The organism is Embleya sp. NPDC055664 (assembly GCF_053618075.1).
The window spans coordinates 112,560-166,463 of the sequence record NZ_JBSHGZ010000024.1; the positions used below are offsets into that span (position 1 = coordinate 112,560).

Genomic DNA, 53,904 nt, shown 5'->3' on the forward strand with positions numbered 1-53,904 from the left:
AAGAAGGGCATGGAGGGCACCACCGGCTACACCGTGCAGATTCCGGTCAACACCAACGTGGACATCGCCCAGATCCGCACCGACCCGCGCTGGAAGACCTACGCCCAGGCGTATCAGGACTCCGGCCGCTACGCGCCGTCCATCCCGAACTGGACGCCGGTGCGACAGGTGACGGCGGACGCGGTGAACGCGCTGATGGCGGACTGCGGCCTCGACATCAACGCCAAGTTGCGTGAGCTCGACAAGCAGCTCGCCGACATCCTCAAGGAGCAGGGGATCGCCGCGTCATGAGCCTCGACCAGGCGGATCCGGCCGCCCTGCCGGCGACCGGCCCCGCCCCGCGAAAAGTGGGTCGCTGGGGCGGCGGGGCCGCCGACCGCCGGGTCCGCGGCCGCAGGGGAGGGCGGTGGTGGACGCCCTGGCTGTTCCTGGCCCCGGCGCTGATCCTCTCCCTGTACTTCAAGTTCATTCCCATGGTCAACGCGGTGACCATGTCCTTCCAGGACGTTCAGCCCTACCTGGGAAACCGGTGGGTCGGCACCGAGAACTACAGCACGGTGTTGCAGTCCCACGGCTTCCGCGAGGCCGTGTGGCACACGATCGTCCTCGCCGTCGGCCAGACCTTCGGCGCGATGGCGCTCGGTTTCGCACTGGCCCTGCTGATGGAGGGGCAGAGCCGCCGGCTGGGATTCGTGCGCTCCGCCGCGTTCCTTCCGGTGGTGGTGCCGATGGCGGTCGTCGCCGAACTGTGGCGGATCATGTACCACCCGACCGGCGACGGCATGCTCAACTCCATTCTCGCTCTGGCGGGAATGGGCCCGTCGGGGTTCATCAACGACCCCGACACCTCGATGGCATCCATCATGGTCACCGGCATCTGGCGCGGCGCCCCCTACGACATGATGATCTTCCTCGCCGGTCTGACGAGTGTGGACCGCGGTCTGTACGAGGCGGCCAGGGTCGACGGTGCCTCCCGGTGGCAGCGGGTGCGGCATGTGACGGTGCCCGGGCTGCGATCGGTGTTCTCGATCCTGTTCATCCTCGCCGCCATTCGCGGACTGCGCGTGTTCACCGAGGTGTTCCTGCTGACCAACGGCGGGCCCAACGGCTCCACCGAGGTCGTCATGACCCTCATCTACAAGCTCGGACTCGAGCAGAACCGGCTCGGAGTCGGCGCGGCGGGAGCGGTCCTGCTGTTCGCGGCGACGCTGATCCTGACCATCATCGTCCAACTGCTGCGGCGGAGGGAGAGCAAGTGAGCGAGTCGACCGAAACCGCGCTGGGCCTGACCGAGAGCCGCAGCATCGGCGGACGGATCCTGAAGGCCGTCGTCTACCTCCTGGTCCTGACCATGTTCGCGGGTCCGCTGCTGGCCCTGCTCGTCGGCGCCTTCGGCGACATCAAGGACCCGACGCAGCTGAGCATCGTGCCCTCGGGCTTCACGTTGGACAACTTCAGCATCGCCTTCGACCAAGGGGTGCTCAAGTATCTGCTGAACTCCTTCTTCGTCGTCGGCTTCGGGCTGCTGCTCCAAGTGTCCGTCTCCGTCCTGGCCGGATACGCGCTGGCCAGGAAGGTCTTCCCCGGCATGACGCTGGCGTTCGTCGCCATCCTGGCGACGCTGATGCTGCCCGAGGAGATCCTGGCCATCCCGCTGTCCGTCGTGCTCGCCGACCTGCCGGTCGTGCACTTCAACCTCATCGGCACCCTCGCCGGAATGATCGTTCCGCTGGGCGCCTGGGGGTTCTCCATCCTGGTGATGACCGAGTTCATGAAGGACGTGCCGCGCGAACTCGAGGAGGCGGCGCGCATCGACGGCGCCGGGGACTTCCGGATCTTCGCCCAGATCATCCTGCCGATGTGCAAGCCCGCGCTCGGCGTCATCGGGGTCTTCGGCTTCACCATGATCTGGGACCAGTACCTGCTGCCCCTGCTCGTGGCCACCGACTCCTCCTCGTACACGCTGCCACTGGCGCTGCGGACCCTGCGGATCGACCCGGCCGTGACCCCCGGCGTGGTGATGGCGGCCTCGCTGCTGGCGCTGCTGCCCTCGGTGATCGTCTTCCTGTTCTTCCAGCGGTCCTTCGTCAGCGGCCTGTCCTCCGGGGCACTCAAGGGCTGACCCGCACACCCGTCGGCCCCGTTCCCCACCCCCCTCCCGTACGACCAGCCCGACGCGCACGAAAAGCCGGCGCGCGCCGACGGCCGACGAGAAAGAGCGATTCCCCATGACCGCGAGCGCTGACACCCCGCAGGCGCATTCGTCCGCGACCCCGGATCCCGAGGCAGGCCCGGAGACGAACTGGTTCACCACCGCCCGGTTCGGCATGTTCGTGCACTGGGGTCTGTACTCCCTCGCCGCACGGCACGAGTGGGTCAAGAACCGGGAGGAACTGACCGACGAGCAGTACCAGGTCTACTTCGACCACTTCGACCCGGACCGCTACGACCCCGTCGAGTGGGCCAGGACGGCCAAGGCCGCGGGCATGCGCTACGTCGTGCTCACCACCAAGCACCACGACGGCTTCTGCCTGTGGGACAGCGCCCTCACCGAGTACAAGGTCACCAACACCCCGTACGGCCGCGACCTCGTGGGGCCGTTCGTCGAGGCGTGCCGCGCCGAGGGGCTCAAGGTCGGCCTCTACTACTCGCTGATCGACTGGCACCACCCGTCCTTCCCGGTGGACGGCACCCACCCGCAGCGCGACGACGAGGCGTTCAAGGCCGCCAACGCCGACCGGGACATCCGCGAGTACCAGCGCTATCTGCACGGCCAGGTGCGTGAACTGCTGACCTCGTTCGGACGGATCGACTACCTGTTCTTCGACTTCTCGTACGTCGGGCGCGCCTGGTGGGGCGGCAAGGGACCCGACGACTGGGACTCCCCGCAACTCCTGAAGACGATTCGCGAACTGCAGCCGCACGTCCTCGTCAACGACCGGACCGGCCTGCCCGGGGACTTCGTCACCCCCGAGCAGTACCAGCCGTCCGGCCCGATGACCGAGAATGGGCGACCCGTGGTCTGGGAGGCCTGCCAGACGCTCAACGGCAGCTGGGGCTACGACCGGGACAACCTGGACCACAAGAGCCCCGACCTGCTGATCCGCATGCTCGTCGACGGCGTGTCCAAGGGCGGCAACCTGCTGCTCAACGTGGGGCCCGACGGCCGCGGCGCGCTCGACCCGCGCGACACCGCCATCCTCGACGAGATCGGCCGGTGGACGCGGCTGCACGAGCGGTCGATCCGCGGCTGCGGCCCCTCCTCGTACACCGCCCCCGCCGAATGCCGGTACACCCAACGCGGCGACCGGCTCTACGTGCACCTGTTCGCCTGGCCGCCGCGTCACCTGCACCTGCCCGGCCTGGCCGGGCGGGTGCGCTACGCCCAACTGCTCAACGACGCGTCCGAGATCATCCCGGTCCACATCGACCCGGACCGGCCCGCGGTCAACACCGAGATGGGCGGCCAGCCCGCCGGAACGCTCACCCTCCAGATCCCGGTCGGGCGCCCCGACACCCCCGTACCCGTCATCGAACTGTTCCTGGACGCCCAGGCGCCCCGGGACGCCGACGACACCACCGGGGACACCCCGATCGCCGGCTGATCACCAGCCGCAACACCGTCCGTACCTCCACCACATCCTCACGGAGGCACCATGCAACGCCGCACGTTCCTGATGGGTACCGCGGCAGGGGTGGCGCTGGCCGCCGCCCCCGTCGGCGGAGCGCTGACCGCGAGCGCGAGCGCGGCCCGCGGCGCCGTCCGCACACTGGACGAGCTGCAGGCCGCGATCGACCGGGCACGACCCGGCGACCGGATCGTGGTGGCCGACGGGACCTACACCGTCCCCTCGGACCGCCCGCTCACCATTCGGAACAAGCAGGGCATCGGGTTCGCGCCGATCACCATCGAGGCCCGGACGCAGGGCGGCGTCGTCCTGGAAGGCGAACACAGCTTCGTCTTCGAAGCGTCCACTCACATCACCCTGAGCGGCTTCTCCTTCCGGCAGCGGAACACGCTGGACATACCACCGGACTGCTCGCACATCAGGCTCACCCGCAACGACATCCACCTCGCCGACATCGAGGGCGTGCACTGGGTGATGGTGCGCGCGGACGACAGCACCGTCGACCACAACCACTTCCACGGCAAGAGCACCCTCGGCATCTACCTCGGCATCGAGGGCGCGAACACCGAGGAAATGGCCCAGCGCGTCCACGTGTACCGCAACTACTTCTCCGACCACACCTTCACCGGCTCCAACGGCGGCGAACCGATCCGGCTCGGCGTCAGCCCCCGGGCCCTGTCCAGTGCCCACGCGATCGTCGAGTACAACCTGTTCGAGCGGGCCAACGGGGACCCCGAGGCGATCTCGGTGAAGAGCTCGGACAACACCATCCGGCACAACACCATCCGCAACAGTTTCGGCGGAATCGTCCTGCGGCACGGCAACCGCAACCGGGTGGAGGCCAACCACTTCATCGACGGCACCGAAGGTGTGCGGATCTATGGCAACGACCATGTGATCGTCAACAACCACCTCTCCGGCCTGGCCGGGCGCGCCCTGGTGATCGGCAGCGGATCGGAGCGCGATCACCTGCCCGGCGAGACGCCCGAGGCGCGCCGCGGCAACGACGCCCCCGACCGCATCCTGATCGCCCACAACACCCTGGTGAACAACGGCGGCACGATCTCCGGCGAGAGCCAGCGCCCGCACGAGCCGCGCGATGTCACCGTCGCCGACAACCTGTTCGTGGCGGACACGGGCCAACTGGTCGCCATGGCCAACACCGTGCGCTTCACCTGGTCCGGCAATCTCCTGTGGGGCGCCGCCGCGGACGGCAACATCCCCGCCGGCGGCGGAACCCGGGTCGACCCGAAGCTGGTGAAGGACGCGTACGGCATCGCCCGCCCGGCCGCCGGCAGCCCGGCGATCGACGGCGGCACGCCGCGCCGGCCGCGCATCACGCACGACATCGACGGACAGCCCCGCACCAGGACGCCCGACGTGGGCGCGCACGAATACTTCCGCCGGGCGCCGAAGTGTGGCCCCCTGACCCCCGCCGACGTCGGTCCCCTGGCCGACTGAGCGACCCGCCCGCCCACTTCGACGCAGGAGGCATCATGCAACGACGCACGTTCCTCAAAGGCTCCGCCGTGGCCGCACTCGCCGCGGTACCCCTCACCACCTCACTGTCGGGCAGCGCGTCCGCGGCCGACATCCCGGTCGCCTCCCTCGCGGCGCTCCAGAGCGCGATCAACGGCGCCGCGCCCGGTGACCGGATCGTCGTCGCCGATGGAACCTACACGGTCCCCACTGGCGGCTCGATCACCATCTCCGGCAAGAACGGCACGAGCGCCGCACCCATCACCATCGTGTCGAAGACGCGCGGCGGTGTGGTGCTGCGGGGCGAACGCAGCTTCGTACTGAGCAATTCGACCAACATCGTGATCAGCGGCTTCGCCTTCCGGCAGAGCACCACGCTGGAGATCCCGACGAACTGCCCGGCGATCCGGCTGACCCGCAACGACTTCCAGTTCGCGGACAACGGCGACCCGTACTGGGTCGTCGTGCGGGCGAACGACACCAAGATCGACCGGAACCACTTCCACAACAAGACCACCACGGGCATCTTCGTCGTCGTCGACGGTCCCAACAAGACCGACATGGCGCAGAACGTACAGATCTTCCGCAACCACTTCTCCGACCACAGCTTCACCGGGGACAACGGCGGCGAGCCGATCCGCTTCGGCGTCAGCGGCAAGGCCCTGGCGAACGCCGGCGGAAAGGTCGAGTACAACCTGTTCGAGCGCTGCAACGGCGACCCCGAGGCCATCTCGGTGAAGTCCTCGGGCAACACCATCCGATACAACACCATTCGGGACAGCAAGGGCGGCATCGTGCTGCGCCACGGCAACGGCTCGACGGTGGAGGGCAATTACCTCATCGGCGGCGTCGACGGGGTGCGGATCTACGGCAACGACCACGTGATCGTCAACAACTACCTGAGCAATCTGTCCGGCCGCGCCCTGGTGGTCGGCAGCGGCAGCACCCGGGACCACACCCCGAGCGAGACGGAAACCCAGCGGCGGGGCAACGACGCCTGCGACCGCGCGGTGATTGCGCACAACACGCTGCTCAACAACGCGGGCATGTTGGAGGGCGAGACGCGGGCGTTCGAACCGCAGAACGTGACCATCGCCGACAACCTGCTGGTCGGCGACTCCGGCGACCTCGTGGCCATGGGAGCCACCACCGGCTTCACCTGGAAGAGCAACCTGCTGTGGGGAGGGGCCGGCAACGGCAACATCCCCGCCGGCGGTTTCACCCGGGCCGACCCGCTGCTCGCCCAGGGCACGGACGGTGTGTCGCGACTGACGGCGGGCAGCCCGGCGATCGGCGCGGCCACGCTGAACATCACCCTGGCCGACGACATCGACGGAGACCAGCGCGGCAGCGTACGGGACATCGGTGCCGACGAGTATTCGACGGCGCCCGCACTCCGGCACCCCCTCACCGCCGCGGACGTGGGCCCGAACGCTCCCTGAGCGACCGGCGGTGACGGGGCACCGGACACCCGACCGGTTCGTGCAACCGACCGCGCCCGACTCTGCGAAGCGGTCCGCCCGGCCCCGTCCGGGCGGACCGCTTCGGACCCCGCAGACCACTCACAGGCCGACCGCAGGAAGGCAGGGCCATGACCGAGGAGAGCCAACGGAGCGCGGCGGACCACCCCCCGCTCCGCCCGTCGGCCGCGTCGGACGCCGGGCGGATCCGTCCGGGCCTGTGCTCGGTCACCTTCCGCCGGCTGCCCGCCGCCGAGGTCGTGCGCCTCGCGGTCGACGCGGGCCTGGAGGTGATCGAGTGGGGCGCGGACGTGCACGCGCCGGCGGAGCGGCCCGGCGCGGTCCGTGCGGTCCGTGAGGTCTCCGCCCGCCACGGGCTGGTGTGTTGCTCGTACGGCTCGTACTTTCGCGCCACTCCCGCCGAACTGGCCGGATTCCCCGCCGTCGCCCGGGCCGCCGTGCTGCTCGGGGCACCCCGGATACGGGTCTGGGCGGGCGCGACCGGATCGCGGGAGGCCCGGCCCGACGAGCGGCACACCACCGTGCGCGGCCTGCGGGAGGCGGCCCGGATCGCCGCCGACCACGGCCTGGAACTCGCGACGGAATTCCACGGCAACACACTCACCGACACCGTCGCCTCGACCATTCGGCTGCTCGACGAGGTGGACGCCGACAACGTCCGCACGTACTGGCAGCCGCCACAGAACGCCCCCGACGAGGAGGCGCTGGCCGGGCTCGTCGCACTCGGCGACCGGGTCACCGCCGTGCACGTCTTCTCGTGGTGGCCGGGCAACAACCGGCTGCCGCTCGCGGATCGCCGGGACCTGTGGGTCGCGGCCCTGGGTCTACAGGCGGGCCGGGGCATCGAGGCACTCCTGGAGTTCGTCCCCGGCGACGACCCCGCGGTGCTGGCGCGCGAGGCCGAGACGCTGCGGCGCGCGGCAGGATGAACCCCTCGACCCGACATGGTCGAGACTGTGATCCGGCGGGCCACGCGTGGGATGTCCCGCCGGGCCGCCACCCATCGACGCCAGGACGGCAGGCATGCACTTCAAGGACGACGACACGCTCCTGTTCATCGGCGACTCCATCACCGACGCGGGCCGCGACCGCACGGACCCCACGTCGCTCGGCGGGGGATACGTGCACGAGATCGCCCGGACCCTGCGCGAGCGGGCGCAGAACGGACCCGGGCCTCGCGTCGTCAACAGGGGCATCAACGGCCACCGCGTGTACGACCTCGAATCCCGCTGGAGCACCGACGTCCTGGACCACCGGCCCACGGTCGTCACGGTCAAGATCGGCATCAACGACACCTGGCGACGCTACGACCGCGACCTCCTGAGCCCGGTCGACGAGTTCGAGGCATGCCTGGACCGGCTGCTCGCGGCCACCGCGCGGAAGTCCTCCGCGCGGCTGGTCGTGATCACCCCGTTCCTGCTCCCGGTCGGGCCGGACCAGGAACGCTGGTTCGAGGACCTGTCACCGCGCACCGACGCCGTGCTGCGGGCGGCTGCGCGCAATGCGGCCCAGGTGGTTCGCGCCGACCTCCTGCTGCCCCGCGCGGCGCAGGAGCGGGAATCGGCGGAGCTGGCCCCGGACGGAGTGCATCCGAGCCCGCTGGGACACCGACTGATCGCCGACGCGTGGCTCGCCGAGGTCGCTCCCGCCGCCCACGACGTACGGCGGTAGCCGACTCCGGGACCGCGTACCGCTCTATCCGCTCGGCCGCGGGCCGCGCCGGGCCCGGGCCGTCGAGTCGCGGACGACCAGCTTGACCGGCAGGGTCATCGGCTTGCCGGTGCGCGGTGCCGGTTTGCCGCGCGAGGACAGCAGCGCGTCGACGGCGGCCCGTCCCTGGGCGCGCAGCGGGGCGGCGACGGTGGTCAGTCCGGGCCGGACGATGCGCGTCGGGAAGATGTCGTCGAAGCCGACCACGCTGACGTCCCGGGGCACTCGCACGCCGCGCGCCTGGAGGGCGAGCACGACCCCGATCGCGAGTTGGTCGTTGTACGCCACGACGGCGGTCGGCAGGTCCTCGGGGAGCGCGTCGACGGCTTCGCGACCGCCCGCGACCGTCGGCGCGAACGGGCCCACACGCTGCACCCGCAGGCCCAGCCCGGTCGCCGCCTCGCGCAGGCTCCGCAACCGCATCCCGTCCGCCCACGAGGCCTCCGGGCCGGCCACGTAGGTCACCGTGCGATGACCCAACCGGGCCAGGTGTTCCGCGGTCACGAGCATGCCGTGCGGGTTGTCGAGGGTGATGCTGGGGACGTCGGCGACATCCCGGTTGAGCACGACCACCGGCCGCTGCTTGGCGGTCATCCGGATGGCCGAGTCCGACAGCCGGGTACCCGCCAGGACCAGTCCCTCGACGGCGGGCAACGCCCTTTCCAGACTGGCGCGTTCCACCCGGTCGTTCTCCTGGGCATCGATCAGGAGCAGGACGAACCCGGCCTCGGCGGCGGCCGACTCGGCGCCCCGGATGATCTCGGCGTAGAACGGGTTGGTCACGTCGGAGACCACCAGCGCGAGCATCGAGGTGCGGCCGGTGGGCAGCCCCGACGCCAACGGATTGACCCGGTAGCCCAGCTCCGCGGCCACCCGCCGGATGCGCTCCGCGGTCGCCGCGTTGACCCGGCCGGGCCGGGCGAACGCCCGGGACACGGTGGACGCGGCCACCCCCGCGGCCCGGGCGACGTCGTAGATCGTCGGCGCCTTCCCGCCGGTCGGTGCGCTCGGGGCGCTCGGGGCGCTCGGTGCGCCGTCACGCTCGCTCACCCGATCTCACTTCCGTTCTCGCGGGAAAACCCCACGTCCGGGGCGGCGACACCGGTGGTCGGACGATGCCGTGACCGCCCACGGGATGGTGGGAGGCAGCGCACTGTACCCCGTTTCGTCGCCGCCACCCACCGCGCGGCGGCGCCCCGGGTTCAGGCCGGTTCGGGGGCGAGCGTGCGCGGAGTGGGGGCGCCGGTGGTCAGGGCCGCCCGGTGGGCGGCGGTGGTGGTGGCGGCGAGGACGACGTGCACGGGAAGGCCGAGCCGGGCGGCGAGGGCGGCGGCGGGGGCGTACTCGGGCGTCGCCTGGAGGATTCTGCCGCCGCGGTGGCCCACCTTGACCGGGAGGCGATCGCCGAGCACGTCCACGTGCATCCAGCCTCGTTGCAGCTCGGTTTTGCGGACCGGCCGTTCGCGGACGCCCAGGGTGGTGGTGAGGCGGAAGACGGCGTCACGCAGGGGTTCGGCGCCCTGTGGTGGGCACAGCACGGAGAGCGTGTGTGCGGGGCGGCCCTTCTTCATCAGGATGGGGGTCAGCCAGGCGTCCGAGGCGCCGGCCTCCATGAGGGAGGCCAGGACGCTGGGCCACGCGCGCGGGTCCAGGTCGTCGATGTTGGTTTCCAGGACGACGGCTTCGGCGGCGTCCGCGGCGGCGTCGACGCTCGCGGCGGGGACCGGGGTGCCGAGGAAGACGCGCGTGACGTTGGGGCGTCCGGGGATGTCCCGGCTGCCGGCCCCGACGCCGGTGCGCTCCAGCCGCAGGTGCGGCAGGGGCGAGCACTCGCGAGCCAGCGTGGTGAGCAGCGCCAGGCCCGTGGGAGTGGCGAGTTCGCCCTCGCCGCCCGCGAACACCTGCCACTCGGCGGCGAGTTCGGCCACCGCGGGGGCCGGGACGGGAAGTTCGCCGTGGGCGGTGCCGACGCGGCCGAAGCCCAACGCCACCGGACCCGCCGTCAGTTCGGTCACGGTGAGGTCGTGCAGCGCGGCACACACCCCGACGACGTCGGCGATGGAGTCCCAGGCACCCACCTCGTGGAAGTGCACCTCCTCCGTGGTGGTGCCGTGTACGTGCGCCTCGGCGACGGCGAGGCGGGCGAAGGCGGCCAGTGCCGACGTGCGGACCGGATCGGCCAGGGGAGCCTGCTCGATGAGGCGGCGTACGTCGCGCCATGTGCGGTGTGCGTGGTCGTGTGCACTCGGCGCCACGTCGATCCGCGTCGCCCGCATCCCGGCGCGCGTGACCTGCGTTTGCTCCAGACGTACCTCGCCCGGGACCACGGCCTCCACCGCGGCGCGTACGGTGCTCAACGCGGCCCCGGCGTCGACGAGGGCGGCGAGCAGCATGTCCCCGGCGATGCCGGCGGACGCGTCGATCCACGCGGCCCTCACGGGCGCAACCGATGCAGGATCTCGCCCGCCTGCGGCACGACGAGGGTGTCCGGATCGGCCGCGAACGCCGCGAAGTCCACCGCGGCGGGGTCCAGATGGCCCAGGTTCGCGCCGCGGACGATGTCCTCGGGAATGCCGGTCGCCAGGGTGACGGTCAACCGGCAGCGTTCGCCGTGCTCTTCGTCGTACGTACCCGCGCCGCGCAGGTGGGTGGAGTGCGCCAGGACGCCCCAGTGCAGATGCTTGAACCGGTCCCACTGCTTGGTGAAGTAGTCGCGGCAGTGGTAGCCGATCTGCTCGATCTCCGGGTGCATCGCGGCGATCGTGCGCACGTGCGGCGCGTACAGGATGACCTCGCCGCCGTCCGCGACGACCGGTTCGAGCTTGTAGAAGCCCTTCGCCGCAGTCCAGATGTCCTCGTACTTCTCCGGGATCACGGACACCACCCGCCGTACGGGTGCGTCGAGGTAGCGGACGTGGACCTGCGCGGACACGTCGGCCGCCGCCGACCACGCCGCCTCCGGGGTTCCGTACGCCATCGCGTGCAGCGCCCCGGTGCCGGATTCGACCACCACGCACAACGCGCGCCGGCGGCTCGGAATCAGCGCGGCCGCCTCGTGGATCAGCGCGCGCACCGGAGTGATGCCGCGCGTGCCGATGATCTCCGCACTGGTGATCAGGGCCCCGAGCCAGTGCGACAGGTCGATGATGTCGGCGCCCGCGACGCCGGGGAAGAAGTACTTGTCACCGCCGGAGAAACCGACCACCTCGTGCGGGAAGACCGGGCCGACGACCAGGGCCACGTCGTGCTCCACGACGGCCCGGTTCAGGCGTACGTCGACCTCTTGGCGCAGCAGCCCGCCGGACAATTCGGCCACCCGGTCGGCGCCGATCGTGCCGACCGAGGCGAACGTCGACGGCTCCCACCACTCGTGGTTGAGTACGGTCATGCCGGGCAACGGCGGGATGTGGGCGGCCAGTTCGGCCTCTCCCATCGGCGCGTGCGTACCCAACGCGACCAGCACCGTCAACCGGGAGACCCGGCCGTACAGCGCCTCGTGCACCGCGGAGAGCAGCAGCGGAAGCGGGCAGCTGCGGGTGCCGTCGGGTACCACCAGGCAAACGCTCCGGCCGTCGAGGTCCTCGCCGGCCAGTTGCTCGGCGACGAAGGCTCGCACCCGGTCCTCGGGCAGGACGGTGCCCGGCCCACCGATCTGTGCTGTCATGGCGGCCAGAGGACCATGGTGTCCGACGTGGTGCAAGTGCCCGGGGCAACACATGGCAACCGGTTGCCGCGCCGAGCCGGCGGCGGCGAACATGCCGTCATGCCAAGCCCCCGCCCCACGACCCGACTGCTGTCCCGCGCGGTCGACGCACGCCCCGCCGCGCCGGTGCGCATGCTCCATCTCGGCCTGGGCGGTTTCTTCCGAGCCCATCAGGCCTGGTACACCGAGCACGCCGGAGACGCCGACCGGTGGGGGATCGCGGCGTTCACCGGGCGCAGCACCACGGTCGCCGAGCGGCTGACCGCCCAGGACGGGCTCTACACGCTGGTCACCCGCGGTCCCGACCGCGACCGCCTCGAGGTGGTCGGTTCGCTCACCTCGGCGCACCCCGGCGGCGACCATGCCGCGTGGCTGGACCACTGGCGGCGGCCGGAACTCGCCGTGGTCACCCTGACGGTCACCGAGGCGGCGTACGCCCGAGCGCTCGGAGGCGGCCTGGACACCCGACGCGCCGATGTGAGCGCCGACATCGCCGCGCTGCGCGCCGATCCGACGGCCCCGGTGTCGACGGTCGCCGCGCGGCTGCTGGCCGGGCTGGCCGCCAGGCGGCGCGCGGGTGGTGGCCCCGTGGCCGTCGTGCCGTGCGACAACCTGCCGGGCAACGGCGAGGTCACCGCGCGGATGGTCGGCGAACTGGCGGACACGATCGGGCGCCCCGAATGGCGCGAGGCTGCCGCGCACGCCTCGTATGTCGCCACCATGGTCGACCGGATCACCCCGTGGACCACCCCGGAGGACGTGGCGGCCGTGCGAGACGCGACCGGGCGTGCCGACGAAGCCCCCGTCGTCACCGAGCCGTTCACCGAGTGGGTGCTCAGCGGCGAGTTCCCGGCCGGGCGGCCGCGCTGGGAGGACGCCGGGGCCCGCTTCGTCGCCGACGTCACGCCGTACGAGGAACGCAAACTGTCGCTGCTCAACGGCGCCCACTCGCTGCTGGCGTACGCGGCACCGCTGCGCGGGCACGCCACCGTCGCCGAGGCCGTGGCCGATCCGGTCTGCCGGGTGTGGATGCGCGAATGGTGGGACGAGGCGTCGGCCCACCTGGACTTTCCGGAAACCGTGCTGACCACCTACCGGGACGCGCTGACGGACCGCTTCGCGAACCCGCGCATCCGGCACACCCTCGCCAAGATCGCCGAGGACGGGGCCCAGAAGATCCCGGTGCGCATACTTCCGACGCTCTACGCGGAGCGGGCCTCCGGGGCGATGCCGCCCGGCGCGATCCGCGTCATCGCCGCGTGGATGCTGCACCTGCTGGGAAAGAACGGGATCCCGGTACGTGACGGCGCCGCGCCGGTGCTCACCGGATCACCGGCCGAGGCCGTGCCCGCGGTGCTGGCCTTCCTCGATCCCGCCCTGACCGGGGACGTCGAACTGGTCGAGGCGCTCACCGCGCGGGCCTGGGAACTCGGCTGACCGAAGTCGTCGTCGACGGCGTGGACATGCGCCGCCCGGATATGCGCTGCGGACCTGCGCTGCGGACCTGCGCCGCGGACCCGACGGCGGCACATCGGCGAACCAACCTCGAACAGGAGAAGCACGTCATGCTCCCGGGACTGTCCGACACCGACGGCGCGGCCGTCGACCGCGTCGGCGCACTGCTCCACACGCCCGGCCGGCTCGGGGTGGCCTTCTCCGGGGGCGTGGATTCCTCCGTGTTGCTGGCCCTGGCCGTGCGCGCGCTGGGCGCCGACCGCGTGATCGCCGTGCTCGGCGTCTCGCCCAGCCTCGCCGCGGACGAGCACACCGCGGCGCTGCGCGTCGCCGCGACGATCGGGGCGCGCGTGGTCGAGGTCGAAACCCGTGAGGGCGACCTGCCGGCGTACCGGGCCAACGGCCCCGACCGGTGTTTCCACTGCAAGAACGAGTTGTTCGCCCGCATTTCCGCCGAGGTGGTCCGGGCGCACGGCCTGACGGCCGTCGCCTACGGCGAGAACGCCGACGACGTGGTGCGCGTGGATCGCCCCGGTGCCGAGGCCGCCGTGCGCCACCGGGTGTTGCGCCCACTCGCCGACGCGGGCCTGGACAAGGCGGCGGTCCGCCGGATCGCCGCCGCGCTGGGCCTGCCCTGCGCGGACAAGCCGGCCGCGCCCTGTCTGGCCTCGCGGATCCCGCACTTCAGCGAGGTCACACCGGACAAGCTGGGCCAGGTCGAGGCAGCCGAACGGGGCCTGCGGGGGCTGGGGTTCAGCGACTGCCGGGTTCGCCACCACGGCGATGTCGCCCGGATCGAGGTGCCCGTCGCCGAGATCGCGCCGCTCGCGGGCGACCTGCGCGAGGCGGCTCTGGCGGTGGTCCGCGACGCCGGGTTCCGGATGGTCGCCGTCGACCTCGCGGGCCAACAATCGGGTGCCTTCACGTTGTCCCTGATCGGAGTTCGCCATGGCTGAAACGACCGAATCGTTTGCACGTCTGGATCATGAGCGGATCGACCGCAGGGGATATCCGGAGGCGATCTTCTGCGAGGGCAAGACCCCGGAGCAGGTGGGCGCGATCGCCGCCGAGCTGCGCGAGCACGGCCGAGGCCCGGCCCTGTTCACCCGCGCCGGTTCCGAGCACGCGCGGGCGGTGCTCGCCGAACTGCCCGACGCCCGGCACGAGTCGCAGGCACGGCTGCTCGTGTGGCCGCCCGTACCGCCCGCTCCGCAGGGAGGTCTCGTGGTGGTGTTGGCGGCGGGCACCTCCGACCTCCCGGTGGCGCTGGAGGCCGAGTTGACCGCCCGCTATCTGGGCCGGCGCTGCGAGCTGGCCGTGGACGTGGGCGTGGCCGGACTGCACCGCGTGATCGGCATGCTCGACCTGCTGCGCTCCGCCCGGGTCGTGGTGGTCGCCGCCGGCATGGACGGCGCGCTGCCCAGCGTGGTGGCGGGGCTGGTCGCGGCACCGGTCGTCGCGGTGCCGACCTCCGTCGGGTACGGAGCGGCCTTCGGCGGCCTGGCGCCGCTGCTGTCCATGCTCAACGCGTGCAGCCCCGGGGTCGCGGTCGTCAACATCGACAACGGCTTCGGGGCCGGGCACCTGGCCGCGCAGATCGCGGCACCCGTCACGCCGGCGGCCGGCGCGGCATCGTAGAGGTCGGCCGGGAGCCGGCCGCGCCTCGCGGCAACACATGACAACCGATTGCCGTGCTCTTCGGCCACGGACGACGATTCGGGTATGCCCTCCTCACTCCATCCCGACCGGCTCCTGCCCGTCGACGCACCCGCACGCGCCGTCGCCCGCCGGCTCTACGAAGCCGTTCGCGACCTGCCGATCCTGTCGCCGCACGGTCACGTGGACCCTCGCCTGCTGGTCGACGACCAGCCGTTCAACGATCCGGCGAGCCTGCTGATCTCCACCGATCACTACGTCACGCGCCTGCTACACGCCTGCGGCGTCTCGCTGGACGAACTCGGGGTGGGACAGGGGCCGTTGCCTGAACCGCAGGCCCGCCGGGCGTGGCGCGCGATGTGTGAGAACTGGACCGCCTTCCGGGGCACCCCCGTCCGCTACTGGATGGATGCGGAACTCGTCGAGATTTTCGGCGTGACCGAACGCCCCGCCGCGGCCACGGCCGACCGGATCTACGACACGATCGCCGCGCGCCTGGCCGAACCGGCCTACCACCCGCGGGCGCTGTTCCGCCGCTTCGGCATCGAGGTGCTGGCCACCACCGACGACCCCGCCGACGATCTGGCGGCCCATCGGGCACTGGCCGCCGACCCCGAGTGGACGGCGCGGGTCCTGCCCACCTTCCGCCCCGACCGCTACCTGGAACCCGGTGCGGGCTGGGCGGCGGCCGTGGCGCGCCTGGGTGAGGCCGCGGACACCGACACCTCGGACTACGACGGCTACATCCGGGCGTTGGAGGACCGACGACGCCACTTCATCGCACACGGCGCCACCTCCGCCGACCACAGTCACCCGGACGTGGGCACCGAACCGCTGACCCACGGCGAGGCCGCCCGCATCTACCGGGCCGCCCTACAGGGCACGGCGAGCGAGGCCGAAGGCGTCGCCTTCCGTCGGCACATGCTCCTGGAGATGGCCCGCATGTCCTGCGACGACGGCCTCGTGATGACCCTGCACCCGTCCGTGCGCCGCAACCACCACGAGCCCACCCACCACCGGTACGGCCCCGACACCGGCCACGACATCCCGCTACGCGCCGAGTTCACCGACGCCCTGCGTCCGCTCCTGCACAGGTACGGAACCGCCGAAGGGTTCCACCTGATCCTGTTCACCCTCGACGAGACCGTCTTCACCCGGGAGATCGCCCCGCTGGCCGGCTTCTACCCCTCGGTCTACGCGGGCGCCCCGTGGTGGTTCCTCGACGCCCCCGACGCCATCCGCCGATTCCGCCGCGCGGTCACCGAGACGGCGGGATTCGCCCGGACGTCCGGCTTCGTCGACGACACCCGGGCCTTTTGCTCGATCCCCGCCCGCCACGACATGTCACGGCGCCTGGACTGCGGCTACCTCGCCGAACTGGTCGCCGAACACCGACTCGACGAGGACGAGGCGATGGAAACGGCCGTGGACCTGGTCACGGTCAACCCACGAAGGGCATTCAAACTGTGACCCCTGCCTGACCCGGCCCCCGGGCCGACCGTCTCGTCGTTCGCGGACCACCCGCAGGTCGCCGAGGACGCCGCCGCCGGAGTGGGCGAGGGGCTCTTTGCCCGTCCTTCTCCGGACTTCGGCACGTCCCACGAGACACGCGGGTGGTCCGTGCCCGCGGTTTTGCCCGCGTTCGGCGGGTGCGGCCGGTCGATGTGGACGGTCGGCTGTGAGGTGACGGTGATCCGGCCGTCGCCCGGTCGGTCCGGGCGATGAAGGCAAGCAGGTGTGGTTTGCCGGGGACTACGGTTCGGTGGGCGTCCAGGTGATCTCGGTGGCCGCGGGCGTTGCGGTGACAGTGGCCCCGATCCGCCGGTTCGTGAGCGAGTCGTCCGGGTGAATCGCGTGCCGAGTCACCATCGCGACGTCACCCTGCCGCGCACGTCGAGCACCCTCATCCCCGCGGCTCGCGCGGCCGCCACGCCCTCGTTCGCGTCCTCGACCACCAGGCACCCCGTCGGGTGGACCGCCAGGCGCCGGGCGGCCTCCAGGAACAGGTCCGGGGCCGGCTTCCCGTGCGCCACGTCCTCGCGCACGACCACCGTGTCGAACAGCTCCCCGAGCCCCACCGCCGCGATGCCCGCCCGCACCACGGGCCCACCACCGCCGGAGGCCACCGCACACGGCAGCCCGAGCCCCCGCGCCCGCCGCACCAGCGCCACGACCTCGGGGAACGTCCGTAACAGATGCGCCTGTTCGACCAGAACCGCCCCGCACCGCGCGAGCACGTCGTCCGTGTGCACCGAGGCACCGAGCTCGACGAGGAGACCGTCGACCGACGTCCCCAACCGCGCCCGATACCAGTCCTCGTCCAGGACCACACCGGCGACCGACGCCAACACCTCGCGCAGAGCCCGGAAATTCATCGGCTGGGAATCGACGACGGTGCCATCCCAGTCCACGAGCACCGCCTCGACGCCCCCCAAATCCACATCCTCCACACCCCGAACCGTACGTCCGGACACACGCGACGTCGAGACCCGAACCCCGCCGTGCCCATCCTGCGACAGCAGGGCGCGAGAGTGGCACGACGGACTCCGGCCCCACGCCCCGACATCATGCCGAACTCGGTCGAGCCGGCCGGCTCATAGCCAACTGGCCGAGACCGGCAAGGCGTTCCTCGGCCTCGCACCGGGCGCGGGGGTGAACGTCGTCGAGCCGGCGGACGGCGTGGGCGTGTGCGTCGTACAGGCCGCGTGGCGGCAAGGTGTACGTCGCACCGGCTTCGCCGCCGGCGGCGTCGAGGGCCGGGTGATGCCGGGGGAGCGGCGCGGCGGGGTGGCGTGCCAGTTTTGTGAGCGAGTGCTCACCTATGGAGGTGGCGGTGGGTCGCAAGCAGCTCTGGGACCAGGCGAAGGACCTGGGGTCCGCCATGCGACTGTTCCGTGCCCGCGGCTATCTCGGGGCCTCGCTGCGGGACATCGAGGAGGCGACCGGGCTGCATCCTGCCGGCGCTCTACCAGGGCCTGTTGGTGCTGGTCCGAGCCGGCACCCCCCCCGCACGAAACTGCACGCCGTCACCGATGGCGCGATGGCGTCGATCGCCCCCGCCGGATCAGCCGACGTGGACGTGCGGGCGTCGGGCGCGGTCCGGCTCGGCCTCGCGGAGCACCTCGCGGGTCACGGGCGCGACCTCGCCTTGGCCGAAGAGGAAGAACCGCAGGAAATTGGTGAGGGGATTGCCCTCGGTCCATTCGAAATAGATGTGCGGGCGCTGCCCCGACGCGTCGCGCACATGCAGGAGAAGCGCGGCGAGCGCGTTCGGCACCGACGAACTCTCCAGCGTCAGCACCCGGTACCTGCCGTGCAGCACCTCACCCTTGACCCGCATGCCCGCCTCGAACTCCGACGGGTCCACGATCGTCACCTCGACGAAGATCACGTCGTCGCCGGACGGCAGGTGGTTGTCGGCGCGGATCTGCTCGGCCTTGTCGCGGTATTCGGCCTTGTCGCGCGTACCGGGCTGATTGGCGATGAAGCGGATCGTGCGGCGCGTGCAGTCGCGCACGAACCGCTGCGCCATGTCGTCCAACTCCATGTCGGTCACCCGCAGCTCGAACGACCGCACCAGGCGCGAGAGCAGCGACAGCGCCATGATGCCCGCGATGAAGCACGCGCCGATCTTGACGCCGTCCGGGCGCTCGATGACGTTGACCGCGGTCGTGTACACGAACACCGAGGCGATGACGCCGAACGCGATCGTCCACCCGCGCTGGCCGGCCCGGCGGGCGGCGATGGTCACCGCGATGGCCGCCGAGGTGATCAGTACGAGCACGCCGGTCGCGTAGGCGCCGCCCTGCTTGTCGACGCTCGCGTCGAAGATCCAGGTCACCAGGAACCCGACGAGCGTGAAGACGATGACCATCGGGCGTACGGCGCGGGCCCATTGCGGGGCCATGCCGTAGCGGGGCAGGTAGCGCGGCATCAGGTTGAGCAGGCCGGCCATCGCCGACGCGCCGGCGAACCACAGGATGAGGATCGTCGAGACGTCGTAGACCGTCCCGAACGCCGACCCGAGGTTCTCGTGTGCCAGATACGCCAGCGCGCGTCCGTTCGCCGGACCGCCCTCCTCGAAGGCGTCCTTCGGGATCAGCACCGTGGTGATGAAGCTGCTGCAGATCAGGAAGACGCTCATGATCAGCGCCGCCGTCGTGAGCAGCTTCTTGGTGTCCCGGATCCGCGCGGCCGGGCGGTGCGGGGCGTCGTCGTGCGCGCCCTGGACGTGCGGCATGACCGCGACGCCCGTCTCGAACCCGGACAGACCCAGCGCGAGCTTCGGGAAGACGACCAGCGACACACCGACCATCACCCAGATGCTCCCGCGCTCCGCGACCAGCGCGTGCCGCCAGTCGGTGACGACGTGCGGGTGGGCGAACACGCGCCACAGGCCGTCGGCGACCACCACCGCGTTCAGCACCAGATAGACGAACACCAGCACCACGGCCAGGCCGATCGCCTCGCCGAAACCCTTGAGGAACACCGCGCCGAGCAAACCGACCATCAGCAGGGTGATCAGCACCTCGTGGCCGCTGAGCGTGGCCGTGAAGTGCGGGTTCTCCGTCACGTGCGCGGTGGCGTCGGCGGCCGAGAGGGTGATGGTGATGAGGAAGTCGGTGGCCGCGAAGCCGAGCAGGGTGAGTACGAACAGCTTGCCCTTCCAGAAGGACAGCAGCCGTTCGAGCATCGCGATCGAGCCTTCTCCGTGCGGGCTCTCCTCGGCCACCCGTCGATACACCGGCAACGCCCCGAACAGGGTCAGCGCGACCAGCACGATCGTCGCCAGGGGCGAGAGCAGCCCGGCGGCCAACGCCGCGATGCCGGGCTGGTAGCCGAGGGTGGAGAAGTAGTCGAGACCGGTCAGGCACATCACGCGCCACCACGGGCGGCCCGCCTGGCCGGGTGCGGCCGACGTCCCCGGTTTCCCGACGTCGGCCTGGTCCCGGAGCAGCCACGTGCGCAGGCGTGGACGGTGGGCGGCGGGCGCGGCCATGGGATGGTCTCCTGTCGTGCGTGCTGGTCCGACGATGTGGGGAAGTCCGGGTCGCGGACCGGCGGATGCACCCCGGGTGGACAACCGCCGACAGGCGCGATCATGCCCGAATGTCCTATTTACCCGGGATTGCCACACTGTCCGGGCGGCCATCGGTCGGAGATGACGGCTACGCGACGTCGAACGTACACACGGATCACCGTCAAAACCCGCCGGAGAAACGTCAAGATCCCGTCAGGATCACAAACGGAACCGACACGACACCAGCACACCAAGAGCAGGCTGAAAACCGAACAGATAAAAGGTTTTCAAGCTTTGGTGGAAACCGAACGCCCACTAGAGTTTTGTGGGCCGGTCCGCCCGCTCGCCGACTTCACCGTCCACGCCCGCGCCACGTTCACCCGAGATTCAGCCAGGAGGTTCCGCTGTGATCGACCACGCGGACGTCATCGTCGTCGGTGCCGGCCTGGCGGGCTTGGTGGCCACGTACGAACTCGCCCGTGCGGGGCGGCGGGTGATCGTGCTGGACCAGGAGAACGAGGCCAACCTGGGTGGCCAGGCGTTCTGGTCGTTGGGCGGGTTGTTCCTGGTGGACAGTCCCGAGCAGCGCCGTATGGGTATCAAGGACTCGCGGGAACTCGCACTCGCCGACTGGCTCGGCTCGGCGGGCTTCGATCGCGAGCGTGAGGATCGGTGGCCGCGCCGGTGGGCGGAGGCGTACGTCGACTTCGCCGCCGGGGCCAAACGGGCCTACCTGCACGGGCTCGGTCTGCGGCTGACCCCCGCCGTCGGGTGGGCGGAGCGTGGCGGCGGCACCGCGACCGGGCACGGCAATTCCGTACCGCGTTTCCACGTGACCTGGGGCACCGGCCCCGAGGTGGTGCGGGTGTTTCGCGAACCGGTGCTCGCAGCGGCCGAACGCGGCCTGGTGGACTTCCGGTTCCGGCACCGGGTCGACGACCTGGTGGTCGAGGACGGCGCGGTCACCGGTGTGCGCGGGACCGTACTCGTACCCCACGACGCGCCGCGCGGCGTGCGCTCCTCGCGCGAGGCGGCCGCGGAGTTCGAACTGCGCGCCCAGGCCGTCGTGGTCACCTCCGGCGGGATCGGCGGCGACCACGAACGGGTCCGCGCACACTGGCCGGTCGACCGGCTCGGCCCCGCCCCGGCGGAGATGATCACCGGGGTGCCCGCGTACGTCGACGGCCGGATGCTCGACGCCGCCGAACGCGCCGGGGCGTCCCTGGTCAACCGGGACCGCATGTGGCACTACACCGAAGGCATCAAGAACTGGGACCCCATCTGGCCCGGCCACGCGATCCGGATCATCCCCGGCCCGTCCTCGCTGTGGTTCGACGCCACCGGCAAACGCCTGCCCGCCCCGCTGTTCCCCGGCCACGACACCCTCGCCACACTGCGCCACATCGGCGCCACCGGACATCACCACACCTGGTTCCTGCTCACCCGCACCATCGTGGAGAAGGAGTTCGCGCTCTCCGGGTCCGAACAGAACCCCGACATCACCGGCAAGGACCTCAAACTCGCCCTCTCCCGGGTCAAGAAGGGCGCCCCCGGGCCGGTACAGGCATTCCTCGACCACGGCGAGGACTTCGTGGTCCGCCACGACCTGCGTGCCCTCGTCGACGGGATGAACGCACTCACCCCCGACACTCCGCTCGACTACGCCGACATCGAGCGCGAGGTGCTGGCCCACGACCGCGAGGCGGCCAACCCGTACGGCAAGGACCTGCAACTGATGTCCATCCGCAACGCCCGCGCCTACCTGCCCGACAAGATCACCCGCGTGGTCAAACCGCACCGCTTCCTCGACCCCGCACACGGTCCGCTGATCGCCGTACGCCTGCACATCCTCACCCGCAAGAGCCTCGGCGGCCTCGAAACCGACCTCGACGCACGGGCGCTGCGCCCGGACGGCGAGGTGATCCCGGGCCTGTACGCGGCAGGCGAGGCGGCCGGCTTCGGCGGCGGTGGTGTCCACGGCTACAACGCCCTGGAGGGCACGTTCCTCGGCGGCTGCATCTTCTCCGGCCGAGCGGCCGGACGCGCACTGGCGCAACGCCTCGCGTGACGCGTCACGCGCCCCGGGCGCAGCGAAAACAAGGAGACGGCGTCGAGCTGTGCTGCGTCGTCTCCGCCGAGGCGACCGCCGCCGACCACCCCGCCCACCCGTACTTCGTCGCCCGCTACCGGCGCGTTCGCACCGGGATCACCGAAGCCTTGGAACACGCGGGCCGCAAGGGCGCACTACGCGCCGGCGTGGTCCCCGAGCGGTCCGCCCACGCCCGGCCGAGCCGGATCCTGCGCGGCCCGGGCTTCGGCCTCGGCCTCGGCCGCATGAGCCGAAGCCCAGGCCGAAATTCCTAGCGGCTCAGGTCGCGGAAGCGCTTGACCGCCAGTGGGGAGAACACCGCGATCAGCGCCACCGGCCAGGCCACCGCGAGGAGTTCCGCGTGGGTCGCGGCCCAGGAGTCGCCGCCCGTGCCCGGGTTGCCGAACAGATCGCGTACCGCGCCGGCCGTCGCCGACATCGGGTTCCACTCCACGACCGCGCCCAGCCACGACGGCATCGACTCGGGTGTGGCGATGGCGTTGGAGAGGAAACCGAGCGGCCAGACCAGGATCTGCACCGCCTGCACCAGTTCCGGCCTGCCCGCGACCATCGCCAGGTGGATGCCGACCCACAACATTGCGAACCGGAGCAACAACAGCAGTCCCACCGCGCCCAGGAAGGAGGCGAATCCCTCGTGCGTGCGCCAGCCGATGGCGTATCCGACCGCGATCATCACGGTCAGGCCGACCGCCGACTGCAACATGTCGGCGATGCTCCGTCCGACCAGAACCGCGCCGGAGTTCATGGGCATCGAGCGGAACCGGTCGACGACCCCCTTGTCGAGGTCCTGGGTGACCGCGAGCATCGTCGCCTCCAGGCCGAACGCCATGGTCATGGTGAGCATGCCGGGCACCAGGTAGGCCCGGAAGTCCCCGGCGACGCCCCGGCCGCCGCCGATCAGGTAGCCGAACATCAGCAGCATCATCACCGGGAAGACCAGGCCGACGACCACCTGCACGGGTTGGCGCGCCCAGCGGGCCAGTTCGCGCCTGGTCATCGTCCAGGAGTCGACGGCCGCCCAGCCCAACCTCGAACCCACACCATGTGCCGTGCCCGCGCCGTGAATCGCACTCATCCGGCGTCCTCCTTCGTCAGGTGCATGAAGACCTCGTCGAGCGTCGGTCGGCGTACCACGATGTCCTCGGCCTCGATGCCGGCCGCCGCCAGTAGCCGTACGGTTTCGGTCAGCGCGGCCATCCGGTCGGTGATCGAGGTGCCGACCATGCGCCGGTCCTCGTCGACCACCACGTCACCGGGCAGGAGCGAGGCCGCGCGTGCCAACTGGGCCGCGTCGCGCAGGACCACGTCGATGCGGTCGCCACCGGTCTCGGACTTCAGCTCGTCCGCCGTACCCTCCGCGATGACCCTTCCGCGGTCGATCACCGCTATCCGATCGGCCAACCGGTCGGCCTCCTCCAGGTATTGCGTGGTCAGCAGGACGGTGGTGCCGCCGTCCACCAGGGAGCGCACCGCGCTCCACACCTCCGCGCGGCCGCGGGGGTCGAGCCCGGTCGTGGGCTCGTCCAGGAAGAGCACCTGCGGCCGGGAGATGAGCGACGCCGCCAGGTCGAGCCGCCGCCGCATGCCGCCGCTGTACTGCTTGACGGCCTTGTCGCCGGTGTCCGCGAGCCCGAACCGGGCCAGGAGCTCGTCGGCCCGGACCCGGGCGCGGCGGGCGCCGAGATGGTGGAGGCGGCCGAACATCTCCAGGTTCTGGCGGCCACCGAGCTCTTCGTCGACCGCGGCGTTCTGGCCGAGCAGTCCGATGCGCGAGCGCACCTCGGCGGCCCTGGTCCGGACGTCGATTCCCGCCACCTCGACACGTCCCTCGTCGGGGCGCAGCAGCGTGGACATGATGCGTACGGCCGTGGTCTTGCCGGCGCCGTTCGGGCCGAGAATCCCCTGCACGGTCCCGGCGCGGACGGTGAGGTCGAGGCCGTCGAGCGCCTGCTTGTCCCCGTAGCTCTTGCGCAGTCCTTCGACGACGATCGCCGGATCGTAGTCGGGCAAGTCGGCCTCCCTCAATGTCAGTGGTCAAACTTGACTAGAGGGAACGTACGACGTTCCGAGCGTCTAGTCAAACTTGATTACACCTCGACGACGACCCGCGCCGCACTCGCTAGTCAAACTTGTATAGTGATATCGGTAAAAACTGCCCGGAGAGGAGATCGCATGTCAGCGATCCGGCTGCTGATCCTTGGCGCGGTCCGTCAGCACGGACGGGCGCACGGCTATCAGGTCCGCAACGACCTGGAATTCTGGGGGGCCCACGAGTGGTCCAACGCCAAGCCGGGCTCGATCTACCACGCGCTCAAGCAGATGGCGAAGCAGGGACTCCTCGTCGCGCACGACGTCGCCCCGAGCACCGTCGGCGGGCCGCCGCGCGTCGAATACGAGATCAACGACAGGGGAACCGAGGAGTACTTCACCCTGCTTCGCGAGGCCCTGCGTTCGCACGAGCAGAAGACCGACGTGCTCTCGGCCGGCATCGGCTTCATCGTCGACCTGCCGCGGGCCGAGGCGGTCGCACTCCTGGAGGAGAGGGTCGCGGGACTCCAGCGGTGGCGGTCCTCGGTCACCGAGTACTACACGCCGGCGGAGGGGCTCGAACAACTCGGACACATCGGCGAGATCATGAACATGTGGGTGCACTCGGCCGACGCCGGCGCGGCATGGACGCGCGGCCTGATCGAGCGCATCGAGAGCGGCGCGTACACGTTCGCGGGCGAGGGCGAACCCTTCGTGGGCGTACTCGCGGACGACGAGCCGAACCCGTACGCCACGCACCCGGCTCCCGAAAACGACATCCGCGGCAACCGCGAAGAACCCTAGTCGACCCTGACCACGTACTTGCCCCGCACCCCGCCCGCCTCCAGCGCCCGGTGTGCCACCGCTGTCTCTTCCAGCGGGAAAACCGTATCCACCGCCGGCCGCAGCTTCCCCTCCGTTACGCCAGTCGCGCCGGTGCCGAGTGCGGCGATTTCGCCGGCGAAGTCCGGCCCGATGCGGGAACTTTCGGCCGGTGGTGAGGCGGGCTCGACCGGAACGGGCGGCCGGTTCACCGCCGTTCACGCTGAACGCGTGCACGCGTACGAGGACTTCGCCGGGTGCCGGTGCGGGACGTGGCACCCGGCCCGCATACAGCACCTCGGGGCCGCCGAAGCGGTCCGCCGGCGCGGGCAACGCCACCACGTACGGATGGGCCCGGGCCACGCACGGCACCGACGCCGAAACCCGGTACGACATCGAGCGGTTCCTCTACCCGGAGGCCGAACTCCCGGACGACAAACGGTTCCACCGCGCCTGCTGACGATCCCGCTGGACCTGTGTGGCCGACTCGTAGGGCACCCCAGCGTCTTCGCCGTCAGCCCACTGCTGCGCGAGGCCGTCCTGGTCCTGACCGACGACCACCCCGAGACCCGCCCCGGCGCCCACCGACGACTGCTCGCCGTGGTCGTCGACGAGCTGTCCGATACCCCGGCGCAGTCCCTGCACCTGCCCGAACCGGACGACGACCGGCTGCGCACCGTCACCGACCTCCTCCATGCCGACCCCGCCCGGCCGGCGACCCTGATCGAACTCGGACGCGCCGCGGGCGCCAGTGAGCGCACCCTCAGCCGCCTCTTCCACGCCGAACTGGGCATGAGCTTCCACCAGTGGCGCACGATATTGCGCATCCATCACGCGCTGGCCCACCTCACCAACGGCATGTCGGTCACCGACACCGCGACGACGTGCGGGTGGTCGAATCCCCCCGGCTTCATCGACGCCTTCAACACCAACTGAGGATCGATCCGCGGGGCACCGGATTTGACGAGGCCGAAAGACTGGGGGAGAGGGCGATTCGCCGGCCGGTTCCGGTCGGATATCCGGCCCCGACGGTCGCGGGCCCGCATGTGGAGGTCTCGGGCTCCGGGGGCGGTGGACGCGCGGGCGAGGCCGCCGGCGCGGGTCGTCCGGATGGGAGGAGGGCAACATGCGGGAACTCGCGGGACGGGTCGGTGTGGTCACCGGGGCGGCCGGTGGCATCGGCTACGGCATCGCGCAGGCGTTGGCGGACGACGGGATGCGCGTGGTCCTGGCCGACACGGACACGGGTCGGCTGGAGGAAGCCGCCGCGATGTTGAGGGCGGACGGCGCGGAGGTGGCGGCGGTGCCCACCGACGTGCGGGACGCGGCTGCCGTCCGGGCCCTCGCGGATGCCGCACTGGCCGGTTTCGGACGGGTCGACGTCGTCTGCAACAACGCCGGGGTGTGGACGTTGAACAGGCAGTGGGAGACCGAACTCGTCGACTGGCAGTGGGTCGTGGACGTCAACCTGTGGGGCGTCGTGCACGGCGTGCGCACGTTCGTTCCGCTGATGCTCGCGCAACCGGAAGGCGGACACATCGTGAACACCGCGTCGATGGGCGGCTTGATCGGCGGCGCGATGACCGGACCGTACGGCGCCACGAAACACGCGATCGTCGGCCTGACCAAGGGACTTCGTGCCGAACTGGCCGACACCGCGGTCGGGGTGTCGCTGCTGTGTCCGGGCAAGGTGCGATCCGAGATGCTCGACCGGGTCAACGCCCGCCCGGTCGCGGACGCCGACGACGGGATGCCCGGCGACGGCGGGCCGACGCCGTCCGCCCGGGACATGATCGACGCGATGCGCAGGTCGCGGGCGGGGGCGATGAGCGCCAGGGAGGCCGGCGAACAGGTCGCCGCGGCGATCCGCGAGGACAGGTTCTGGGTGCTGCCGGGCGCCGATGCCCACGCGCCCCTGGTGCGGGCGGAGTTCGACGAACTGATCGGCGCGTTCGGATCGACGCCGGCAGACGGGTGAGTCCCGGACCGGGCGCGTGCCGGCGTCCGGCGTGGTCAGCCCTCGCGGCGGAGCGCGGACAACAGGGCGAGCGTCGCGGCGCGTTCCTCGGCGGTGCCGGTCAGGCTCGCGGTCAGCTCGGTCGCGCCGGCCTCGGCGTAGCGGCGAATCCCGCGCGCCACCGTCTCCTCGTCCCCGGCGATCACCGTCTCGACCACGCCCTTCTTCCCCTGGCGGTCCAACTGTGCGCGGTACGCGGGCAGTTCGCCGGCGAAGCCGAGGCGCTGCCCGACCTCGCGCAGTACCCGTGCCGGGTCGGCGGTGACGCTGACGATGGCGGTGACCACGATGCGGGGGGCGGGTCGCCCGGCCGCCGCGGCGGCCTCGGTGACGGTGGGGCGGATGTGTTCGGCGATCGCGTCCGGGCCGGTCCACACCACGACCACGCCGTCGGCGAGTTCGCCCGCGACCCGCAACATCCTCGGTCCCAGCGCGGCCAGGAGCAGATCGGGCGTGCCGGCGCCGGGGGTATCCAGGGCGCCGACCGCGGTGACGGTGCGGCCGCGGTGCTCGACGCCCTCACCGCGCAGCAACGGGCCCAGAACGGTGAGGTATTCGCGGATGTGGTCGGCCGGACGATCGTAGGAGTGGCCGAACACGCCCTCGATCACCGGCTTGTGCCCGGGACCGACCCCCAACGTGAACCGCCCGCCGGTGGCGGCATGCGCGGTCAGGGCCTGACCGGCCAGCGCGATCGCGTGTCGGGGGTAGGTGGGCACGATCGAGGTGCCGACGTCGATGCCCGGGACGCGAGCGCCGGCGAGGGCGGCCACGGTGATCGCGTCCCAGGAGGCGAGTTGGGGAAGGAAAGCGCTGTCCAGCCCGGCCCGAGCCGCGTCCCGGACACCGTCCAGGAGGTCGTCGAGGCCGGGTCGTTCCGGGTTGACCAGGGTTCCGATGCGCATCGCGACTCCAAGGTGAATCGTGGATTCATGTTGCCCGATGCAGCGTAACCTAAGCTGAACCCGTCCTTCAGGTTGGTCGTGGTGCATCTTCCGCGACGAAAACGAAAGAAAGGGTTCCCCGAGTGCGAGCCGACGCCGAACGCAACCGCGCGCTGATCGGCGCGGCGGCGCTTCGCCTGTTCTCCCGGCACGGCGCCGACGTGTCGATGGAGCGGATCGCCCGCGAGGCCGGCGTCGCCGTCGGCACCCTGTACCGGCATTTCCCGGACCGCAACGCCCTGGTCCACGCGATCGCCGCCTGCACGCTGCGTGACCTGCTGGCCCATGCCCGGGAGGCGGTCGGGCGAGACGAGCCGCGGCGACGCACGCTGATCGAGATCGTGGAGTACTGCACCCACCTCCCACTGGCCCTGGTCGCCACGCTGACCGCGACGCCGGTGGCGGACCCAGAGGTGGTGGAACTGCAACGCGAGGTCGACGTCCTCCTGGAGCAGGTGATCGGCCAAGCACAGGAGGAGGGCGACCTGCGTCGAGACCTCACGGCCACCGAAATCCTGACCCTGGTCAAGGTAATGGTCTGCCGCGCCGACGCCCGACCCGACGACCCGCTCACCGTGGTGATCCTGGCCGGCCTGGCACCATGAACGCGCACCGCCCGCCGCCGAGGGCCGGGTCGCGGTCGACGACGACGCGCGACCGGCCGGGTGGCGGGACGGGGACGGGGCGGAGAGGCTGCCCGCGGTCCCGCTCCGGCTACTTGCCGAACGTGAGCGATACCGCCGGTGAGGCGTTGCCGTACGCGTCCACGGCCACGACCCGGGCCACGTACCGGCCACGCGCGACCGTGCCCGGTACGGGGATGTCGAGGGTGTTCGGGCGGGGCATGAAGTAGTAGTCCGACAAGACCTTGGACGAGACGAGCGACTTGCCCGTCGCCGCGTCGGTGATGTCGACGTTGTAGTGGTGCACCATTTGGTCGTCCGTGGCCTGGGCGATCCGTACGGCCGTGCCGCCCTTGGCGTCGCGCACCGCGGACAGCGGCTCACGCGTGGTGAACCGCGGTGCCACGGTGTTGCGCGCGGCCTTGGTGTACGTGAAGTTGTCCTTGATCTGCTGGTTCGTCGAGCCCTTGAGGCGCACGGTCCAGGTGGGACCGCTCAGGGTGCCCGCGCTGGCGTACGGCGGCTGCCGGCTCGCCGACCACTTGCCGTCGGTGTAGATGTCGTGCTTGTCCGCGGCCATGTTCACCCGCGCGATTTCCGTGCGGTCCCGGTAGACCTCGACTGGACCTTCCGGTGAAGTGATCATGAACGTCTGGCCGGCTGGGTGGAGCCTGCGGTTCGGGCGTGTCCCGACCGTGGGGCGGATGTTCCGGCGGCGGTCGGGGAGAGTTTCTGCCGGTTTCTACCGATCGCGCGTGACGGACCAGGCCGGCAGGTGTGCGAAGAACGCCACGGCCTCCGGCCGCCATCGTTCACCCCACGTGCCGGTCAGCGCCGCCGCCTCTCGCGCGTGGTGCTCGGCGTCGGCTCGCAGGCTGCTGTCGATGCCGTGGGCGCGGGCGATCCGGCGGATCCGGTCGAGGGCGTCGTCGTCACAGGCCGGATCTCCCAGAACGGCGTCCACCACCTTGCGTTCGGCGTCGTCGGTCGCCGCCAGGAGGGCGCGGACGACGTAGCTGCGTCGCCCGGTGCGGATATCCGATCCGAGGGGTTTGCCGAGGGTTGCCGAGTCGCCGAACAGGTCGAGCCAGTCGTCGTGGATCTGGTTGGCGATGCCCACCGCGGTGGCGTAGGCGCGCAGTTCGCCCTCGTACGGAGCGATGTCGGCGCCGGCGGCGAGCAGGCCGAGGCGCAACGGGGCGAGCACCGAGTAGCGGGTCGACTTGTATTCGGTGACGGTGTGCAGGAACCCGATGCCGGCGTCCGGGTGGAAGTCGCGTTCCAGGTCCAGGATTTGCCCGTTGATCATGGCGGCCCCCGCATCGGCGGGAACGGCGGCCATGGTCGCGATGCGGGCGGGTGGCAGGTCGCCGGTGAGCAGGACGCGCAGGGACAGGAACGCGGCCAGGTCGCCGGCGAGGACGGCCAGGGCGAGGGCGACGTCGGGTCGGTCGGGGAACCGGCTGCGGTAGGCGTAGTAGGTGGATGGGCCGCCTCGGCGTACGGCCGCGTCGTCGATGATGTCGTCGTGGATCAGGCCGTGGGTGTGCAGCAGTTCGATGCTCACGGCGGCATCGTCGAGTCCGGGCACCGGCTCGTGCGTGACCAGGGCGGCGGCCTCGTGCAGCAGGGCGACCCGAAGGCGTTTGCCGCCGCGCAGTGACAACTCGCGTACCAGGTCGAGGGCCTGGCGGGGAAACGCGCCGTGCGGCGGCAGGTCCAGCGCGCCGCGCGCCGGATCGGTCAGGGCGTCGAAATAGGCCGCGAAGCGGACTTCGAACCGCTGCTGGTGGGCGGCTGCGCGATGTAGGGCGGCTGTTAGGACGTCGTTCACCGAACCAGGGTTGCATGCCGCCACGCGGACCCCGTCGCTGCCGGGTCGGTCCCGCCGACCACGCCGCGCGGACTGGGGTTCGCGCGCATCGGCCTCGACGGACGCATTCGCGGCCGCGCGTCGGGTGGCGTGTGACCCGTTGACAGGTGCCTTATCGGGCTCTAGCGTGCTCCATCACCAGTTAGGAAACTTTCCTAACTATCCAGGTCCAGCGCCAACTTCCCCCGCGTGAAAGACCGTTGCCGGAAATCGCGCACCGCGAAGACGCTCGCAGCGGCCCGCCCGGGGAGCACCACGAGCCGCCGAGCCGCCCCCGCGCTCGGTCCCTCTTCGCTGGAGGACACCGTGAGACGCAGCAAACCCCGGCCGTCCAGGGCATTCGGCGCCCTGGTGGCCGCGGCCACCACCGCCTCGCTCTGCGTGGCGCTGCCCGCCGCCCACTCCGCTCCCCTTCCTCGCGCCGCCGCCACGTACGAGGCGGAGGCCGCCCAGGTCGTCAAGGGCAAGGTGGAGTCCAACCACGCCGGTTACACCGGCACCGGCTTCGTGAACTTCGACGCGGTCTCCGACGCGTACGTCGAGTTCACCGTCCAGGCGCAGCAACCGGGTGCCACGAAGCTCGACTTCCGCTACGCCAACGGCACGTCCATGGACCGGCCGCTGGACGTCACGGTCAACGGAACCCAGGCCGCCAACGATCTCTCCTTCCCCGGCACCGGCGCCTGGACGACCTGGAAGACGGCCTCCGTCACGACGGCACTGGTCGCCGGTACCAACAGGATCCGTGCCACCACCTCGGGCGTGGACGGCCCCAACCTCGACAGCCTGATCGTCACCCCGCAGGGCCCGGCCGACACCGAGAAGCCGACGGCCCCGAAGAACCTGCGCAAGGACAAGGAGCCGACCACCACCTCCGTCTCGCTCGCCTGGGACGCGGCCACCGACAATGTGAAGGTCACCGGGTACGACGTCTACCAGCACGGCCAACTCATGAAGCAGGTCGACGGCTCCACGTTGGCCACCACGGTGACCGGCCTGACGCCGGAAACCAGCTACGACTGGACCGTCTTCGCGCGCGACGCCGTCCCGAACGTCTCCGACGCCAGCAACGCGGTCACCATCGCCACGCTGCCCGCGCCGCCCGACGGCGAGGCGCCGAGTGTGCCGCAGGGGCTGCGCGCCACCGGCAAGACCGCGACGAGCGTCGACCTGACCTGGACCCCGTCCACGGACAATGTGCAGGTCACGGGGTATGACATCTACCGTGACGGCGCCGCCGCCGGCACCTCGGAGACCGCGTCCACGACCGTCGCCGGCCTGAAGGCGGCCACGGCGTACCGGTTCAAGGTGCGGGCCTTCGACGCCAAGGGCAACCGGTCGGCGTTCGGCCCGGAAATCAGCGTCACCACCGCCGGTTCCCAGCCGGGTGGCGTTCCCGATCCGGGCACCGTGAAGACCCTGGCCAGTGGTGTGGATGTGGCCTGGGGCGTGGCGTTCCTGCCGGACGGCTCCGGGATCTACACCGAGCGCAACACCTTCGACGTCTACCGACTGACCAAATCCGGCCAGAAGACGAAGCTCGGCAAGGTACCCAACTCGCAGACCACCGGCGGCGAGGGCGGCCTCATGGGGCTGGAGGTCTCCCCGAACTTCGCCACCGACCACTACCTGTACTTCCTGCACACCTCGACCGACGGCAACCGCATCGCCCGGATGAAGCTGGAGAACAACACGCTCAGCGGCTACAAGGTGCTGCTCGACGGCATGGCCAAGAGCCGCTTCCACAACGGCGGACGGCTTCGCTTCGGCCCCGACGGCAAGCTGTACGCCGGCATGGGCGACGCCCAGAACGACTCTAGGGCGCAGGACAAGAACTCCCTCAACGGCAAGATCCTGCGCATCAATCCGGACGGCTCGATCCCGTCGGACAACCCGTTCGGCAACGCCGTCTGGTCCATCGGGCACCGCAACCCGCAGGGCCTGGACTTCGACTCCCAGGGCCGGCTCTGGCAGGCGGAGTTCGGCGACAGCATCATGGACGAGGTCAACCTGATCCAGAAGGGCGGCAACTACGGTTGGCCCAACTGCCAGGGCACCGAGGGTAGTTGCGCCGGATACATCGCGCCGAAGAAGACCTGGCCGGTGTCGTCCGCCTCGCCGAGCGGCCTGACCATCATCAACGACTACGTGTTCGTGGCCACGACCCGGGGTGAGCGCGTCTACCGGTTGCGTATCGACTCCGACTCCAACCTGGTCGAGCAGAAGGCGTACTTCGAGGGCACGTACGACCGGCTGCGCACCGTGGAGGTCGACCCCGACGGGGACATCTGGCTCACCACGTCCACGGACAAGGACGGCACGGCGGGCAACGACCGGATCCTGCTGATCGACATCGTCTACTCGAACGGCGTCGCCCAGGATCCCGGCAAGCCCGAGCCGACGGGCACAACCTCCGCAGCCTGGGACGCTTCGCCGACCCGGGACACCACACCACCCCCGACCAACCCCTGACCCTCCGCCCCGCCCCAACCGGACCGAGCCCACCGCGGCCCGGCCCGGTTGCGGGCACGCGCACGGGGAAGCCGGGTCGCGCTGGTCAGACGGCGGCGAGGGCGGTCAGGAGCGTGTCCGCGCGCAGGCGGAGCCCGGGTGTGTCGGCCCCGGTGACTCGGACGCCGGCCTCGACGGTTTCCCAGTCGATGGCGTATCCGGCGTAGTGGGACAGCGGTTCCAGGAACGTGCGCGGGTTACGCCCCCAGATCCATCCAACGATCGGGGGCGGGCGGCCCCCAGTCGTCGGGTCCGGCGGCTTGCGGCGATGTGTGGTTGTTGCCGAGGTGGGGGTTGTGACTGCGGGGAGTTACCTCCGGGTGTGTTGGTGGGGGTGCTCGGGTTCGGGTCGGTGCGTGTCTCAAGATCAATGTCACCTTGTCGATCCTATCGATTGTGAAATCTGACGCATCGTCATATCGTCACGCCGGTCGAGCGGAATGATCGACTCCGGTGGGGGCACCGGGTGTGCTCGAACTCGCGCGCATACGGCACTGGTTGCAAGGAACGACGGATCGTACGGACTTCAGGGGTGAGACACGTGGGCCAGGAACCGCCCGAGCCGGCCGCGCAGGCCGGCAGGATCCGAGCTGCCGGGGTCGAGCGCCGGTTCGGTCGCGGCGCGAGTCGCGTGCACGCGCTCGGGCCCCTCGAATTGGAGGTCGCGGCCGGCGAGTTCTGCTGCATCGTCGGCCCGTCCGGGTGCGGCAAATCCACCTTCCTGCGGATCGTGGCCGGCCTGGTCAAGCCGACCGCCGGCCGGGTCGAGGTGACGGCCGCGACCGCGAACCCCGCCGCGATGGTTTTCCAGAACTACGGCATCAGCCCGTGGAAGACGGTGCTGGCGAACGTCCGGTTCGGCCTGGACCTGCGTCGGGTGCCCCGCAAGGAGGCGAATGCCCGAGCCCGCGACTGGTTGGGCCGACTCGGACTCGCGGACTTCGCCGACCGTTACCCCGCGGCCTTGTCCGGCGGGATGCAGCAGCGCGTGTCGATCGCGCGGGCCCTCGCGGTCGAGCCGGAAATCCTGCTCATGGACGAGCCGTTCGCGGCCTTGGACGCGCAACTGCGGACGATCCTGCAGGACGAACTCCTCGAGATTTGCCAGGCCGACAAGCGCACCGTCCTGTTCGTCACGCACAGCCTGGAGGAGGCGCTGGTCCTCGGCGACCGCGTCCTGGTGATGTCCGCGCGCCCGGGTCGACTGATCGCCGAGCGGGTACCGCCGTTCGTCCGCCCCCGCACCGGAGAGGTGCGCAGGTCACCGGAGTTCGCCGCGATGCAGGCCGAACTGTGGGAACTGCTGCGCGGAGAGGTCGAGCAGGGGAGGGGTGTGGGCCGGGAGACGGGCCCGGAGACGGACCCGGATCCGGTTCGGGACCCGACCCAGGGCCGCGCGCGCAACCAGGATCAGGAATCGGGCAAGAAGGAGGTCGCACCGTGACGGTCACCGTGAAGGACGCCGCGCCGATCCGGGTGCTGGTCCGCGAGCCGGGCCCCGCGGAGCGTGATCCCGGCCGGGCGCGGACGCGACGCCGACTCCTGGAGATCGGCCTGGCCGTCGCCGTTCCCGTGCTGCTCCTGCTGTGGTGGCAACTCGCCGCGAAGCAGGGGTGGATCGACGACCGGCTCTACCCCGCGCCCTCGACCATCGTTGCGGACGGCTGGTCCGACGCCACCGACGGCAAACTGTGGCCGGACGTGTGGGCCACACTCGCCCGGGTCCTGCCCGGCTACGCGATCGGCGCCCTCGGCGGATTCGTCGTCGGCCTCCTGATGGGTACCAACGCGCTGATTCGGGCCGCGCTCGAACCCACCCTGGACGCCCTGTACGTGGTGCCGAAGCTCGCGCTCCTCCCCATCTTCATGACCATGTTCGGCCTCGGCGAGGCGCCGCACATCGCGCTCGTCGCCGTGACGGTGTTCTTCTTCGTCTGGATCGCCACGATGGCCGCCGTCATCGCCGTGCCCGACGGCTACCGCGAGGCCGGAGCGGTCTTCGGCGCCGGCCCCTGGCAGATGTTCCGACACGTGTTGCTGCCCGCGTCGCTGCCGCAGGTGATGGTGGGCCTGCGGATCTCGGCGGGCGTCGCGGTCCTGGTCATCATCGCCTCCGAAGGAATCGCCTCGCCCGACAACAAGGGCCTGGGCTACGTGATCTTCAATTCACGGCAACTCTTCGACAACCGCGCGATGTTCGTCGGAATCATCGTGGTCGCCATCGTCGGCGTGCTGTTCTCCGAGCTGATCCGCCGCGTGGGCCGACTGTGCACCCCGTGGGCACCGCGCGACCGCGGTCCCGGGCAGTCCTGACCCGACGTCACCACCTCCGCCGGGCCGGCTCGCGCCCGGCCGGCCCGAATACCACGGGCGCACCGACCCCGAAAGGCACATCATGGCGAGACGTGGATTCCTCACCACCACCGCACTGTTGGCGTGCACCGCGCTGCTCGCCGCATGCGGCGGCGGCTCTTCCGACTCCGGTTCGAACCGGTCCAAGTCCCCGCAGCCCAAGCGTGCGATCGAGGCGGTCGCGGGTTGCGAGAAGGCATGGACCGACCCGGCCGACCTGGCCCCGACCCGCAAGCCCGCGCGCTGCGCCGCGGGTTCGCCCGCCGCCAAGCCGCTCGCGCAGAAGGCAAAACTCACCGTGACCGCAGGATCGTTGTCGGCCGAATACCTCGGCCCGCTGCGCACCGCGATCGCCAAGGGCGAGTTCGCCAAGGAGGGCTTGGACGTCGAGCTCAAGCAGATGCCGGCCACCGACGCGATCACGCTGCTCGCCAAGGGCCAAGTGGACGTGCTGTATTCGGCGCCCGAGGCCGGCATGGTCAACGCGGTCAAGCAGGGCTTCGACATCAAGTGGGTCGCGGGCAACTACTCGGCGGCACCCGAATCCAAAACCGGAGTCTGGGCCAGGGTCAAGAACGGCCGGACCGGAGACGCGGTCGACCTCAAGAACGCGCGCTTCGGGACGCTGGTGGGCAAGACGTCGGTGATCATGTACCCGATCCAGAGTGTGCTCGCCCGGCACAAGACGAAGCCCACCGAGGTCTCGTTCCAGCAACTGGACGGTGCGGGTGTGCCCGAGGCGTTCAAGAACGGCGGCATCGACGCCGCGTGGCTGCTCGACCCGGCCTGGAAGGACTTCGAGGGCAAGCCGGAGTACACCTTCCTGGGTGGTCAGCCGGTCGGCGAGCCGCTCGGCGGAATGCTCTACGGGCAAAACCTCCTGGAGAAGAACCGGGACGCCGGCGTCGCGTTCCTGCGCGCGCTCATCCGCACCGTGAACACCTACTTCGCCGGCGACTACAAGCAGGACCCGGCTTTCGTCGAGGAGTTGGCGACGACGCTCGGCAGCAAACCCGAACTGCTGAAGGCCGTGCCCGCGCAGGTGGTCGACTGGGAGATCCGCGGCGGCACGACCGACCGGGTCCAGAGCATGTACATCGAGGGCAAGGTCATCGAGGCCCCGGCGCTGCCGGAGGACAAACTCGTCGACCGCTCCTTCTACGCCGAGGCCGTGGGCCACACGACACCCTGACCGCGCCGGCGACCGCACGGGTCGCCCATGAGCCATCGGTCGAACGCGGCGCCGCCGACGTCGACGACGTCGACGACGTCGGCTTCGGTGGCGTCGGCTTTGACCGGTCAGGCCGGCACGCGGCGGAAGCGGGCCAGGGCCGACGCGCCGAGTACCACGGCGATCACTCCGACGATCAGGGCGACGATGCCGCCGCCCAGGCCGTTGCCGGTCCCGAGGCCGCCTTCGGCGGTGACGACGACCAGCAGCCCGAGGGCCGCGCCGACCGTACCCGCGGCCAGGGCGACGAAGGCGCCGTTGCGTCCGGTGCCCGGTCCGGAGCGGGTGCGGGCGCGGCCGGTGGCGCGGGCCAGGGCCAGGGCGCCGACGATCGCGCCGGCCGGCCCGAGCAGGGCCGCCACGGAGGCGCCGATCCGCCTGGACGCGCTGCGTGCCGGCGCCGCCGGGTTCCTCGTCAAGGACATCGTGCCGGAGGACTTCCTGCACGCCGTACGCGTCGCCGCGCGTGGCGACGCGCTGCTCGCCCGGTCCATCACGCGCAGGCTGATCGACCGGTACATCACCCAGCCACTGCCCGGAGCCGCCACCGGCCTGGACGAACTGCCAACCGCGAACGCGAATCCGTCGCCCTGGTCGCCCAGGGACTGTCCAACGACGAGATCGCCGCGCGCATGGTGATCAGCCCGACGACCGCGAAAACCCACGTCAACCGAGCCATGACCAAACTCCACGCCCGCGACCGCACCCAACTGGTGGTCATAACCTACGAATCCGGCCTGGCCACCCCAAGAGGCAACACCTGACCCCAACCCACCCAACCCAACACCAACGCGACGCCTGCGACACCGCGCCAAGGCACGCCCGCGGCGGCGAGCGCGCAGAACGTGAATCGCACCGCACCGTCGTGCGCAGGCCGCGGCGGGCCGGGTGTTCATCGGCGTCCCAGCCGATCCAGACCGTTTGCAACCATATAGAAAATGGTTCACAGCGATGATTGCCCGGCCATGATCCCGCTCGTCGGGTGTTTGCGGGACATGCTCGTCAATGGCCGGTGAATCGTGGTTGGGTCTTGTTGAGGAAGGCGTCCACCGCTTCCCGATGGTCTGTGGACTTGCCGGCGCGGAGTTGGAGGGCGCTCTCCTTACCCAGCGCCCTGGCGAGCGGTAGCGTGGCCGCGCACACCAGGGCCTCCTTGATCGCGGCGAACGCCACCGTCGGCCCCGCCGCCAGGCGTCGGGCGAGGTCGTTCGCCGTCGCCGCGACGGCCTCGACGGGCACCACGCTGTTGGCGAGTCCCAGCTCCAACGCGCGCGACGCCGAGATCGTCTCGGACAGCATCAACAACTCGGTCGCCCGAGCGTGTCCCACCAGCCTCGGCAGGGTCCACGATGCTCCCGAGTCGGCACCGAGCCCGATGCCCGCGAACGCCGGGTTCACCGTCGCGGTCTCGGCGAAGACCCGGAAGTCGCACGCGAACGCGAGTGCCGCCCCGGCGCCCGCCGCCACACCGTTGACGGCCGCGATCACCGGCTTGCGCATCGTGGTCAGGGCCATCACCAGCGGGTTGTAGTGCTCGGCGACGGTGCCGAGGGCCGCCTGGGGGCTGCGGGCCAGTTGCTCGCGGTGTTGCCGCAGGTCCTGGCCCACGCAGAAGGCCCGCCCGGCGCCGGTGAGCACCACCGCCCGCCGCGCGGTGGACGGTCAGGTCGCCTGGATCCGCAACCCGCCCTCGTCCTGGGCGTCTTCGCGCAACCGGGTGCGGATGGTCATCCGGGTCCGGTCCGCGCGGAACAGGTCGTGGGACAACTCGAAGACCCGTCCCTGGTGATCCGCCGCCACCCGGACGACGGAGATCAGTGGCGCGCCGGGCTCGACCTCCAGCACCCGGGCTTCGTCCGCAGTGGCGGCGACGACCTCGATTTCCTCGGTGACTTCGGCCGGTGTGGTGCCGTAGTGCTCGGCGATCAGCTCGTACACGGATCCGCCGAGGGGGCATTCCAAGAGGCCGGGGAAGTGTTCGGCGACGAGTTGCGCGTGTTCGAGGCTGATCGGCCGGCCGTCGGCGAGTCGCAGCCGCACCAGGTCGAACACGAGGTCGCCGGACGACAGGCGCAGCCGTCGGGCGGTGTCCTTGTCCGCGGCGCGCAGCGCGGTGGACAGCACGTTGGTGCCGGCTTCGAACCCCTGCCGGCGCAGGTAGGCCGGTACGCCGACGGCCGCGGAAAGGTCGCGCTCGGCCTTGCCGTGGCTGACGAAGGTGCCGCCGCCGCGTCCGGGCACACGGCGTACGACGCCGCTTTGTTGGAGGGCGTCGAGCGCCTGCCGCAGGGTGGATCGGCTGACGTCGTACTGCTGGGCGAGGTCGCGTTCGCCACCGAGCTTGTCGCCGGGCCGGAGCAGACCGCTGCGGATCTGGTCGAGGATGCGGCGGCGGACGTCCTCGGCGGTGCCGGACGTCGGGACTGGGACTTCGTCATGTTCCATGGACACAAGTATGGTTTACACCATTTCCGGATTCGGTTGCCTCCGGTACCCCAAACGGCCGTACGGTCGTCGGCAGAACCGGGGGCGGAGCCGAGGCGCGACGTCAGGTCGCCCGCTCCGTGGATTCCTCCAACACCACGCGGCCGATCAGCGCGAACCGATGCGGCGCCCGGACCTTCGTGTAGAGCGCGAGCACGACACCGAACACGGCGACGCCGAGCACCAGGTAGGGGATCATCCGAAAGATCGTGCTCCGCGACGCGGCGCCGCCCGCCGTGTCGAGGTTTTGGAAGAGCAGGACCACCACGTGGACCATTGCGATGCCGCCCACCAGCGGCGCGGCGAACGTGCGGAGCGGGTGGGCGGTTTCGGGGTGCTTGCGCCGCACGTGGAAGTAGCCGATGACGGCCGCGGAGCTGAGGATCTGGACGATGAGGATGGCCATCGTGCCCAGGACGGACAGGACGACGAACAGGTCGAGGTAGGGGTCCTTGCCGGCCAGCGCGAAGCCCAGGACCAGTGTCGTGGCGATCGCGCACTGGACGTGGCCGGCGACGTGGGGCGAGCCGTGTTTCGGGTGTGTGGCGCCGAGGGTGCGTCGGGTGCCGGGTACGACGTCTTCCCGGCCGATCGCGTAGAGGTACCTGGACGCGCAGTTGTGGAACGCCATGCCGCAGGCGAACGAGCCGGTGACGAGCAGGATTTGGAAAAGGGTGACGGCCCAGTCGCCGAGCAGGAGGCGGGTCGGCCCGAAGAGCAGTTCGGCGGGGGAGTCGCCGCCGGCCACGCGCACCGATCGGTCCAGTCCGTTGGCGGCCACGACCATCCAGGACACGAAGACGTAGAAGACGCCGACGCCGACGACCACCAGCATGGTGGCGATGGGGACGATGCGCTTGGGGTCACGGGACTCCTCGCCGTACATCGCGGTCGACTCGAAGCCGACCCACGACCAGAAGGCCATGAACAGGCCGAGGCCGACGCTTGCGCCGGCGACTCCCGAGGCGGCGTGGAAGGCGTTCAGGGGGTTGACCACCTGCGGTACGAAGCCGTCCGGGCCGCCTCCGTGCACGAGTATCGCCACGGCGAGCGCGGTGAGGATGAGCACCTCGGAGACCAGGGCGAGGCCGAGGACCTTGCTGGTCAGGTTGATGTCGAAGTGCGACAGCACGGCGTTGAGCGCGAGCATGAGCAACGCGTAACAGAGCCAGGGCAGCGAAATGCCGAAGAGGTCGGCCGTGGTCAGTTTCGCGAAGTAGGCGAACAGGCCGGTCAGCGACGCCTCGAAGACGATGTAGGCGACCGTGGCGAGCAGTCCGGCGCACATGCCCGCGACCTGGCCCAGCCCGTGTGAGACGAAGCCGTAGAACGCGCCCGCCGCGGTGATGTGCCGCGCCATGGCCATGTAGCCCACGGCGAAGACGGTGAGCACGATGGTGGCCACGAGGTAGCCGGCGGGAGCGCCGGTGCCGTTGCCGAAGCCCACGGCCACCGGCACGTTGCCGACCATCGCGCTGATGGGTGCCGCGGTGGCCACGGCCATGAACACCACGGCCGTGAGGCCGACCGCGTTGGGCCGCAGCCGCTGCACGTGCTCTCGCGGGTCGGGCTCGGGCGGGTGGGGCGTCGTTCTCGAACCAATATCGGTCATGGCATCGACCCTTCAGTGGCTACGGTCGGCATTGTGATCGTCTACGACGGAGATCCCCTGATAAATGTGGCTTTTGCGAATATTCATCGGCGGGATACCGGCGATGCTGCCACTGCTGTACGAGGCCAGGCAAGACCTTTGCGGCATACGGTTGAGTTGTTGCGAGCGTTGACAACCGAAAAGCTAATCGGTACACATACGGTATGAACCAAAACAGCGGCCCGGACGTGGTCCGCCCATCGAGGAAGGAGTGATGATGCGCGACTACGGCTTCGTCTCCTACGCATCCAGAGACGACTTCCTCGATCGCTCCCGTGCCGCGTGGAACCCCGGCAAGACGCAGTTCTGGCTGGACCAAGGCGTCGACCTCGTCATCGATCGCCGGGAGGGGTATCACCTCTGGGACGCCGACGGTCGAAAGTTGATCGACGTCCACCTCAACGGCGGCACCTACAGCCTCGGCCACCGACACCCCGAACTGGTCGCGGCCATGAACGAGGCGATGACCCACTACGACGTGGGAAATCACCACTTCCCGTCGGTCGCCCGCACCGCACTGGCGGAACGCCTGCTCGCCACCTGCGACGGCACCATGGGCAAGGTGATCTTCGCCGCCGGCGGCGGCGAGGCGATCGACATCGCGCTCAAGACCGCCCGGCACGCCACCAAACGCCGCAAGATCGTGTCCATTCGGAACGCGTTCCACGGCCACACCGGACTCGCCGTCAACGCCGGCAACCCGCGGTTCTCACGGTTGTTCCTGGTCGACGAGCCGTCCCAGTTCCCCCAGGTCGACTTCAACGACCTGGCCGCGATGGAGTCGGCACTGCGCGGCGGCGACGTCGCGGCGGTGCTTGTGGAGACGATCCCGGCGACCTACGGCTTCGTGATGCCCGAACCCGGATACCTCGTCGGGGTCAAGGACCTGTGCGAACGGTACGGGACCGTCTACATCGCCGACGAGGTACAGACCGGCCTCATGCGCACGGGCGAGATGTGGGGCATATACAAGGCCGGCGTCTCGCCGGACATCCTGGTCACGAGCAAGGGCACCGCCGGCGGCCTCTACCCCCTGGGCGCGGTCATCGTCGCCGACAGGGTCGCCGGCTGGCTGGACGAGGACGGCTTCGGCCACATCTCGACCTTCGGCGGAGCCGAACTCGGCTGCATCGTCGCGATGAAGGTCCTGGAGATCACCGCCCGACCGCAGACCGGAGCGACCGTCGCCTCGATCGCCGCCCGCCTCGCCCGCGGACTGGCCGACATCCGGTCCGATCACCCGGACTATTTCGTCGGCATCCGACAGAACGGCCTGGTGATCGGCCTGGAATTCGACCACCCCACGGGCGCCCAACTCGTCATGCGAGCACTGTACGAGAACGGCGTCTGGGCCATCTTCTCCACACTCGACACCCGTGTCCTCCAGTTCAAGCCGGGATTGCTGATGTCACCCGAACTCGTCGACGACCTGCTCGAACGCCTCCACGCGGCGGTCGGCCAGGCCCGCGCCGCCGCCCGAGCGACGTCCGGACGCGCCGCGTGAGCGCCCGGCGGGACCGGACCCGCACCACCGAGGCCCGCACCACCGATTGGGGCCCCGATCCGGCGGCACACGCGCGAACCCTGCTGGAGCGCGCGCGCTGGGCAGCCGACGAATTCGCCGTGCTCGACCGCGACCGGGTCGACCGCATCGTACGAGCCGCCGCACAGGCCGGGCACGACAACGCCGCCCGCTACGCGGAATGGGCGGTGCGGGAAACCGGGATGGGCGTGGTCGCCGACAAGACCACCAAGAACGAGGCGTGCTCGCTGGGTCTCCTGGCCCGCTACGGAGCCGAGGACCATGTCGGCGCCCGCTTCGACGCGGACGCCAAGATCCTGGAAATTCCCCGTCCCGCAGGCGTCGTCGTCGCCCTGACACCATCGACCAACCCGGTCTCGACCGTCTACTTCAAGGTCCTGCTCGCCCTGATGACCCGGAATGCCATCGTCATCAGCCCGCACCCCGCGGCCAAGGCCGCCAGTGCGGACGCCGCCCGCACACTCAACGCGGCGGCCGTGGCGGCCGGAGCACCCGCCGACGTCGTCCAGGTCGTCGATGAACCGACCATCCCCCTGGTGGATGCCCTCATCACCGACCCCGGCTGCAGTGTCGTACTGGCGACCGGTGGAACCCCCATGGTGCGCGCCGCCTACAGCTCCGGGAACCCGGCCCTGGGCGTCGGACCCGGCAATGTGCCCGTGCTCGTCGACGCCACGGCCGACCTCGTTGCGACCGCCGAACGCATCGTGGCCAGCAAGGTGTTCGACAACTCCGTCCTGTGCACCAATGAATCGGTGCTGCTGGCCGAAGACTCCATAGCCACGGACCTGTTGCGCGCTCTGGAGAACGCCGGCGCACACGTGTGCGACCCCGTCGAGCGCGACCGCCTGCGGGACTGGCTCTACCCCGAGGGCCGCCTGCGCGCCGCCGCCATCGGCCGGGACGCCGCCTGGATCGCCGAGCAGGCCGGATTCCGCATCCGTCCGGGCAAGCGGGTACTCGTCGCGCCGTTCGAGCGCCCCTTCGAGGAACCGCTCACCCAGGAGAAGCTCTGCCCCGTCCTGGGGTTCCACCCGGTGGCCGACGCGGCCGGCGGCATCCGACTGGCCCGGCTGCTGCTGCGCCGGGGCGGACGCGGACACTCCGCCGCCATCCACAGCCGCGACCGCGCCACCGTCATGGCCTTCGGAGCGGCTGTGGAAGTCGTCCGGGTCAGCGTCAACGTCGGTGCCAGCCTGGGCAGTTCGGGATTCGAGACCAATCTGGCGCCCACGATGACCATCGGTACCGGGTTCACCGGCCGCAGCTCGCTCGGCGAGAACCTGGAACCGCGCCACCTCGTGCAATACACGCGCATGGCGTACAACCGGGATGCCGGCGTCGCGTTCGACGACTTCGCGGGCATGCAGCCGTGGCCCGCCCGGCCGACGCCGCCGGCGGCTCGCCCGGCTCCCCACGACACGGTCCCGCCGGTCGGCGCATCCCACGCTTCCAACGGTCAGGCGGCCGGTCGGGAACTCGACCTGCTGCGCGAAGAGATCCGCCGGCTCGTCCGTGCCGAACTGCACAGCGCGCTGGGAGCCCACCATGGCTGAACTGCGCTCGTTCATCTTCATCGACCAACTCCAGCCACAGACCATGTGCTACCTGGGCACCTTCGTGCGAGGCAGTCTGCCCCGCACCAACATGTCGGCGCAGATCATCGAAGTCGCGCCGGGTCTGGACATCGAGCCGCTGACCGACGTGGCGCTGAAGTACGCCGATGTGCAGGCCGGCATCCTGGTCGTCGAGCGGCAGTTCGGCTACCTCGAAATCCACTCGCGATCCACCGACGCCGTGCGCTCGGCCGCCGACGCCATCCTGGACGCACTGGGCGCGGATCCCGCCGCGGTGCCCGCCCCGACCATCCTGGCCGACAAGACGATCACGAGTGTCGATCCCAGGCATGCGTTCCTGATCAACCGGAACAAGTCCGGCTCGATGGTCCTGCCGGGCGAGTCACTGTTCACCCTGGAGGTCACCCCGGCGTCCTACGCGATCCTCGCCACGAACCAGGCCGAGAAGGCCGCCGACATCAAAGTCGTCGACTACCGCATGATGGGCGCCACCGGGCGCGTCTACCTCAGCGGTTCCGAATCCGACGTCCGCATGGCCGCGGAGGCCGCGCGCGAAGCCGTGCGAGCCAGGCCGTGAACGGCACGCCGTCGGCCGTCGGCGCGTCGGCCGTCGGGACCTCGTGGGACCAACTGCGCGGCCTCGTCGCCGAGGCGGTTCGCGAGGCGGTCGCCGAATTGACCTCCGCCGGGGCGGGTCGGGGGAGTTCGCCGCCCTCTGCCGGCGTCGCACCGATCGCTGCCGAGCCGACCGCCGTCGCACCCACCGTCGCCGCACCGGACAACCGCCCTGTGCTGCTCCGGGACGACGCGGACCTCGCGCGTTTCGTACGGCTGCTGCTCGACCTCACCGCAACACCCGAGGGGCGGGCAGCCCTCGACGACCGCAGGATCCGGTTCCGGCTCGACCGCGCTCACCCCGCCCACGCCGGCGGTGCCGAGCCCGCTCCGGCACAGGGCGTACATCGGATCGAGCGCGGCGCCGTCGGCGAGGCCGCGGTCACCGCGGCCGCCGCCGCCGGACACCACATCGTCGCCGGCCCCCGCGCCGTCATCACCCCCCTGGGGCGGGACACGGCCCGCCGACTCGGCATCCGCATCGACCGGGAGGAGACCTGATGCGCATCGGCACCGTCACCGGATCCGTCTGGTCTACCCGACGCGTCACCGGCGTTCCGTCCGGCGCGTTCCTGACCGTGGCATTCGAGGCGTCACCGGAGGTGATCATCGCGTTCGACGTCCTGGGAACCGGCGTCGGCGAGCGTGTACTCGTGGCCCAGGGCATGAGCGCCGCCCGCCGATTCCCCGACAACGCACCGATCGACGCCTTGATCATCGGCTCCGTCGACGAGACCTCCACCACCCACCGCACCTCCTGAACACGAAAGTTGGGACCTCATGTCCGACGCCATCGGAATGATCGAAACCCGCGGCTACGTCGCGGCGTTCGCCGCCGCCGACGCCATGGTCAAAGCCGCGAACGTGACCATCATCAGTCGCGAGGAGGTCGGCGACGGCCTGGTCGCGGTCGTCATCAACGGCGACGTCGGAGCGGTCAAGGCCGCCGCCGACGCCGGCGCGGACACCGCCGCCCAGGTCGGCGAACTCGTCTCCGTCCACGTCATCCCCCGCCCCCACCCCGAAGTGAACCGGCACTTCAACGGCGGCGGAAACACCACGGGCCGAGCGCGATGACAACGACCTCCGACGAGCCGACCGGGGGCGCCACGCGGCGGCGCCCCCGCACCGCGCAGGACCGCAGCGCTGCGCCGGCTGTCGCGCCGCAGCCCGCCGCACCGCAGGCCGCCCCGTCGCAGCCCGCCGCGCCGGCGACCGAACTCCGCGTATACCTGACCCTGCGCAGCCTGCAGCGGCAGTTCGCCGCATACTTGGGGACCCCCACGCGAGCCCGCGGCTATCCACCCCTGGAAGGCGACCACGCCCTGATCATCGAAGTGGCCCCCGGACTGGCCATCGAGCGTGTCATCGACCTGGCGCTCAAGGCCGTACCCACCGCGGAACCCGGGCTGCTCTTCGTGGAACGCCAGTTCGGCATCCTCGAACTCCACACCAAGAAGACCGACGACCTGGAGCGCGCCGGCGCCGCCATCCAGGCCGGGATCCGCCGCAGCCCGACCGACCAGCTCAAGCCCCGCCTGCTGTACACCGACGTGATCGAGGACGTCACCGACCAGCACGCGGTCATCCTGAACCGCACCCGCCAGGCATCCATGATCCTGCCGGGGCAGACGCTGCTGGTGATGGAGATGACCCCCGCGCTGTACGCGGCCCTCGCCGCGAACGAGGCGGAGCGCGCGGCGCCGAAGAACACCCTGGTCGACGTGCAAATGATCGGCGCCGCCGGCCGCGTCTACATCAGCGGCACCCTGGAAGACGTCACCACCGCACGCCACGCGATCGACGCGGCACTGGCGGCCGTCGAGGGACGTGACCACTGAACCGACGAGTCCGGTCCAGCCGGCTCCACCGCCCCCGACGCCACCGCCCCTTCGGCTGTCCGCGCCCTCAGGAGAAGGCATGTCCCCCGAAAGACCCGAGTCCGACCGCGACGACACACCACCCGGTGCCGTCGCCGATGAACCGTACGACTCCCTGGCACGCCGCATCCTGCCCGCGTACGGCATCGACCGCGACACCCCGCTCGAACTGCTGAACCTCTCGGAGAACGCGACCTATCGCATCCACGCCGGGCCGGGCGCGGCCCCGCGCATCCTGCGGGTCCACCGTCCCGGCTACCACACGGCCGCCGAGATCCGGTCCGAACTGGCCTGGGTCGCGGCACTGCGCAACGAGACCGAGATCGCCACCCCGGAGCCGATTCCCGCCTCGGACGGCCGCCTCGTCGTCGGCGTCGATCCGCTCACCGCGGGCGGGCAGCGGCGGCATGCCGTGCTGTTCCACCTCATCCCCGGTGACGCTCCGGACGAGAACGTGCCCGCTCCGCAGTTCGAACGCCTGGGCGAAATCACCGCCCGCCTGCACCGGCACGCCGAAACCTGGACGCCTCCCGCCGGGTTCACCCGGATGCGGTGGGACCTCGCCGCGATGCTCGGCACACACGCGCACTGGGGACGGTGGCAGGACGGGCCCGGCGCCGGCGGCGAGGTCCGCCGGGTGCTCGCGGACACGGAAGCGATCATTCGCCAACGGTTGTCGCGATACGGAACCCGTCCGAGCCGATTCGGCTTGATCCACGCCGACCTCCGGTTGGCCAACCTTCTCGTGCACGGCGACCGGACCGCGGTGATCGATTTCGACGACTGCGGGTCCGGCTGGTTCCTGTACGACCTGGCCGCCGCCCTCACCTTCCTCGAGGAGTCCCCGCAGGTCCCGGACCTCATCGGCAGTTGGCTCACCGGCTACCGCCGGGTCCGCGCGCTCACCACCGAGGACGAGAACGAGATCCAGACCTTCATCATGCTCAGGCGCCTGATGGTCGTCGCCTGGCTGGGCTCACACCCCGACACCGACCTCGCGCGGGCCAAGGGCGCGGCATTCACGAAGGCGAGCGCCGAACTGGCGGACGCATACCTCGGCAAACAGAACCGATGGTGGCGCGGCCGGTCGGCCAACAGCCGCTGACCGCCGCACCGCGGATTCATCCTGCCCACGGCGCCGGCGCCCGGGCCCGACCCACATCCGACCGACTCCACCCGAAACACCACAGGAGCATTCATGACACCCCCATCCATGGACGGCCGCCGTGTCGTCGTCACCGGCGGCTCGAAGGGCATCGGCAAGGGAATCGCCGCTGTCTTCGCCCGATCCGGAGCCCACGTGGTCATCACCGGCCGCAACGCCGCCGACGTCCACGCGACCGCGACGGAACTCACCGCCACGAGCGGGAAAGTCACCGGCATCGCGGCGGACGTCGGCGACCCCGCGGCGATTACGCGGCTCGCCGACGAGGCGGTCGAGGTACTGGGCGGCGTCGACGTCGTCTGCTGCAACGCGGGCATCTTCCCCAGCGCGCGGCTGACCGACCTCACCGCCGAGCGCATCGACGAAGTCTTCAACGTCAACCTGCGCGGCACCATGCTCACCGTGACGGCCTTCCTGCCGGCCCTGCGGCGCAGTGCGCACGCTCGGGTCGTGGTCACCGCGTCCATCACCGGACCCGTCACCGGCTACCCCGGCTGGAGCCACTACGCGGCCAGCAAGGCCGGACAAATGGGCTTCGTACGGGCCGCGGCCCTGGAACTGGCCCCCCACGGCATCACGATCAACGCCCTGCTGCCCGGCAACGTGCTCACCGAGGGCGTGGCGGACCTCGGTGCCGACTACATCCGCGACATGGCCCGGTCCATTCCGATGGGCAGGCTCGCGACGAGCGAGGAGATCGGCCACGCGGCGCTGTTCCTGGCCTCCGAACACGCGGGGTTCATCACGGGCCAGGGCCTGATCGTCGACGGCGGCCAAGTACTCGCCGAATCACTGGACGCGATCACCACCGCAGGCGCCTGACGGCTTCGCCGCGCCCGGGCGACGGTTGCGCCCGGTCCGGGGCCGGCGCGTCGTTCCCGCGACCACCGGCCCCGGCGGGAATCCCCGGCCGCCGCGACGACATCGTGCCGGCCACGAAGGCGAGCCTGCCGACGGGCGAGGAGCACCACCGTCGGGGCGGTTCGCGCCGTCGGCCTGTCACCGCGTTGGACAACGACGTGGGTCAGACGAGCTCGCCGGCGCAGTATCGGTGGGGACCGCAGGCATCGCAGCCGTACTCCATACATCCTGTGCAAACGTAGATGTTTCCCATGCGGTATGTGTCCCAGCAGCCCGCGCACACGGCGCGCACGCGCAGCATGGTTTCCCAGCCGTCGTCACCGCCGTTGAAGTCGTGGGAAACGGCGACGAATTCCCCCAACACCGGATCGTGCTCGTCCCGGTGTCGGAGGTACCAGGAGTAGACGGTGAAGAACGCCTTGTCGGTCACCACGTGGTCGCGGCCCCGGCCGTCTCGGACCCACACTTCGACGAGTTGCGCGATGCGCTGTATGAAGGGCAGCCGACCATCGAGAACGACATCGTTGTGGTTCGTCATCGTCATCGCCACAGTATCCGGGCGGACGTGTCTCCCGGACAGCCACGGAGGCGGGTCTCGTCTCCCGGGTTCGTGCTGCGTGGCTCCCGCTGCCCGGTCGGGACTCGATTTCGACTCGCGGGCAAGTATGGCAAAGCAGGGCGACACGGCCTCGGCTACGCCGCGGCCCGACTCAGTCCTGGGCGGTCTCCACGACGTGGATCGTGAACGGTTGCCTGTCGTTCCCGGGGTTGCGGTCGTCCTCGCTGCGGACCGCGACGTAGCCGCCGGTCAGGTCGCCGACGGGGACGGTGTCGGCGATCCGTACCGGGACGACCGCCGTGGCGATTCGGGACTGCGGCAGACCGGCGGGGAAGACGCAGCGCACTCGGTGGCCGTTCTGGAACACGGCGCAGTCCTCCGGGAAGAACGGGCCCTCGGGCGTCACGCCTTCCGGCAGCGTGATCACCACGGTGAACGGTGAGGCCGTCCGGTCCGGCCCGGCGTTGTCGATGAGAGCGTGCACCGTGGTGGTGTTGCCCGGCGCGACGGAGTCCGGATCGATCCGGATGACCTCCAGGTCGGAACCCGACGGGCGAACCGCGGCCGCAACCTGCGCCGAGGCCGGCTCCGTGACCGGGGGAGCGATGGCACAGGCCTGCCCGGCGGCCAGCACCACCAGCGCGGAGCCCACCGTCAGCGACCGCCCGACGAACCCTCGAATCGACCCGTTGCGCGACATCGCCGCTCACCCTGCTCTCTGTGTCCGTCCGTACGCCCCGCATCGTCGAGGGCCTGTCCGGGCCGAGCGTGACCGATCCGCGCGCCGGCGTCCGAGCGACCCGCCCTCGGGTCGCTCGAACGGGCGAAGGCGAACACCGGACGGCGGTACCGCATCCGCGGCGCGACCATGCCCACGACGCCACGGCCGACGGCGGATCCGCCGGTCCGCACGGTCGTGTGCCGAGCCCACGTCCGCGATGTGCTCCCGGCTGCTGCGGCCCTGCTCTCTCGAAGGAACGCCCAAGCCGCAGGCCGTACTTGCCCCTGTGGAATCCCGGGCGTCGCGGCCGTGGCGGTCCCGGACGCGTAGGTGCAAATCTCGGAGCCGAGGGCGCCCGTGGTGCATGATTATCCGTATGGAAACGCCTGAACTCGCGCTCTCTCGCGCCCCTGCCGCGTATGCCTGCATGATCGTCCGCAAGCCCGCCGAGGAGGTGTTCCGCGCCTTCGCCGACCCGGCTGTGACCTCCCGGTTCTGGTACAGCAAGAGCAGCGGGCCGATGGTTGCGGGCGCCGAGTTGCACTGGGAGTGGGAGACGTACGGTGCATCGGCCGACGTCCGGGTCAAGGAGGTCCAGGACGCCCGGCTGATCCGGTTCGAGTGGGGCAACTACGGGCAGCCGACCACCGTCGAGCTGCGGTTCACCCCGCGCGCGGAAGGAGCCACGTTCGTCGAGGTCACCGAGACCGGTTTCGTGGGCTCGGGCGACGACGCCGTGCGCTGGGTGAACGACACCGTCGGCGGATTCGCCACAGCCCTGTGCGCCATGAAGGCCCTGTTGGAATACGACATCGAACTCGGCGCCGTCTCCGACCACCACCCGACCTGACGGGTTCGGCGGCCACAACCGTGGCATGGGTGGTGTCGTCGCGCCATGTCGCGGCGACCAAGGCCGAAAGGCGCTTGGCGACGACACCCGCCAGGCCGAAGCCGCCGTATGTTCCCGGATCGAGCCGGCGCCACTGTTCCGACACAGAGGCGCCGGCCCGTCCCCGGTAGCCCCAGCACGCGGAACAGCCCCTGTTCGAGGCGGACTTCGAGCACGAAGCCCGGATCCCATCGGGCGACTTCCGGTATACGGATGCCGGGAACCGCCAAGCCTTGAACGGTACTTCGGCCGCACACGTCAGGTGCGTACCGCCGGCGCGGCGAGCCGCCGACAGGGATCAGGTCGTCGAGGACGTCGACGACGAACCGGGACGCTGGGCCCGTCGGTCAGTCGATGCCTTCGATGATGCGGAAGTCGCGTTCGTAGCCGTCGGGGAGGGCCACCAGAGCCTTCCGGTATGCCTCGCTCTCGTATGCCGCGACGGCCTGTTCGAAGTTGTCGAACTCGACCAGAACGACGCGTTGCGTGATTCCGGCCTCGTGGGCGACGACTCGACCGCCGACGGACAGAGTGCGCCCGCCCCCGGCTCGGACAGCCGGACGGGCCAGCTCGTTGTAGGCGGTCAGCATCTCCGGGTCGGAGATGGCGGGGTAGACACTGACCCAGTAGCCCTTGGCCATTGGAAACCTCCTGTGCTCGGCCGGACACGTCCGACGTCGAATCGACACGCGGATCGATCGATCCCGGCGACGGATACTGCGGTCGGTGGGATCGTCATATGCGCAGGTTAGGGCTCGATACGCGGCCGAGGGAAAGACCGGTACGGGATAGAGTCAGAACGGATCGTTATCAATCGGCAGGGAGGGCGCGTGGCGCCGGATACGGTGAGCCTGCGCTACTTCCTGGTGCTGGCGCAGGAGTTGAACTTCACCCGAGCGGCCGCACGGATCGGTATCGCACAGCCCGCACTCAGCGCCCGAATGCGCCGATTGGAGGCGGAACTCGGTACGGCCCTGCTGGTCCGCAACACACGTAGCGTCGTATTGACCACGGCCGGTGCGGCTTTGGCGGAGTCCGCGCCGCCCGCGCTGGCGGCGCTGGACCGGGCATGGGACACCGCCCGCAGCGCGGCGGCCGGTGAACTGGGCACGTTGCGTATCGGATACAGCCTCAGCACCGGGGCCGAGACGACACCGGCCCTGGTGGACAGGCTGATTCGCGGCAACAGCGGACTCGAGGTCGGCGCGGTCCCGATGGCGACCCCGGAGATCTCCCCCGCGGTCGCCGACGGCCGCATCGACGCCGGGATCACCCGCGGTGAACAGCCGGGCCGTGGCGTGCGCCGATACCTGCTGCGGCGTCAGCGCATCGGGGTCCAGCTGGCGCGGCAACATCCGCTGGCCGAACACCCGGAGATCGAGATCGCCGACGCGGCCGCGTATCCGCTGCGACTCCCGGACCGGGCGGCCAACCCCGTGATCCACGATCAGCTGTCCGCACTGTTCCGAGACGCCCGACCGCACCCCCGATTCCACACGCCCGCAGTCTCTTTCGACATGTCTCAGCGCGACCTGCGCGACGGGGTCACCCTCGCCCCGGCCGGAGAAGCCGCGGTTACGGCATCACCGCCCGATCTCACCTGGCGACCGCTGCGGGGCGCGGCCGGCCTGACGATCCACCTGGTCCTCCCACGCGAACAGTCCCCACTCCACCGCCGCATCCGTGCCGTCGCCAAAACCCTGGCACACGAGCTGAACTGGCTGCCGGACTGACGCGCAAGAGGCCAAGCGAGACGGACGTCTCGCGTGGGGTGGGAAATCGTGTGGCAGGTATCCAACCGATGGATGTGCGGGCCGCGTACAGGACCGCGTTCACCACCTCGCGCCGGTCCGTCGTCGGCGGCCGACCACTGGCACGATTCTTGCGCCGGGCGAGCAACAGCGGCTCGATCAAGGCCTATTGGGCGACGCCGAGGGCGGCACATTCACGCGATGCTCCCGGCCCGCGTACATCGCGTCGCATCGCCGAAGGCGACCCCGCTGCACGTCGCGGGTGCCGGAGACGGTAGGGACGTGGTTGTCGTCGGGTGAGAGGACGAGAAGACGTGGATGTGTACGAAGCCGTGGACACACGCCGGGCCGTGCGGGCGTTCAGCGACGAGCCGGTGCCCAGGGACGTACTCGAACGGGTGCTGACCGCGGCCACGCGGGCTCCGTCGAGTGGGAACCTCCAGCCGTGGCACGTGTATGTCATGACCGGCGAGCCGTTGGCCGAACTGAAGAGGCTCGCGACCGCCAGGGCGTTGGCGGGAGACTCCGGTGACGAGCGCGAGTACCCGATGTACCCGGCCGAACTGGCCTCGCCCTATCGCGACCGCTTTTCCGCCGCGGCCGCGCAGCGGTACGCGGCGCTGGGGATCGAGCGCGACGACCCCGCCAGGCCCACCCGGATCGCTGCCGTGAACACGGAGGCGTTCGGTGCGCCCGTCGTGCTGTTTTGCTACCTCGACCGGACGATGGGTCCCGGGCAGTGGGGGGACGCGGGCATGTACCTGCAGACGGTCACCGGCCGGGCGGACCTGGCGGAAACAGTGAGCTTCCTCGGAACGTGACCGCCGGCGGAGCAGCTCCGTAGCCTCGGGAGGCCGAGGGTCATGCCGTGCCCGAGGCGGTGCCGATAGCGCCTGCCGAGCGAAGCGAACGCCCAAGGTCTTGACGCCCACCAGAGCGGCCCACGCGTTCACCCTTTCGCCGACGGTGAATGCCGACCGCCAACCGCGTTGGTGCAACAGCTCTCCCACCTCGGTTTCACTGGCCACGGATGTGAGGCTCTCACACCGGATCCGTCGGGTTTCAGCCCCGCAGGGTGGTGATGGCCTTCTCGATGCGCCGTTGGCGGGTTTCGGGCCTCTTTGCGGTTTCGATGGCGCGCACGTGCTCGCGTTTGTGGCTGTAGGCGAGGTTGTCGTAGGCGGTGCGGGCGATGGGGTCGTCGTCCAGGGCTTGGGCGAAGTCCGGGGGCTCGACGACGACGCGCGGCTCGGTGTCGAGCTTCAGTTCGACCTCGACCTCTTCGCCGATCGCGACACCTGCGGCCTGCCGGTTGGCGTTGCCGAGGCCGAGCAGGTGGCGGCCACGCAGGAGGGCGACCCGGCTCTTCCAGGAATGCCCGTTGACCGTGATCGTCACGGGCGGCCGCGCGCCTGCGCCGAGCGCCGCCACCACCTCGGGCGGAACTTCCAGGCCCCGCATGGGCTCGGGCGGCTCGACGAGGGACAAGAACTTCATGATGTTTGTCTTTCTCGTGTTGTTCTGCCGGCTTACTGCGATTCGGCCCGCCGGCTACGTCCGGAAC

The 53,904-nt window shown here is 70.5% G+C and carries 52 protein-coding genes and 4 pseudogenes (1 of these 56 cut by a window edge); 35 read left to right on the top strand and 21 right to left on the bottom strand.

Annotated features, from left to right (window positions below; translation table 11 throughout):
* The 8 genes from ACWGR4_RS31420 to ACWGR4_RS31455 all read left to right on the top strand — a co-directional run.
* Positions 1 to 291: the 3' portion of a sugar ABC transporter substrate-binding protein gene (locus ACWGR4_RS31420; protein ID WP_380006320.1), read on the top strand. It extends 1,038 nt beyond the left edge of the window; only the last 291 of its 1,329 coding nucleotides appear in the window; its start codon lies off the left edge, out of view; the stop codon is at positions 289 to 291.
* Complete coding sequence (locus ACWGR4_RS31425) at positions 288 to 1,259, top strand: carbohydrate ABC transporter permease (protein ID WP_452133870.1); 972 nt, start codon at positions 288 to 290, stop codon at positions 1,257 to 1,259. The genes ACWGR4_RS31420 and ACWGR4_RS31425 overlap by 4 nt, the downstream gene beginning before the upstream one ends.
* Positions 1,256 to 2,122 carry a carbohydrate ABC transporter permease gene (locus ACWGR4_RS31430; protein WP_380006326.1) on the top strand — a complete coding sequence of 289 codons (867 nt, stop codon included), beginning with the start codon at positions 1,256 to 1,258 and terminating at the stop codon, positions 2,120 to 2,122. Before ACWGR4_RS31425 ends, ACWGR4_RS31430 begins: the two co-directional genes overlap by 4 nt.
* Positions 2,123 to 2,228: 106 nt before the next feature.
* On the top strand, positions 2,229 to 3,605 hold the full coding sequence (locus tag ACWGR4_RS31435; protein WP_380006329.1) for an alpha-L-fucosidase: 1,377 nt from the start codon (positions 2,229 to 2,231) through the stop codon (positions 3,603 to 3,605).
* 51 nt (positions 3,606 to 3,656) lie between these two features.
* Entirely contained in the window at positions 3,657 to 5,090 is a 1,434-nt protein-coding gene (locus tag ACWGR4_RS31440; protein WP_452133871.1) for a polysaccharide lyase 6 family protein, read from the top strand.
* A 35-nt stretch (positions 5,091 to 5,125) separates the two neighbouring features.
* Positions 5,126 to 6,550, top strand: a complete 1,425-nt coding sequence (locus ACWGR4_RS31445) for a chondroitinase-B domain-containing protein (RefSeq protein WP_452133872.1) — start codon at positions 5,126 to 5,128, stop codon at positions 6,548 to 6,550.
* A gap of 149 nt (positions 6,551 to 6,699) precedes the next feature.
* The gene (locus ACWGR4_RS31450; RefSeq protein WP_452130826.1) at positions 6,700 to 7,518 is read left to right on the top strand and encodes a sugar phosphate isomerase/epimerase family protein; all 819 of its coding nucleotides are present in this window, start codon (positions 6,700 to 6,702) and stop codon (positions 7,516 to 7,518) included.
* 94 nt (positions 7,519 to 7,612) lie between these two features.
* The gene (locus ACWGR4_RS31455; RefSeq protein WP_380006341.1) at positions 7,613 to 8,260 is read left to right on the top strand and encodes an SGNH/GDSL hydrolase family protein; all 648 of its coding nucleotides are present in this window, start codon (positions 7,613 to 7,615) and stop codon (positions 8,258 to 8,260) included.
* A gap of 24 nt (positions 8,261 to 8,284) precedes the next feature.
* Here the strand turns inward: ACWGR4_RS31455 and ACWGR4_RS31460 are convergent, their stop codons facing one another.
* The 3 genes from ACWGR4_RS31460 to ACWGR4_RS31470 all read right to left on the bottom strand — a co-directional run bounded on the left by ACWGR4_RS31460 (position 8,285) and on the right by ACWGR4_RS31470 (position 11,963).
* Positions 8,285 to 9,349: a LacI family DNA-binding transcriptional regulator gene (locus ACWGR4_RS31460; protein ID WP_452130827.1), complete on the bottom strand. Its 1,065-nt coding sequence runs from the start codon at positions 9,347 to 9,349 to the stop codon at positions 8,285 to 8,287.
* A 152-nt stretch (positions 9,350 to 9,501) separates the two neighbouring features.
* Positions 9,502 to 10,737 carry a nickel pincer cofactor biosynthesis protein LarC gene (gene larC / locus ACWGR4_RS31465; RefSeq protein WP_452130828.1) on the bottom strand — a complete coding sequence of 412 codons (1,236 nt, stop codon included), beginning with the start codon at positions 10,735 to 10,737 and terminating at the stop codon, positions 9,502 to 9,504.
* Positions 10,734 to 11,963: a lactate racemase domain-containing protein gene (locus ACWGR4_RS31470; protein ID WP_452130829.1), complete on the bottom strand. Its 1,230-nt coding sequence runs from the start codon at positions 11,961 to 11,963 to the stop codon at positions 10,734 to 10,736. The genes larC and ACWGR4_RS31470 overlap by 4 nt, the downstream gene beginning before the upstream one ends.
* A 99-nt stretch (positions 11,964 to 12,062) precedes the next feature.
* Between ACWGR4_RS31470 and ACWGR4_RS31475 the strand changes: the two genes are divergently transcribed.
* From ACWGR4_RS31475 to uxaC, 4 genes are all read left to right on the top strand, one after another.
* A complete protein-coding gene (locus ACWGR4_RS31475; RefSeq protein WP_452130830.1) occupies positions 12,063 to 13,439 on the top strand; it encodes a mannitol dehydrogenase family protein in 1,377 nt (458 codons plus the stop codon).
* 26 nt (positions 13,440 to 13,465) lie between these two features.
* On the top strand, positions 13,466 to 14,413 hold the full coding sequence (locus ACWGR4_RS31480; protein WP_452130831.1) for an asparagine synthase-related protein: 948 nt from the start codon (positions 13,466 to 13,468) through the stop codon (positions 14,411 to 14,413).
* Positions 14,406 to 15,095, top strand: coding sequence for a nickel pincer cofactor biosynthesis protein LarB (gene larB, locus ACWGR4_RS31485; protein WP_452130832.1), 690 nt, complete (start codon positions 14,406 to 14,408; stop codon positions 15,093 to 15,095). Before ACWGR4_RS31480 ends, larB begins: the two co-directional genes overlap by 8 nt.
* 84 nt (positions 15,096 to 15,179) lie before the next feature.
* Positions 15,180 to 16,583, top strand: coding sequence for a glucuronate isomerase (uxaC, locus tag ACWGR4_RS31490; protein ID WP_452130833.1), 1,404 nt, complete (start codon positions 15,180 to 15,182; stop codon positions 16,581 to 16,583).
* Between the two features lie 392 nt (positions 16,584 to 16,975).
* Here the strand turns inward: uxaC and ACWGR4_RS31495 are convergent, their stop codons facing one another.
* Together ACWGR4_RS31495 and ACWGR4_RS31500 are read right to left on the bottom strand one after the other, a co-directional pair.
* Positions 16,976 to 17,563, bottom strand: coding sequence for an HAD family hydrolase (locus ACWGR4_RS31495; protein WP_452130834.1), 588 nt, complete (start codon positions 17,561 to 17,563; stop codon positions 16,976 to 16,978).
* A gap of 614 nt (positions 17,564 to 18,177) precedes the next feature.
* On the bottom strand, positions 18,178 to 20,112 hold the full coding sequence (locus ACWGR4_RS31500) for an amino acid transporter (RefSeq protein WP_452130835.1): 1,935 nt from the start codon (positions 20,110 to 20,112) through the stop codon (positions 18,178 to 18,180).
* Between the two features lie 427 nt (positions 20,113 to 20,539).
* Here ACWGR4_RS31500 and ACWGR4_RS31505 point away from each other — a divergent pair, with 427 nt between their 5' ends.
* Both ACWGR4_RS31505 and ACWGR4_RS31510 read left to right on the top strand, forming a co-directional pair.
* Positions 20,540 to 22,201: an FAD-binding dehydrogenase gene (locus ACWGR4_RS31505; protein ID WP_452130836.1), complete on the top strand. Its 1,662-nt coding sequence runs from the start codon at positions 20,540 to 20,542 to the stop codon at positions 22,199 to 22,201.
* A complete protein-coding gene (locus tag ACWGR4_RS31510) occupies positions 22,198 to 22,497 on the top strand; it encodes a hypothetical protein (protein ID WP_452130837.1) in 300 nt (99 codons plus the stop codon). The genes ACWGR4_RS31505 and ACWGR4_RS31510 overlap by 4 nt, the downstream gene beginning before the upstream one ends.
* Here ACWGR4_RS31510 and ACWGR4_RS31515 read toward each other — a convergent pair.
* Together ACWGR4_RS31515 and ACWGR4_RS31520 are read right to left on the bottom strand one after the other, a co-directional pair.
* Positions 22,494 to 23,318 (bottom strand): ABC transporter permease, encoded by an 825-nt coding sequence (locus tag ACWGR4_RS31515; protein WP_452130838.1) that lies wholly within the window; start codon positions 23,316 to 23,318, stop codon positions 22,494 to 22,496. The genes ACWGR4_RS31510 and ACWGR4_RS31515 overlap by 4 nt on opposite strands.
* Positions 23,315 to 24,253, bottom strand: a complete 939-nt coding sequence (locus ACWGR4_RS31520) for an ATP-binding cassette domain-containing protein (RefSeq protein WP_452130839.1) — start codon at positions 24,251 to 24,253, stop codon at positions 23,315 to 23,317. The genes ACWGR4_RS31515 and ACWGR4_RS31520 overlap by 4 nt, the downstream gene beginning before the upstream one ends.
* A gap of 162 nt (positions 24,254 to 24,415) precedes the next feature.
* Between ACWGR4_RS31520 and ACWGR4_RS31525 the strand changes: the two genes are divergently transcribed.
* Positions 24,416 to 25,075: a PadR family transcriptional regulator gene (locus ACWGR4_RS31525; RefSeq protein ID WP_380006383.1), complete on the top strand. Its 660-nt coding sequence runs from the start codon at positions 24,416 to 24,418 to the stop codon at positions 25,073 to 25,075.
* Here the strand turns inward: ACWGR4_RS31525 and ACWGR4_RS31530 are convergent.
* Complete coding sequence (locus tag ACWGR4_RS31530; protein WP_380006867.1) at positions 25,072 to 25,167, bottom strand: zinc-binding dehydrogenase; 96 nt, start codon at positions 25,165 to 25,167, stop codon at positions 25,072 to 25,074. The genes ACWGR4_RS31525 and ACWGR4_RS31530 overlap by 4 nt on opposite strands.
* A gap of 15 nt (positions 25,168 to 25,182) precedes the next feature.
* A pseudogene (locus ACWGR4_RS31535) lies at positions 25,183 to 25,432 on the bottom strand (alcohol dehydrogenase catalytic domain-containing protein); the annotation flags it as partial.
* On the opposite strand from ACWGR4_RS31535, the gene ACWGR4_RS31540 reads away from it, so the two are divergent.
* The gene (locus ACWGR4_RS31540) at positions 25,325 to 26,029 is read left to right on the top strand and encodes a helix-turn-helix domain-containing protein (protein ID WP_452130840.1); all 705 of its coding nucleotides are present in this window, start codon (positions 25,325 to 25,327) and stop codon (positions 26,027 to 26,029) included. The pseudogene ACWGR4_RS31535 and the gene ACWGR4_RS31540 sit on opposite strands and share 108 nt — an antisense overlap.
* Before the next feature lie 190 nt (positions 26,030 to 26,219).
* The gene (locus ACWGR4_RS31545; RefSeq protein WP_452130841.1) at positions 26,220 to 27,071 is read left to right on the top strand and encodes an SDR family NAD(P)-dependent oxidoreductase; all 852 of its coding nucleotides are present in this window, start codon (positions 26,220 to 26,222) and stop codon (positions 27,069 to 27,071) included.
* Between the two features lie 35 nt (positions 27,072 to 27,106).
* On the opposite strand, the gene ACWGR4_RS31550 is transcribed toward ACWGR4_RS31545, so the two are convergent.
* Entirely contained in the window at positions 27,107 to 28,015 is a 909-nt protein-coding gene (locus ACWGR4_RS31550; RefSeq protein ID WP_452130842.1) for a TIGR03564 family F420-dependent LLM class oxidoreductase, read from the bottom strand.
* A 122-nt stretch (positions 28,016 to 28,137) separates the two neighbouring features.
* On the opposite strand from ACWGR4_RS31550, the gene ACWGR4_RS31555 reads away from it, so the two are divergent.
* Complete coding sequence (locus ACWGR4_RS31555) at positions 28,138 to 28,659, top strand: TetR/AcrR family transcriptional regulator (protein ID WP_452130843.1); 522 nt, start codon at positions 28,138 to 28,140, stop codon at positions 28,657 to 28,659.
* 109 nt (positions 28,660 to 28,768) lie between these two features.
* Here the strand turns inward: ACWGR4_RS31555 and ACWGR4_RS31560 are convergent, their stop codons facing one another.
* Both ACWGR4_RS31560 and ACWGR4_RS31565 read right to left on the bottom strand, forming a co-directional pair.
* Complete coding sequence (locus ACWGR4_RS31560) at positions 28,769 to 29,323, bottom strand: hypothetical protein (protein ID WP_452134283.1); 555 nt, start codon at positions 29,321 to 29,323, stop codon at positions 28,769 to 28,771.
* Between the two features lie 96 nt (positions 29,324 to 29,419).
* A complete protein-coding gene (locus ACWGR4_RS31565; protein ID WP_452130845.1) occupies positions 29,420 to 30,511 on the bottom strand; it encodes a polyprenyl synthetase family protein in 1,092 nt (363 codons plus the stop codon).
* Between the two features lie 345 nt (positions 30,512 to 30,856).
* On the opposite strand from ACWGR4_RS31565, the gene ACWGR4_RS31570 reads away from it, so the two are divergent.
* From ACWGR4_RS31570 to ACWGR4_RS31585, 4 genes are all read left to right on the top strand, one after another.
* On the top strand, positions 30,857 to 33,022 hold the full coding sequence (locus ACWGR4_RS31570) for a PQQ-dependent sugar dehydrogenase (RefSeq protein ID WP_452134284.1): 2,166 nt from the start codon (positions 30,857 to 30,859) through the stop codon (positions 33,020 to 33,022).
* Positions 33,023 to 33,644: 622 nt separating this feature from the next.
* Entirely contained in the window at positions 33,645 to 34,505 is an 861-nt protein-coding gene (locus ACWGR4_RS31575) for an ABC transporter ATP-binding protein (RefSeq protein WP_452130864.1), read from the top strand.
* The gene (locus ACWGR4_RS31580; RefSeq protein WP_452130846.1) at positions 34,502 to 35,374 is read left to right on the top strand and encodes an ABC transporter permease; all 873 of its coding nucleotides are present in this window, start codon (positions 34,502 to 34,504) and stop codon (positions 35,372 to 35,374) included. Before ACWGR4_RS31575 ends, ACWGR4_RS31580 begins: the two co-directional genes overlap by 4 nt.
* Positions 35,375 to 35,456: 82 nt before the next feature.
* Positions 35,457 to 36,605, top strand: coding sequence for an ABC transporter substrate-binding protein (locus tag ACWGR4_RS31585; RefSeq protein WP_452130847.1), 1,149 nt, complete (start codon positions 35,457 to 35,459; stop codon positions 36,603 to 36,605).
* 107 nt (positions 36,606 to 36,712) lie between these two features.
* On the opposite strand, the gene ACWGR4_RS31590 is transcribed toward ACWGR4_RS31585, so the two are convergent.
* Positions 36,713 to 37,069 carry a DUF6223 family protein gene (locus ACWGR4_RS31590; RefSeq protein ID WP_452130848.1) on the bottom strand — a complete coding sequence of 119 codons (357 nt, stop codon included), beginning with the start codon at positions 37,067 to 37,069 and terminating at the stop codon, positions 36,713 to 36,715.
* On the opposite strand from ACWGR4_RS31590, the pseudogene ACWGR4_RS31595 reads away from it, so the two are divergent.
* Positions 37,026 to 37,408 (top strand): annotated as a pseudogene (locus ACWGR4_RS31595) (LuxR C-terminal-related transcriptional regulator); the annotation flags it as partial. The gene ACWGR4_RS31590 and the pseudogene ACWGR4_RS31595 overlap by 44 nt on opposite strands.
* Before the next feature lie 238 nt (positions 37,409 to 37,646).
* Here ACWGR4_RS31595 and ACWGR4_RS31600 read toward each other — a convergent pair.
* From ACWGR4_RS31600 to ACWGR4_RS31610, 3 genes are all read right to left on the bottom strand, one after another.
* Positions 37,647 to 38,285, bottom strand: coding sequence for an enoyl-CoA hydratase-related protein (locus ACWGR4_RS31600; protein ID WP_452130849.1), 639 nt, complete (start codon positions 38,283 to 38,285; stop codon positions 37,647 to 37,649).
* Positions 38,286 to 38,306: 21 nt separating this feature from the next.
* Positions 38,307 to 39,089: a GntR family transcriptional regulator gene (locus tag ACWGR4_RS31605; protein WP_452130850.1), complete on the bottom strand. Its 783-nt coding sequence runs from the start codon at positions 39,087 to 39,089 to the stop codon at positions 38,307 to 38,309.
* Between the two features lie 103 nt (positions 39,090 to 39,192).
* Positions 39,193 to 40,740 carry an APC family permease gene (locus ACWGR4_RS31610; protein WP_452130851.1) on the bottom strand — a complete coding sequence of 516 codons (1,548 nt, stop codon included), beginning with the start codon at positions 40,738 to 40,740 and terminating at the stop codon, positions 39,193 to 39,195.
* A gap of 253 nt (positions 40,741 to 40,993) precedes the next feature.
* Between ACWGR4_RS31610 and ACWGR4_RS31615 the strand changes: the two genes are divergently transcribed.
* The 9 genes from ACWGR4_RS31615 to fabG all read left to right on the top strand — a co-directional run bounded on the left by ACWGR4_RS31615 (position 40,994) and on the right by fabG (position 48,381).
* A complete protein-coding gene (locus ACWGR4_RS31615; RefSeq protein ID WP_452130852.1) occupies positions 40,994 to 42,283 on the top strand; it encodes a class-III pyridoxal-phosphate-dependent aminotransferase in 1,290 nt (429 codons plus the stop codon).
* Positions 42,280 to 43,878 carry an aldehyde dehydrogenase family protein gene (locus ACWGR4_RS31620; RefSeq protein WP_452130853.1) on the top strand — a complete coding sequence of 533 codons (1,599 nt, stop codon included), beginning with the start codon at positions 42,280 to 42,282 and terminating at the stop codon, positions 43,876 to 43,878. Before ACWGR4_RS31615 ends, ACWGR4_RS31620 begins: the two co-directional genes overlap by 4 nt.
* The gene (locus ACWGR4_RS31625; protein WP_380006432.1) at positions 43,871 to 44,476 is read left to right on the top strand and encodes a BMC domain-containing protein; all 606 of its coding nucleotides are present in this window, start codon (positions 43,871 to 43,873) and stop codon (positions 44,474 to 44,476) included. Before ACWGR4_RS31620 ends, ACWGR4_RS31625 begins: the two co-directional genes overlap by 8 nt.
* On the top strand, positions 44,473 to 45,015 hold the full coding sequence (locus ACWGR4_RS31630) for a hypothetical protein (RefSeq protein WP_452130854.1): 543 nt from the start codon (positions 44,473 to 44,475) through the stop codon (positions 45,013 to 45,015). The genes ACWGR4_RS31625 and ACWGR4_RS31630 overlap by 4 nt, the downstream gene beginning before the upstream one ends.
* A complete protein-coding gene (locus tag ACWGR4_RS31635) occupies positions 45,015 to 45,275 on the top strand; it encodes a EutN/CcmL family microcompartment protein (RefSeq protein WP_380006438.1) in 261 nt (86 codons plus the stop codon). The genes ACWGR4_RS31630 and ACWGR4_RS31635 overlap by 1 nt, the downstream gene beginning before the upstream one ends.
* 19 nt (positions 45,276 to 45,294) lie before the next feature.
* Positions 45,295 to 45,591: a BMC domain-containing protein gene (locus tag ACWGR4_RS31640; protein ID WP_452130855.1), complete on the top strand. Its 297-nt coding sequence runs from the start codon at positions 45,295 to 45,297 to the stop codon at positions 45,589 to 45,591.
* Complete coding sequence (locus ACWGR4_RS31645; RefSeq protein WP_452130856.1) at positions 45,588 to 46,355, top strand: microcompartment protein; 768 nt, start codon at positions 45,588 to 45,590, stop codon at positions 46,353 to 46,355. The genes ACWGR4_RS31640 and ACWGR4_RS31645 overlap by 4 nt, the downstream gene beginning before the upstream one ends.
* Before the next feature lie 79 nt (positions 46,356 to 46,434).
* Positions 46,435 to 47,499, top strand: a complete 1,065-nt coding sequence (locus ACWGR4_RS31650) for a phosphotransferase enzyme family protein (protein WP_452130857.1) — start codon at positions 46,435 to 46,437, stop codon at positions 47,497 to 47,499.
* 93 nt (positions 47,500 to 47,592) lie between these two features.
* On the top strand, positions 47,593 to 48,381 hold the full coding sequence (gene fabG, locus ACWGR4_RS31655) for a 3-oxoacyl-ACP reductase FabG (protein ID WP_452130858.1): 789 nt from the start codon (positions 47,593 to 47,595) through the stop codon (positions 48,379 to 48,381).
* A 202-nt stretch (positions 48,382 to 48,583) separates the two neighbouring features.
* On the opposite strand, the gene ACWGR4_RS31660 is transcribed toward fabG, so the two are convergent.
* Positions 48,584 to 48,964, bottom strand: coding sequence for a hypothetical protein (locus tag ACWGR4_RS31660; RefSeq protein WP_380006454.1), 381 nt, complete (start codon positions 48,962 to 48,964; stop codon positions 48,584 to 48,586).
* A gap of 166 nt (positions 48,965 to 49,130) precedes the next feature.
* Positions 49,131 to 49,679 (bottom strand): hypothetical protein, encoded by a 549-nt coding sequence (locus ACWGR4_RS31665; protein ID WP_452130859.1) that lies wholly within the window; start codon positions 49,677 to 49,679, stop codon positions 49,131 to 49,133.
* A gap of 397 nt (positions 49,680 to 50,076) precedes the next feature.
* Here ACWGR4_RS31665 and ACWGR4_RS31670 point away from each other — a divergent pair, with 397 nt between their 5' ends.
* Positions 50,077 to 50,550 (top strand): SRPBCC family protein, encoded by a 474-nt coding sequence (locus ACWGR4_RS31670; RefSeq protein ID WP_380006460.1) that lies wholly within the window; start codon positions 50,077 to 50,079, stop codon positions 50,548 to 50,550.
* 386 nt (positions 50,551 to 50,936) lie between these two features.
* On the opposite strand, the gene ACWGR4_RS31675 is transcribed toward ACWGR4_RS31670, so the two are convergent.
* Complete coding sequence (locus ACWGR4_RS31675; RefSeq protein WP_452130860.1) at positions 50,937 to 51,230, bottom strand: DUF1330 domain-containing protein; 294 nt, start codon at positions 51,228 to 51,230, stop codon at positions 50,937 to 50,939.
* Between the two features lie 189 nt (positions 51,231 to 51,419).
* Here ACWGR4_RS31675 and ACWGR4_RS31680 point away from each other — a divergent pair, with 189 nt between their 5' ends.
* A complete protein-coding gene (locus ACWGR4_RS31680) occupies positions 51,420 to 52,322 on the top strand; it encodes a LysR substrate-binding domain-containing protein (protein ID WP_452130861.1) in 903 nt (300 codons plus the stop codon).
* 46 nt (positions 52,323 to 52,368) lie between these two features.
* Here ACWGR4_RS31680 and ACWGR4_RS31685 read toward each other — a convergent pair.
* Positions 52,369 to 52,503: pseudogene (locus tag ACWGR4_RS31685) on the bottom strand (transposase); the annotation flags it as partial.
* 151 nt (positions 52,504 to 52,654) lie between these two features.
* On the opposite strand from ACWGR4_RS31685, the pseudogene ACWGR4_RS31690 reads away from it, so the two are divergent.
* A pseudogene (locus tag ACWGR4_RS31690) lies at positions 52,655 to 53,113 on the top strand (nitroreductase family protein); the annotation flags it as partial.
* Positions 53,114 to 53,402: 289 nt separating this feature from the next.
* Here the strand turns inward: ACWGR4_RS31690 and ACWGR4_RS31695 are convergent.
* Positions 53,403 to 53,837 carry a YdeI/OmpD-associated family protein gene (locus ACWGR4_RS31695; protein ID WP_452130862.1) on the bottom strand — a complete coding sequence of 145 codons (435 nt, stop codon included), beginning with the start codon at positions 53,835 to 53,837 and terminating at the stop codon, positions 53,403 to 53,405.
* Positions 53,838 to 53,904 lie beyond the last annotated feature (67 nt).

What these genes read in the sequence shown, in the direction of transcription:
- ACWGR4_RS31550 (WP_452130842.1), bottom strand. Translation starts at nt 28,015, where the DNA reads ATGCGCATCGGAACCCTGGTCAACCCGGAACGACCCGGCCTCGACGAC.
- ACWGR4_RS31475 (WP_452130830.1), top strand. Translation starts at nt 12,063, where the DNA reads ATGCCAAGCCCCCGCCCCACGACCCGACTGCTGTCCCGCGCGGTCGAC.
- ACWGR4_RS31605 (WP_452130850.1), bottom strand. Translation starts at nt 39,089, where the DNA reads ATGGAACATGACGAAGTCCCAGTCCCGACGTCCGGCACCGCCGAGGAC.
- ACWGR4_RS31650 (WP_452130857.1), top strand. Translation starts at nt 46,435, where the DNA reads ATGTCCCCCGAAAGACCCGAGTCCGACCGCGACGACACACCACCCGGT.
- uxaC (WP_452130833.1), top strand. Translation starts at nt 15,180, where the DNA reads ATGCCCTCCTCACTCCATCCCGACCGGCTCCTGCCCGTCGACGCACCC.
- ACWGR4_RS31545 (WP_452130841.1), top strand. Translation starts at nt 26,220, where the DNA reads ATGCGGGAACTCGCGGGACGGGTCGGTGTGGTCACCGGGGCGGCCGGT.
- ACWGR4_RS31445 (WP_452133872.1), top strand. Translation starts at nt 5,126, where the DNA reads ATGCAACGACGCACGTTCCTCAAAGGCTCCGCCGTGGCCGCACTCGCC.
- ACWGR4_RS31455 (WP_380006341.1), top strand. Translation starts at nt 7,613, where the DNA reads ATGCACTTCAAGGACGACGACACGCTCCTGTTCATCGGCGACTCCATC.
- ACWGR4_RS31450 (WP_452130826.1), top strand. Translation starts at nt 6,700, where the DNA reads ATGACCGAGGAGAGCCAACGGAGCGCGGCGGACCACCCCCCGCTCCGC.
- ACWGR4_RS31610 (WP_452130851.1), bottom strand. Translation starts at nt 40,740, where the DNA reads ATGACCGATATTGGTTCGAGAACGACGCCCCACCCGCCCGAGCCCGAC.
- fabG (WP_452130858.1), top strand. Translation starts at nt 47,593, where the DNA reads ATGACACCCCCATCCATGGACGGCCGCCGTGTCGTCGTCACCGGCGGC.
- ACWGR4_RS31645 (WP_452130856.1), top strand. Translation starts at nt 45,588, where the DNA reads ATGACAACGACCTCCGACGAGCCGACCGGGGGCGCCACGCGGCGGCGC.
- ACWGR4_RS31515 (WP_452130838.1), bottom strand. Translation starts at nt 23,318, where the DNA reads ATGAGTGCGATTCACGGCGCGGGCACGGCACATGGTGTGGGTTCGAGG.
- ACWGR4_RS31470 (WP_452130829.1), bottom strand. Translation starts at nt 11,963, where the DNA reads ATGACAGCACAGATCGGTGGGCCGGGCACCGTCCTGCCCGAGGACCGG.
- ACWGR4_RS31615 (WP_452130852.1), top strand. Translation starts at nt 40,994, where the DNA reads ATGATGCGCGACTACGGCTTCGTCTCCTACGCATCCAGAGACGACTTC.
- ACWGR4_RS31525 (WP_380006383.1), top strand. Translation starts at nt 24,416, where the DNA reads ATGTCAGCGATCCGGCTGCTGATCCTTGGCGCGGTCCGTCAGCACGGA.
- ACWGR4_RS31500 (WP_452130835.1), bottom strand. Translation starts at nt 20,112, where the DNA reads ATGGCCGCGCCCGCCGCCCACCGTCCACGCCTGCGCACGTGGCTGCTC.
- ACWGR4_RS31440 (WP_452133871.1), top strand. Translation starts at nt 3,657, where the DNA reads ATGCAACGCCGCACGTTCCTGATGGGTACCGCGGCAGGGGTGGCGCTG.
- ACWGR4_RS31435 (WP_380006329.1), top strand. Translation starts at nt 2,229, where the DNA reads ATGACCGCGAGCGCTGACACCCCGCAGGCGCATTCGTCCGCGACCCCG.
- ACWGR4_RS31660 (WP_380006454.1), bottom strand. Translation starts at nt 48,964, where the DNA reads ATGACGATGACGAACCACAACGATGTCGTTCTCGATGGTCGGCTGCCC.
- ACWGR4_RS31640 (WP_452130855.1), top strand. Translation starts at nt 45,295, where the DNA reads ATGTCCGACGCCATCGGAATGATCGAAACCCGCGGCTACGTCGCGGCG.
- ACWGR4_RS31590 (WP_452130848.1), bottom strand. Translation starts at nt 37,069, where the DNA reads ATGTCCTTGACGAGGAACCCGGCGGCGCCGGCACGCAGCGCGTCCAGG.
- ACWGR4_RS31675 (WP_452130860.1), bottom strand. Translation starts at nt 51,230, where the DNA reads ATGGCCAAGGGCTACTGGGTCAGTGTCTACCCCGCCATCTCCGACCCG.
- ACWGR4_RS31425 (WP_452133870.1), top strand. Translation starts at nt 288, where the DNA reads ATGAGCCTCGACCAGGCGGATCCGGCCGCCCTGCCGGCGACCGGCCCC.
- ACWGR4_RS31625 (WP_380006432.1), top strand. Translation starts at nt 43,871, where the DNA reads ATGGCTGAACTGCGCTCGTTCATCTTCATCGACCAACTCCAGCCACAG.
- ACWGR4_RS31695 (WP_452130862.1), bottom strand. Translation starts at nt 53,837, where the DNA reads ATGAAGTTCTTGTCCCTCGTCGAGCCGCCCGAGCCCATGCGGGGCCTG.
- ACWGR4_RS31635 (WP_380006438.1), top strand. Translation starts at nt 45,015, where the DNA reads ATGCGCATCGGCACCGTCACCGGATCCGTCTGGTCTACCCGACGCGTC.
- ACWGR4_RS31585 (WP_452130847.1), top strand. Translation starts at nt 35,457, where the DNA reads ATGGCGAGACGTGGATTCCTCACCACCACCGCACTGTTGGCGTGCACC.
- ACWGR4_RS31670 (WP_380006460.1), top strand. Translation starts at nt 50,077, where the DNA reads ATGGAAACGCCTGAACTCGCGCTCTCTCGCGCCCCTGCCGCGTATGCC.
- ACWGR4_RS31560 (WP_452134283.1), bottom strand. Translation starts at nt 29,323, where the DNA reads ATGATCACTTCACCGGAAGGTCCAGTCGAGGTCTACCGGGACCGCACG.
- ACWGR4_RS31665 (WP_452130859.1), bottom strand. Translation starts at nt 49,679, where the DNA reads ATGTCGCGCAACGGGTCGATTCGAGGGTTCGTCGGGCGGTCGCTGACG.
- larB (WP_452130832.1), top strand. Translation starts at nt 14,406, where the DNA reads ATGGCTGAAACGACCGAATCGTTTGCACGTCTGGATCATGAGCGGATC.
- ACWGR4_RS31480 (WP_452130831.1), top strand. Translation starts at nt 13,466, where the DNA reads ATGCGCCGCCCGGATATGCGCTGCGGACCTGCGCTGCGGACCTGCGCC.